Below are 56,660 nucleotides of genomic sequence, written 5' to 3'. Positions count from 1 at the left end.
TGTGGGCCGCCATTCTGAACCCCGAGGTTCTGAAGGCCTGTGTGCCGGGCTGCACCGACATGAGCGGCAGCGCCGATGAGGGGTTCGAGGCGGTGGTGACCCAGAAGGTCGGGCCGGTCAAGGCGACCTTCAAGGGGGTTGTCACAATCTCGGACAGGGATGAACCCAACAGCCTGAAACTGTCAGGAGAGGGCAAGGGCGGCGCTGCCGGTTTTGCAAAGGGCGGCGCTGAGGTGCGCATGGAGCCGTCGGAAAACGGCACTTTGCTGAGCTATGATGTCGAGGCGAGCGTGGGCGGCAAGCTGGCGCAACTGGGCAGCCGGATCATCGACGGTTTTGCCAAGAACATGGCCGACAAGTTCTTTCAGAACTTTCAGGAAGCGGTCGAAGGCCCTGCTGACCCGCAAGAGGCACCCGAAACCGATGACGGCAAGAAAAAGGGCTGGTTCAAACGCATGGTCTCCTAAGAGGATATCTGCGGAACTGCGGCACTGGAACGATACAAAACCAAATTTTGAGAAATCTACGGGAGGGTTTCATGGCTAAAGTGGCAATGACGGTAAACGGGAAATCCGTGAGTCGCGAGGTTGAGGGGCGCACCCTGCTGGTGCAGTTCCTGCGCGAGGATCTGCGCCTGACGGGCACGCATGTGGGCTGTGACACGAGCCAGTGTGGTGCCTGCATCGTACATGTGAACGGCGAGGCGGTGAAATCCTGCACCATGTTCGCAGCCGAGGCCGAGGGTGCCGAGGTCACGACAATCGAGGCGATGGCCAATGAGGACGGATCGCTGAACACCGTGCAGCAGGCGTTTCAGGATTACCATGGGTTGCAGTGCGGGTTCTGCACACCGGGCATGGTGATGTCGGCGACGGCGCTGCTGAAGGAGAACCCAAAGCCGAGCGAGCAGGAGATCCGGGATTACCTGGAAGGGAACATCTGCCGCTGCACCGGCTATCACAACATCATCAAGGCGATCATGGCGGCCAGCGGGCAAGAGATGCCTGCGATGGCAGCCGAGTGATCTGAGGGGGCGCGGAGGCGGGGGCATCCCCGCCCTGCGGGAGGTTTGCAAGGCGGGGGTGACCCTGCCGATCCTGAGGGAGGAATTACAATGCCAAAAGATACGGCGAGCCATACCGGCATCGGCGCCAGCACCAAGCGGCGCGAAGACGTCCGGTTTCTGACCGGCAACGGCAATTACACCGACGACATCAGCGTCTTTGGTCAGGCCTATGTGCATTTCCTGCGGTCTGACGTGGCGCACGGGCGGATCACCAGCATCGACACTTCGGCAGCTGAGGGAATGCCGGGGGTGGTCAAGATCTTCACTGGCAAGGATTTCGAGGCTGTCGGCAGCATCCCCTGCGGCTGGCAGGTGACCGACCGCCACGGCGCCGTGATGAAAGAGCCGCGCCATCCGGTGCTGGCCTATGGCAAGGTGCGCCATGTAGGCGATCCGATTGCCGCGATTGTGGCGGATTCGCTGGCCGAGGCGCGCGATGCGGCAGAGGCGATTGTCTATGACATTGAAGAGCTACCCGCCGCCGTCAATATGAAGGACGCGCTGAAGGATGGCGCACCGCTGGTGCATGACGATCTGTCGGACAACCTGTGTTACGACTGGGGGTTTGTCGAAGAGAACAAAGGCGCCGTCAACGAGGCGATCAAGACCGCCGCGCATGTGACGACGCTGGAGCTGGTGAACAACCGTCTGGTCGCGAACCCGATGGAGCCGCGCGTGGCGGTGGCCGAGTGGAACAAGTCCAACGACGAATACACGCTCTACACCACCTCGCAGAACCCGCATGTGATCCGCCTGCTGATGGGTGCCTTTGTGCTGGGCATCCCCGAGCATAAGCTGCGCGTTGTGGCCCCGGACGTGGGCGGCGGTTTCGGCACCAAGATTTTCCACTATGCCGAAGAGGCGTTTTGCACCTTTGCGGCCAAAGCCTGCAAGCGGCCGGTCAAGTGGACCTCGACCCGGTCAGAGGCGTTCATGTCGGACGCACATGGGCGTGACCATGTGACGAAGATCGAGCTGGCGCTGGACAAGGACAACAACTTTACCGCGATCCGCACCGAAACGCTGGCCAATATGGGGGCGTATCTGTCGACTTTTGCGCCGTCGGTGCCCACATGGCTGCATGGCACGCTGATGGCGGGCAATTACAAGACGCCGAACATCTATGTGAACGTGAAGGCGGTGTTCACCAACACCGTGCCGGTTGATGCCTATCGCGGTGCGGGCCGTCCAGAGGCGACCTATCAGTTGGAGCGCGTCATCGACATGGCCGCGCGCGAGCTGGGCGTGGATCCGATTGCCCTGCGGCGTCAGAACTTTATCACCGAGTTTCCCTATGCCACACCCGTGGCGGTGGAATATGACACCGGCGATTATCCCGCGACGATGGACAAGCTGGAAGAGATTGCTGATCTCGCCGGGTTTGCGGCGCGCCGCAAGGAGAGCGAGGCCAAGGGCAAGCTGCGCGGTCTGGGCGTGAACTGCTATATCGAGGCTTGCGGCATCGCGCCGTCCAACCTTGTGGGGCAGCTGGGCGCGCGGGCGGGTCTGTATGAATCTGCAACCGTGCGGGTGAATGCGACTGGCAGCATCAGCGTGATGACCGGCAGCCACAGCCATGGGCAGGGGCATGAGACGGCATTCCCGCAGGTGGTGGCCGAGATGCTGGGGATTGACGCCAGCATGATCGACATCGTGCATGGGGATACGGCGCGGGGTCCGATGGGCATGGGCACCTATGGCTCGCGTTCGCTCGCGGTTGGTGGTTCGGCCATGGTGCGCGCGACCGAGAAGATCATCAACAAGGCCAAGAAGATCGCGGCGCATCTGATGGAAGCGAGCGAAGGCGACATCGAGCTGAAGGATGGTCAGTTCACCGTTGCGGGCACGGATAAATCCGTCGCTTGGGGGGATGTGACGCTGGCCGCGTACGTGCCGCACAACTATCCTCTGGACGATATCGAACCGGGGCTTGAGGAGACGGCGTTTTACGATCCGAGCAACTTTACCTATCCGTCCGGCGCCTATGCTTGCGAGGTCGAGCTGGACCCCGAGACCGGCAAGGTGACAATCGAGCGGTTTTCGGCAGCGGATGATTTCGGCAATATCATCAACCCGATGATCGTGTCGGGCCAGGTACATGGCGGAATCGCGCAGGGGATCGGGCAGGCCTTGCTGGAAAACTGTGCGTATGATGAGAACGGTCAGCTGCTGAGTGCGTCCTATATGGATTATGCGATGCCGCGCGCTGCGGATGTGCCATTCTACGCGGTGGATCATTCCTGCCAGACGCCCTGCACCCACAATCCGCTGGGGGTGAAGGGCTGTGGAGAGGCTGGCGCCATTGGCTCTCCGCCTGCTGTGATCAATGCGGTGATTGACGCGCTGAATTCCGGTGGGCACAAGGTGGCGCATATGGATATGCCCGCATCGCCGTCGCGGGTCTGGGCCGCGATGCAGGGCTGAACTGAGAGGGCGGAACCGGGGGCGCTGCCCCCGGACCCCCGGGATATTTATGGGCAGATGAAGGCCAAGCGGTCGGATCTGGTCTGGAGGACGAGACATGTATGCATTCGAGATTGAACGGCCCACCACGCTGGCAGATGCCGTGGCGGCACTGGGGCGCGAAGAGGCGCAGGCGCTGGGGGGCGGTCAGACGCTGATTCCGACGCTGAAACAGCGGCTGGCGATGCCATCGGTTCTGGTGAGTCTGTCGGGCATTGCCGAAATGCGGGGGGTCAGTGTCAATGATGCCGGCCTGCTGTGCATCGGCGGCGGGACCACGCATGGAACGGTCGCAAAAGAGGCGGCGGCACACTATCCGGGGCTCGCGGATCTGGCGAGCCATATTGGCGATCCGGCGGTGCGCAACCGGGGCACGATTGGCGGCTCACTTGCCAACAATGATCCCTCGGCCTGTTATCCGGCGGCGGCGCTGGCGTCGGGGGCGACCATCGTCACCAACACGCGCGAGATTACGGCGGATGACTATTTTCAGGGCATGTTCACCACGGCGCTGGAAGAAGGCGAAATTGTCACCGAGGTGAAGTTCCCGATCCCCGAGGTGTCCTGCTACATCAAGTTCGAGCAGCCCGCGTCGCGCTTTGCGCTGGTCGGGGTGTTTGTGGCGAAGTCTGCCGACGGGGTGCGTGTGGCGGTGACGGGGGCGTCGAACAACGGCGTGTTCCGCTGGAGCGAGGCCGAGGCGGCGCTGTCGTCCGAGTTCTCTGTCGGTGCGCTGGACGGGCTTTCGGTGGCGTCCGATGACATGATCGCGGATCTGCACGGATCGGCGGCCTACCGCGCGCATCTGGTGGGTGTGATGACCAAGCGGGCGGTTGCCGGCGCAAAGTGATCTGAGCGGAACGTTCCAGACGCCCCTTGCCGCGCTGCGGGCCGGGGGCGTTTTGTTGTATACGGGGGCTGGTCATTTTGCCTGCCTTGGGCAAATGTCTGGGGCAGCTATAGCCGGAGGTGCCCCGTGGCGTTTGTCTTCCCCCCCTTGCCGCAACCTGCCTTGCCCGTGACGGGCAGCAATGATCTGTATCCCGTCGGGCGGATCTTTTGTGTCGGGCGCAACTATGCCGCCCATGCCGCCGAGATGGGCAATGAGGTCGACCGCGAGGCGCCGTTCTATTTCACCAAATCCTGCCATCATCTGGTGCAGAGCGGGGCCAGCTGTGCCTATCCGCCGGGCACGGCAGATTATCATCACGAGATCGAGCTGGTTGTCGCGCTGAGCGGCGATCTGTTCCGGGCCGAGGCTGCGGACACCTGGGCGGCGGTCTATGGCTATGGCGTGGGTCTGGACATGACGCGGCGGGATCTGCAGGCAGAGGCCAAGGCGGGGCGGCGGCCCTGGGACATCAGCAAGGATATCGAGGGCGGCGCGGTGATCGGTGCGCTGACGCAGCGTGCGGGCTTTGGCGAGATGGGTGATCAGCGCATTGCGCTGTCGGTGAATGATGCGCTGCGCCAGGAGGCAGTGCTGTCGGATATGGTCTGGGCGGTCGATGCGCTGCTGGCGCATCTGTCGGGGCTGTATCATCTGCGCGCCGGGGATCTGGTGATGATGGGCACACCGGCCGGGGTTGGCGCCGTTGTGGCGGGGGACCGGCTGGAGGGGGTTGTCGATGGGCTTGACGGTGTGTCGCTGACGCTGGGGGACGCAGAGTAGCCACAGGGCAGACCCTCTGCTGCAGCGCATCCTTGCGTTGCGCACACTGGCCTTGCCCCTTAGGGTGACGGACCTGCCTGGGGCAGGGTTCCTTGACACACCAGCGCCGGAATAGACTGTGACATACTGGATCGAAGCCCATTTTGCCGTCGTGTTCGGCGTGACGCTGACCATTGTGGCGGCGGTGATCGTGTTGCAGCAGCGGCGCACGCCGCAATCGACCGCCGCCTGGCTGTGTTTCATGCTGCTGGCGCCTTACCTTGCGCTGCCGCTGTTCCTGGGCCTTGGGTTTCGCAAGAGCGGGCGGCGGTTTCCGGCGATCTGCTTTCACCGCGTCCCGGGAGACGGTGTGCCGGTCAATGAACTGGACAGCCTGTTTGCCCATTACGGCGTGCCGCCCTCATCGGATGGTAATGCCCTGCGCCTGATCGCAGATGGTCAGGACTGCTGGGAGGAGGTGCTGGAGATTGTGCGTTCGGCCAAGGAGACGCTGGACATCACCTATTATCTGATTGCCGATGATGCGGTCGGGCGGGCTTTTGTCGAGGCGCTGAGCGAGCGGGTGCGTGCCGGGGTGCGGGTGCGGTTGATCATCGACCGGCTGGGTGGGTTCTGGCGCCCGGGCAAGGCATTGGCCGCCTATCGCCGGGCCGGGGGGCTGATGCATGATTTTTCGCCCCTGATACAGGCCCCGGCCAAGGGGCATCTGAACCTGCGCAATCACCGCAAGATGATCGTGGCCGATGGGGCGCGGGTGTTTTCGGGTGGGCGCAATATTGGCGGGGAATATCTGGGGCCTGAGGCGGATGCAGGGCGCTGGCTGGATCTGTCCTTTGCGGTGGAGGGGCCGGTGGTGCAGACCTTTGCCGATATGTTCGAATCCGACTGGTCGGCGACGGGGCGCGAGGATGTGCCAAGCGCGGTGCGCGTGACGCCGCGCGGGACATCGCATGTGCAACTGGTGCCCTCGGGTCCGGATCTGGTGGATGATCCGATGCATGACGGGCTGGTGCGCGCGATCCACGCGGCGCAGGACCGGATCTGGCTTGTGACGCCCTATTTCCTGCCGACCGATCCCTTGTCCCATGCGCTGATGATCGCGGCGCGGCGCGGTGTGGATGTGCGTATCCTTCTGCCGGAAAAATCGAACCAGAAGATCGCGGATTTTGCCCGGGGCGGGTATCTGCGCGGGCTGGCGGCGGCGGGCTGTCGCATCCTGCGGTATCAGGGTGGCATGATCCATGCCAAGGCCTGGGTGATCGACGGATCCGCCGCCGTGGGATCGGCCAATCTGGATGTGCGCAGCATGTTGCTGAACCTTGAAATGATGTTGTTCGTGCATGATGCCGACACAGTGGCCAAGGTCGAGGCGTGGTTTCGCGGCCTGTTGCCGGTCTGCAAGCAGGGCGTGCACAGGGCGGGGCTGGGGCGGCGGCTGATTGAAGGTGTCTTTCGTCTTGGAGCACCGATCCTGTGATGAGTGAAACCAAAACCGATTTCCGCATCGCCAGCTACAACATCCGCAAGGCCATGGGCACCGACCGGCGGCGTGATCCGGACCGGGTGATGTCGGTGATTTCCGGACTGAAGGCGGATATCGTCATCCTGCAGGAGGCGGATCTGCGGCTGGGTGCGCGCAAGGCGGCGCTGCCGCGCCAGCTGATCGAGGCGCATACCGGGCTGGTGCCGGTGCAGCTGGCGCGCAGCGCGGTCAGTCTGGGCTGGCACGGCACCGCCGTTCTGGCGCGGCCCGGGATCGAGGTGCGCAATGTGGTGCATCTGGATCTGCCGGGGCTGGAGCCACGCGGTGCCGTGATCGTGGATCTGCAGCTTGAGGCGGGGCTGTTGCGGGTGGTGGGCACCCATCTGGGCCTGTTGCGCCGGTCGCGGCGCCAGCAGGTGTCGCATATCAGGGCGGCGCTGACGGCGCTGCCGCGCTGTGCCACGCTTCTGGCGGGGGATCTGAACGAGTTCTCGACCTCGGTCGGGCTGGGGCGGCTGGTGCCGACCTTCACTATTCACACGCCGGGGCGCACCTTTCATGCGCGCCATCCTTTTGCCGCGCTAGATCGGTTTGCCACCAATGACATGGTGCGGCTGAACAGCATGGGTGTGGTGCAGGATGCGGTGACGGCGCTGGCGTCGGATCATCTGCCGATCTGGGCACAGGGCGTTCTGGCGCCTGGCGCAGAGGGCTGAACGAAAGCCTTGGTGATTCTCAGTTAACCTGCGAAATTCCTGACAGAATTGTGAAAAACCTACATCTTTTGTTAACTTTTACCCGATCCAAGGTGTTTTCGCGTGGAATTCCGCAGCGGAAGCTTTGGCGCAAAGGCTGTATAGGCGGCAGATTGCCGGCCTGTGGACAGGGTGTGAACAAGGTGTGGAGAACCGGGTGATATGCCGGGAATTCCCGTTTGTTTTCCGTGTGCGCCGCCTGTGTATAAGTCGCGATCTACCCCATACCTATGTGATAGCCCCCGGGGTCAACACCAAATATAGTGTGAATTGTGTGAAAATTTCGTTGACCCCTGCGGACAATGTGAGCGAGATTGCGGGGGCCGGGCACCACGCCACAAGAGGTTGTGGTTGAACTGCGCAGGGGTACAGACCGCACATGTCACAGCGCAGGAAGAGCCTGCAATTCCGCCATCAAAGAGCGGGAGACGGCCGGTTTTATCCCGCGACAGGGCGCACGCCATGGCGCAACCGCGCCGGGGCAGCGGCGAGCGATGGAACAGCTGGTTATTGGGGCAGAGAACATGAAAATCGAAAGAAAATTCACCAAATCCGGTCAGGACGCCTATGCCGAGATCGACTTTGTCTCAACCTTGTCCGAAATCCGCAATCCCGACGGCACCATCGTCTTTCACCTCGACAATGTCGAAGTGCCCGCGCAATGGAGCCAAGTGGCGAGCGATGTCATCGCGCAGAAATATTTCCGCAAGGCGGGTGTGCCGGTTGCCCTGAAAAAGGTCGCTGAAAAGGATGTGCCCGAGTTTCTGTGGCGGTCGGTCCCGGCCACGGCGACGACCCCGACCACGGGCGAGACATCGTCCAAACAGGTGTTTGACCGGCTGGCAGGCGCCTGGGCCTATTGGGGCTGGAAAGGGGGCTATTTCACCACCGAGGCCGACGCGCAGGCCTATTACGACGAAATGCGCCATATGCTCGCGACCCAGCGCGCCGCGCCCAACAGCCCGCAATGGTTCAACACCGGGTTGCACTGGGCCTATGGCATCGACGGGCCGTCGCAGGGCCACTATTATGTGGACTACAAGACCGGCAAGCTGACCAAGTCGAAATCGGCCTATGAGCATCCGCAGCCTCACGCCTGCTTTATCCAGTCGGTCAAGGATGATCTGGTGGGCGATGGCGGCATCATGGATCTGTGGGTGCGCGAAGCGCGTCTGTTCAAATACGGCTCTGGCACCGGGACCAACTTTTCCAGCTTGCGCGCCGCAAACGAGCCGCTGTCGGGCGGTGGCAAATCCTCTGGCCTTATGGGGTTTCTCAAGATCGGTGATCGCGCGGCGGGGGCGATCAAATCGGGTGGCACCACACGCCGCGCGGCCAAGATGGTGATCATCGATGCGGACCATCCGGATATCGAGGAATTCATCAACTGGAAGGTCAAGGAAGAGCAGAAGGTTGCGAGCATCGTCGCGGGCAGCAAGATGCACGAGCAGAAGCTGAACCTGATCTTTGGCGCGATCCGTCAGTGGGACGGCATGGCCGAAGATGCCTGTGACCCCAAGACCAACGCGGCGCTGAAGGGCGCGATCCGCGAGGCCAAGAAGGTTGCGATCCCGGAAACCTATGTCAAGCGCGTGCTGGATTATGCCAAGCAGGGTTACAGCGCGATTGAATTTCCGACCTATGACACCGATTGGGATTCCGAGGCCTATGCATCCGTGTCCGGTCAGAATTCCAACAACTCGATCCGGGTCACCGATGCCTTTCTGAAGGCCGTGAAGAACGATGCTGACTGGGAGCTGATCCGCCGCACCGATGGCACGGTCGCCAAGACCATCAAGGCGCGGGATCTTTGGGAGGATGTGGGGCATGCAGCCTGGGCCTGCGCTGATCCGGGCATCCAGTTTCACGACACGGTGAATGACTGGCACACCTGCCCCGAAGACGGCGCGATCCGCGGATCGAACCCCTGTTCGGAATATATGTTCCTAGACGACACCGCCTGCAACCTTGCGTCGATGAACCTGCTGACCTTCCTCAAGGGCGGGGTATTCCAGTCCGAGGATTACATGCATGCCACACGTTTGTGGACGCTGACGCTGGAAATCAGCGTGACCATGGCACAGTTCCCGAGTCGGGAGATCGCGCAGCGGTCCTATGATTTCCGCACGTTGGGTCTGGGGTATGCGAACATCGGCGGCTTGCTGATGAACATGGGCTTTTCCTATGACAGCGACGCGGGTCGCGCACTGTGTGGTGCGCTGAGTGCAATCATGACCGGTGTGGCCTATGCCACCTCGGCCGAGATTGCCGGAGAGCTGGGTGCCTTTGCGGGGTATGAGAAGAACAGGAAACACATGCTGCGGGTGATCCGCAATCACCGCCGCGCGGCGCATGGTGCGGCGACGGGCTATGAGAAGCTGGCCACCAAGCCGGTGCCGCTGGATCACAAGCGCTGCCCGGATCAGACGCTGATCCAGCTGGCGAAATCCACTTGGGACGAGGCGCTGCGTCTGGGTGAGGCGCATGGTTATCGCAATGCGCAGACCTCGGTCATTGCGCCGACGGGCACCATCGGTCTGGTGATGGATTGCGACACCACGGGGATCGAGCCGGATTTTGCGCTGGTGAAGTTCAAGAAGCTTGCCGGTGGCGGCTATTTCAAGATCATCAACCAGTCGGTTCCGGCAGCATTGGAAAAGCTGGGGTATCCGTCCAGCCAGATCGAAGAGATCGTGGCCTATGCCGTCGGTCACGGCACCCTCGGCAATGCGCCGGGGATCAACCACACCTCGCTGATCGGGCATGGCTTTGGTCCCGCACAGATCGAGAAGATCGAAGGCGCGCTGGCCTCGGCCTTTGACATCCGGTTTGTGTTCAACCAGTGGACGCTGGGCGAAGCGTTCTGCACCGGTGTGCTGGGCATCCCCATGGAGAAGCTGAACGATCCGACCTTTGATCTGCTGCGCCACCTTGGCTACAGCAAGCGCGAGATCGAGCTGGCCAATGATCATGTTTGCGGCACGATGACCCTGGAAGGGGCGCCGCATCTGCGGGTGGCGGACTATCCGATCTTTGACTGCGCAAACACCTGCGGCAAGAAGGGCAAGCGGTATCTGGGGGTCAGCAGCCATATCCACATGATGGCGGCGGCGCAAAGCTTTATCTCGGGCGCGATTTCCAAGACAATCAACATGCCCAATGATGCGACGATCCTCGATTGCCAGAGAGCGTATGAGCTGAGCTGGTCGCTGGGGGTCAAGGCGAATGCGTTGTACCGCGACGGATCGAAGCTGTCGCAGCCGCTGGCCTCTGCTCTGGTCGAGGATGATGACGAGGCGGCCGAGGTTCTGGAAAGCGGGTCCGCCCATGAAAAGGCGGCGGTGCTGGCACAGAAGGTTGTCGAGAAGTTCATCGTGAAAGAGATCGCGCGCGGCCGTGAAAAGATGCCGGAGCGGCGCAAGGGGTATACGCAGAAGGCGGTGATCGGCGGTCACAAGGTCTATCTGCGCACGGGGGAATATCAGGACGGCACCCTGGGCGAGATTTTCATAGACATGCACAAGGAAGGGGCGGGGTTCCGCGCCATGATGAACAACTTTGCCATCGCGGTGTCGGTTGGTCTGCAATACGGCGTGCCGCTGGAAGAGTTCGTGGATGCCTTTACCTTTACCAAGTTCGAACCGGCCGGCATTGTGCAAGGCAATGACAGCATCAAGAATGCGACCTCGATCCTTGATTATATCTTTCGCGAGCTGGCGGTGTCCTATCTGGACCGCACCGATCTGGCCCATGTGAAACCGTCCGGTGCGTCGTTTGACGATCTGGGCCGGGGCGAGGAAGAGGGCGTGTCCAACGTCAAGGAAATCTCGCCGACGGCGGCGTCGCGCAGCCTTGAGGTGCTGAAACAGATCAGCTCGACCGGGTATCTGCGCAAGCGTCTCCCGCAGGATCTGGTGGTGTTGCAAGGCGGCATGGCGGATTCCGTGGCCACGCTGAACACGCTGATGCCGCAGAGCACAGCGGCTGTGGCCTATGCGAGCGCGCCGAGGGCTTCGGTTGCCAGCGGCATGGCGATGAACGCAGTGTCGCGGGCCAAGATGCAGGGCTATGAGGGCGAGGCCTGCAACGAATGCGGCAACTACACCCTGGTGCGCAACGGCACCTGCATGAAGTGCAACACCTGCGGCGGCACGTCCGGCTGTAGCTGAAGAGATTGAGATGCGGGGCCGGATTGTTTCTGCGCAGATGCAACGCCTGAACAGGAAATAAAATTGGGGGGCTGGTGCGCCCGCCCCCCATATAAGTGATCCAGCCGGATCCTGTGTCACAGGTGTGGCGCGCTCCTGGAACCAGATCATGCAAACCTGGGGCGCCTTTTGGGCGCCCCTTTTTCTGTGCGGGCGCTTTGCGCGGCCTCTGCGCAATCGTCTGGTCAGCGGTCAATGGTACGTGTTCCGGGTTGCCGTTGCAGTTACCCCACGGCAGCTGTTCCGATTGCCGGCTTGACCCTGTGGGCTGAGGGTTCAAGTATCTGATCACATCCTGCCGATATCATCCGAAGTCGCCCACGGCCAAACTGCGGGTGCAGGCGGGGAAATGGGAGGAACCATGGGACTGATCGGAATTTTTCTATCGCTCGGGCTGCTGATGTATCTGGCCTATCGCGGAATCAACGTGTTGATCCTCGCGCCGATACTGGCGCTTCTGGCGGCGGTAATGGCGGGGGGATTGCCGCTGTTTGCGACCTATACGCAGGTGTTCATGCCTGCATTGGGGAACTATCTGCTGAAATTCTTTCCGCTGTTCCTGCTGGGGGCGATCTTTGGCAAGCTGATGGCGGATTCGGGATCGGCGCGGACCATCGCGGAATGGTTCACGGAAAAGATGGGATCTGGTCAGTCGATCGCTGCGGTGGTGCTGGCCTGCGGGGTGCTGACCTATGGCGGCGTGTCGTTGTTTGTGGTGGCCTTTGCGGTCTATCCCATTGCCAATGCGCTGTTTCGCCGATCTGACACGCCCAAGCGGCTGCTGCCGGCGGCGCTGGCGCTGGGGTCCTTCACCTTTACCATGACCGCCTTTCCGGGCACGCCGGCAATCCAGAACGCGATCCCCATGCCCTATTTCGGCACGACGCCTTTTGCAGCGCCGTTTTATGGCACGGCGTCGGGGCTGGGCATGATGGTTTTTGGCATTCTCTGGCTCAACCGGCGGCGCGCGTCGGCGAATGGCGCAGGCGAAGGCTATGGCGATCATGCCAAGACGGGTGAGGACGCCGAACTGGCGGATCGTGCGCTGCCCTCGATTCTGGTCGCGCTTGCGCCGGTGATAACGGTGATCGTGCTGAATGCCGTTTTCACCTATCTAGTGATCCCGGCGATGGATGCGTCCTATCTGCAGGAGGAGAAATATGGCGGCATCACGCTGGGGGATGTGCAGGGAATCTGGGCGATCATCGCATCGCTTGTGATTTCGATCTTGCTGTGTACCGCGCTGAACTGGTCGCGCTTTGTCGATCTGATGGACAGCTACAACAAGGGCACGATGGGATCGCTGCTGCCGGTGTTCAACACCGCGTCGGAGGTTGGCTATGGCGCGGTCATCGCCTCGCTTCCAGCCTTTGCGGTGATCCGCGATGCGGTGCTGGGCATTTCACCCAATCCGCTGATTTCGGCGGCAGTGGCGACCAACGTGCTGGCGGGCATCACCGGGTCAGCGTCAGGCGGGATGTCGATTGCGCTGGCCACACTGGGCGAACAGTTCATGGCAAACGCGCAGGCCGCCGGGATTGATCCAGAGATCATGCACCGCGTTGTGGCGCTGTCCTCTGGCGGGTTCGACGCGCTGCCGCACAATGGCGCGGTCATCACGCTGCTGGCGATCACCGGGCTGACCCACAGGCAAAGCTATGGCGACATCTTTGTGGTGGCGGTCCTTATTCCGTTTGCGCTGACGGTGGCGGTCATTGTCGCAGCGTCGGTTTCGGTGTTCTGAAAAGCGCTGGTTTTGCGCAAAAGGCCGGTTTTGCGTAACAGGCTGGGGGCGTGCCGCCCCCAGCGCAAGCCAGAGCCTGAGGCCTATCCCTGCTTGATATCCGGCAGGTCCAGACTGCGCAGCACCTCTTCTGCGGAGGGGGTGGGCCAGTCGAAGTAATCGAGGGTTCCGGCATAGCCGTTGCCCCCCATGCGCCCGATAGCATCCAGACGCGCATGGTCGGAATAATGGGTGGCGGGGTCCATGATATCTGTGCGCACATGGGCCATGACGATGCGACCTAAGATGATTTCGCGCGCCGAGCTGATCGAGATCCCCATGTAGCGTTCACATTCAAAGGCCACGGGCGCCTCGGCGATGCGTGGGCAGGCGACCTTGACCCCCGGTGCGGCGGTGAGGCCGGCCATCTGCAGTTCGTCCACCTCGGGGGCGAAACCAGCGGCGGTGACGGCCATTGCCCTCACATTGGCGCGATCGACGATGTTGACGGTAAAACATTCCGTCATGCGGATGTTATAGGCGGTGTCCTTGAAAGCGCGGTCCGGCTTGTTCTCGACACCCAGCGCGAGGATCGGTGGATCAGCGGAGAGGCAGTTGAAGAACGAATAGGGCGCGGCATTCACCACCCCGTCTGCAGAGACCGTGGTGACCCAGGCAATCGGGCGGGGCACAATGGTGCCGATCATCACCTTGTAGGCGTCGCGCGGGCTGAGCGTGGAAAAATCCAGCTCGTGATGGGTTTGGCTCATGTGATGAATTCCTTTGCGTAATGTGACAGGATCGACTGGAGGCTGTCGGCTCTGGGTGCCAGTTCGGCCCGGTCTGCCACCGCACCAAGGTGGTGGCCCATGATGTCGATGGCGCGGGCGTGATCGCCGCTGCGGATCGCTTCGATGATCTGGGAATGTTCGTCCACTGCACAGTCGGAGGAATGCCTGCGGGCATACATCGACAGGATGAGCGAACAGCGCAACACCACCTCGCGCACATAGCGGGCCAGCACCTCGTTCCCGGTCAGTTCGGCCAGCAGAATGTGGAATTCGCCCGCCAGTCTGATCGAAACCGGGCCATCTTTGCCGCGTGCGACCTTTTCACTGCGCACATGCGCCTGAAGCTGATCGTACCCGGAGAGGGGCATGCGGTCGCAAAGCATGCGGATCACCTCGTTTTCAAGACAGCGGCGTGCCTCGAAGATCTGCCGTGCCTCTTCGCGTGTGGGTTCGGCGACAAAGGCGCCCCGGTTGCGGCGGGTGATCACCAGCCCTTCGTTTTCAAGGCGGACAAGCGCATGGCGCACGATGGTGCGGCTGACGCCGAACTGATTCCCCACCGTATCTTCGGGCAGGCGCATGCCGGGTTTCAGGGCCTGTTCGATGATCGCGCGGCGCAGCAGGTCATGCACCGCGTCGGTCAGGGTGGACTTGTCATCAGTCATGTCTGTCTTTGCCCATCGATTTCGCATCCAGCCTATTGCACGCATATTTTTCCGATAATTGGAGACAATTAACCCCATAAACCGTATCTCGTCGGGCATGCCCGTCACATCGTATCCAATCTTGACGATTCTGAAATACAATTTTGATGGATAGAGAGACAGAGATGCAAATAAGAAGAATTCTGCTTGCATCAGTCGCATCGCAATCCGTTCACGGCTGAGGATATGCTTGCCGCACTTACCCGGGTCAGTGAGGCGGCATCGCCGATGCACCAGCGACCCAAGGCCATGGCGGTAACGCAGGACTTTACCGAGATGTCGCTGTTTGCCGACAACACGCCGCGGCCGTGGTTCGCGCTGCTCGTCGGGGTCGGGGCCACGCGGGTTCACTGCCCTCTGGTGTCGGCCCGCCATGGGGGATGCCGGACAGCTTTGCCAAATGCCGCGCCATGGGGTCAACATTGGCCTTGGCACGGACATCTTTCCTGTCGAGTTGATCCTGAACAAACAGCGCGGCATGAGGAGCGCGCATCTGGTGGATGGGATGGAAGCGGTTCGGTCCGAGAGCGTGTTCGCCGCTAGGCTGGGCGGGCGAGGGTTCTGAACCGGGCCGATCTGGAGCGGCTTGGGCGGGCTGACATCTCGGCGGTTGACCTGAGCCTGACCTTGCAGACATCCGATCCGGTGCAGACGCTGAGGACCGCAGCCTCTGGTCGTTATGTGCGCGACGTCTGTACCGACGGGCGGCGGGTGATGCAGGACGGGGTGATCGCCTGCGTGAAGAAAAGCGTGGATACGGCGGTGCGAGATTATGGGGATGCTCGGCGAAAGCGGGGCGGGCAAGTCGATGACCGGCATGGCGATGACCGGCATGGCGATGCTGGGCCTGATGGAACGGGCAGGGCGGAGCCCCGGTGGGTCAATCCATTTGTCGGGCGCGCCGGATTGCCGGGCTGGACGACCGCGCCATGCAGAGGTCCGGGGATGAGGTTCCGGCGCGTGTGGGTGCGCTGCTGCGTATTGTGGGGCGCGTGGTCCGCTTTGGCGCCCTTTTGAGCGGCACCCTGCGCTGTGGGATGGCTTTGCAAAGCTGTGTTTGCAAACTGAGCAAACGACTTTGCCCCTTTGGCGAGCGGGTTTGCAATTTGCAAAAATGGGCAAGCCCTGCGGGACGCACCTGTTTTCCGTATCACTCAGATCGTAGGCTCTATATCTGCAATATCTTGAGACAGAGCGGAGAGGCAGAGCGCATGAAACACAAGAAGGTCACCTTGGGCGAAATTGCGCGGGTTGCGGGTGTGTCGCGTGCCACCGTGTCGCTGGTGGTGCGCAAATCCCCGCTGGTGGCGGACCGCACGCGCACGAAAGTCGAGCAGGTGATGGCCGATCTTGACTATGTGCGAGACATCGGAGCCGCGCGGCTGCGCAACAACAGCAGCCGCACCATCGGGGTCATCGTGCCGAACCTTCTGAATTCGTTCTTCACCGAATTCCTGTCAGGTGCGGAGCGGGTGATGCGCGAAGATGACCGCGTGGTGTTGCTGGCCAACAGCCATGATGACACGTCCCGGCAGAATGACATTCTGCAGCGGTTCCGGGGGCATGGTGTCGATGGCGTCATCCTGTGCCCGGCAGAGGGCACGCAGCCCGAGCTTTTGACGCGGATACAGGGCTGGGGCTTGCCGATGGTGCAATCGCTGCGCGAGGTCGGGCGGGACCTGACCGATTATGCCGGTGCGGATTACATCGAAGGTGTGCGGCTGGCGGTGCAGCATCTGGTCGGGCAGGGCCATCACCGCATTGCGTTCCTGTCCGTTACGGCGCGGACCTCGGCACGTGAGGAACGCCGCAACGGCTTTGCCCGCGCGCTGGCCGAGACCGGCGCCGAAGATGCCGGCACGGTGGAGGCCGAACTGACCTGGGACGGGGCTGCGGGTTCAGCGGCCAAGGTGCTGGCGCTGCCGGGGCGGCCGACGGCGGTCCTGTGTTTCAACGACATTCTTGCGGCAGGTCTGATGCTGGGTCTGCGCCGCGCGGGCAGGGAGCCGGGCGTCGACATTGCCATCGTTGGTCTGGACGATCTTCCGCTGGCGCAGCTGACCTATCCGTCGCTGACCAGCGTTGCCATGCTGCCCGAACAGATCGGCGCCCTGGCCGCGCGATTGCTGGTCCGCCGGCTTGTGGACAGGGCGGCGCCGATCGCAAGGTCCATCGTCGCGCCCGCGCTGATGATCCGGCAGAGCAGCTGCAAGAAAGCGGATTGACTTTCTGTACGGTAAAATTTAGATCGATCTAAATTGATATAATTATGCAGACGCAGGGGAGGGCCGATGTATAACTTCAACTTCCAGCCCGTTTTCGAAAATCTTGATCTGCTGGGCTATGGTGCCCTGTTGACGATCCGTATGTCGCTGATCGCGATGGTGCTGGGGCTGATCGTGTCGATGCTGGGGGCGGTGGCCAAGACATCAGGCATCCGACCTTTGCGCTGGCTTGTGGATGTCTATGTTGAGGTGATCCGCAACACGCCGTTCCTGATCCAGATCTTCTTTATCTTCTTCGGCCTTCCGGCGGTCGGCATTTCGATGTCGCCCGACACCGCTGCCATCGTCGCGCTGGTGATCAATGTCGGCGCCTACGGAACCGAGATCATTCGCGCGGGGATCGAATCCATTCCCGGCGGGCAGATCGAGGCCGGCAAGGCGCTGGGGCTGAGCCCGGTGCAGATTTTCCGTTATGTTGTGGTGAAACCTGCGCTGCGCAACATCTACCCGTCGCTGACCAGCCAGTTCATCTATCTCATGCTGACCTCCAGTGTGGTGTCGGTTATTTCGGCCAACGACCTCGCCTCGGCCGGGGCGGACCTGAACGCACGGACCTTTGCGAGCTTTGAGATCTATCTGGTGCTGACGGTCATGTATTTCCTGCTGGCGCTGGGTTTTTCGACGCTGTTCGCCGCAATCCGTCGCAATTTCTTCTCCTATCCGGCGAGCCGCTGACATGATCCGTGAATTCACATCTGCAGAAGTCCTGTTCATCGTCATGGCTGTGCGCTGGACGCTGATCCTGTCGGCCATCGCCTTTCTGGGGGGGGCGCTTGGCGGGTTGCTGATTGCGCTGACGCGGACCTCAGCCAGCAAGGGGCTGCGCCGCATGGCCGCGGGGTTCATCCAGGTGTTTCAGGGCACGCCGCTGCTGATGCAGCTGTTTCTGGTCTACTTTGGCCTTGCCGTTGTCGGCCTGCCCATCAATCCGCTGCTGGCGGCGGCCGTCGCGCTGACCCTGCATGCCAGCGCCTATCTGGGAGAGATCTGGCGCGGCGCGATTGAGGCGGTGCCTTCGGGGCAGTCCGAGGCGGCTTCGGCTCTGTCGCTGTCCTACCGTGACCGGATGCGGCATGTGGTTCTGCCGCAGGCGCTGCGGCTGGCCATCGCGCCGACGGTCGGCTTTCTTGTTCAGTTGATCAAGGGCACGTCACTGGCGTCGATCATCGGCTTTACCGAGCTGACCCGCGCCGGTCAGATCATCAACAATGCGACCTTCCAGCCGTTTCTGGTCTTTGGCACGGTCGCGGCCCTGTATTTCATCCTGTGCTGGCCGCTGTCGCTGCTGGCCCGGCACATGGAAGCCCGGATGCGTCGTGCAATCACGCGCTGAAACCTCAAGGAGGAGGATACCATGAACCTGAACCGTCGATTGTTTACGACCCTTGCCGCCAGCGCGCTGGCCGCGAGCCTTACTGCCCCTGCGATGGCTGCCGATCTGGCCGCCATCGAAAGTGCCGGCACCGTCAAGATCGGCATGCTGGTCGATTTCCCGCCCTTCGGCATCACCGACATGTCGGGCAATCCCGACGGGTATGATGCCGATGTCGCCAAGGCGCTGGCAGAGTCCATGGGTGTGACCGCCCAGATCGTGCCCGTGACCGGCCCGAACCGCATCCCCTATCTGCTGTCCGGGCAGGTCGATGTGCTGGTTGCCTCGCTTGGCATCACGGCCGAACGCGCAGAGAAGGTTGATTTTTCGAACCCTTATGCGGGGATTTCCATCGCTGTCTATGGGGACAGTGGCCTTGACGTGGCGGACAAGGCGGGGCTGTCCGGGCAGTCAATTTCCGTCGCGCGCGCATCGACCCAAGACACCGGTGTCACGGCCGTTGCGCCCGAGGGCACCGATATCATGCGCTTTGACGATGATGCGACCGCCGTTCAGGCGTTGATGTCGGGTCAGGTCAAGCTGATCGGCGCCTCCAACGTTGTGATGTCGCAGATTGCAGCGGCGACGGGAGATCGTTTCAACAAAAAGTTCGATCTGTCGAGCCAGGTGCAGGGGGTTGCGGTCGCGCCCGGATCTGACGCGCTGCTGGCCAAGATCAACGACTTTGTCGCCGAGGCCAAGAGCGACGGGACGCTGGATGCGATTCACGAAAAATGGCTCGGTGAGCCGCTGCCAGAATTTGTGAAAAATCCGAAGTGACGTAGTGCTGCCCGGCCGGTTTCGGCCGGGCACCTTTCAGGAAAGAGATCATGACCGAAAAAGCCATCATCATGCGCGCCGTCAACAAGTATTACGGGGCCTTTCACGCGCTGAAAGATATTGACCTGACGGTGGACCGCGGCGAGAGGATCGTCATCTGCGGCCCGTCCGGGTCGGGTAAATCGACACTGATCCGCACGATCAATCAGCTGGAGGCCATCGAATCCGGCACGATCATCGTGGATGAAATCGAATTGACGGCCGGCGGCGACAACGTGACCAAGGTGCGTCAGGATGTCGGGATGGTGTTCCAGTCCTTCAACCTGTTTCCGCATATGACGGTTCTGGAAAACTGCGTTCTGGCCCCGATGAAAAGCCGCAAGGTGTCCCGCACCGAGGCGGAGGCGACCGCGCGCCAATATCTGGAGCGCGTGAAGATCCCCGAACAGGCCGACAAATACCCCGCGCAGCTGTCCGGTGGTCAGCAGCAGCGCGTCGCGATCGCGCGTGCGTTGTGCATGAAGCCGCGCATCATGCTGTTTGACGAACCGACATCGGCGCTGGACCCGGAGATGGTCAAGGAAGTGCTGGACACGATGATCGATCTGGCCCGCGAAGGCATGACCATGCTTTGCGTCACCCATGAGATGGAGTTCGCCCGTGCTGTGGCCGACCGGGTGATCTTTATGGACAAGGGTGTGATCGTCGAGGAAAATGCGCCCGACGCCTTTTTCAACAATCCCGTCAATGAACGCTTGCAGAATTTCCTTGGGCAGATCGCATGACACGCCCAAGTGTTCTGGCCCTTGTCGATCTCAAGCCCGGCGAGATGATGGACCGGCTTTTGGCCGACTATGAGGTGCTGCGGGACATTGATGCGGCGGCTGATGTCGAAGTCGTGCTGACGGCCGGCAATCTTGGCCTGTCTGGCGCGCAGATTGCGAAATTGCCTGCGCTGAAACTGATCGCGGTCAATGGCGTTGGTGTCGATGCGGTGGATCTTACCGAGGCCGCTCGGCGCGGCATTGCGGTGACGACGACGCCCGATGTGCTGTCGCTGGCGGTGGCCGAGATGGGGCTGGGGCTGGCGCTGGCCTGCTCGAGGCGCATTGCAGAGGGGGACCGCTTTGTGCGCGCGGGCCGCTGGGCAGGGAAGGGCAAGCTGGGGCTTGGCACTTCTATGCTGGAAAAGCGCGCCGGGATCCTGGGGTATGGCCGGATCGGCCGAAGGCTGGCGGATCTGTTGCGCGGGATGGGCATGGAGGTGCTTTACACCGCCAGAACCGAAAAGCCGTACGCACCGGACACCTATCGCGCGGATGCGCTGAGCCTCGCGCGGGACTGTGATGTGCTTTTCGTCACGGCGGCGGGTGGGGCGCAAACGCGTGAACTGATCAATGGCGATGTGCTGGCCGCTTTGGGGGCGGACGGGATTGTCGTCAATGTTGCGCGCGGATCGGTGATGGATGCGGCTGCCCTGGCCGAGGCGCTGTCCTGTGGCGTGATCGCCGGGGCGGCGCTGGATGTGTTCGACGATGAACCCCATGTGCCGCAATGCCTGCTGGACGCGCCCAATTGTGTGCTGTCACCGCATATCGGTTCGGCCACGGCAGAGGCACGGCGCGCCATGGCGCAGCTGGTGCTGGACAACATCGGCGCCCATTTCGCCGGGCGCCCCCTGCCCACACCCTATGAGGTCTGACATGCGCTATCTTTCCATCGGCGAGCCGCTGGTTGAGTTCTCTGCCCGCGCCGATGCGCCGTCGACGTTCGAGCGGCGGGTCGGGGGGGATACGCTGAACACCGCAATCTATCTGGCCCGGCTGTCCGGGCCGGGGCAGGTGGGCTATCTGTCGTGTCTGGGGGATGACGCCCACAGCATCTGGTTGCGTCAGACCATCGCCGCCGAAGGGGTCGATGTGTCGCTGTTGGCGCAGCGCAGGGGCGCGCGGCCCGGACTCAGCTTTATTTCGACCGATGCGACGGGCGAGCGCAGCTTTGCCTATTGGCGCGAACAGGCGCCGTTTCGGCGGCATTTCGACGATGCCGCGCGCACTGTCGATCTGGCGCGCGCGGACCGGCTGTTCCTGTCAGCCGTTGCCCTGGCCGTTCTGACGCATGAGGGCCGCGAGACTTTGTTGCAGGCGCTGGCCGAACGGCGGGCGCAGGGCGCAGCGGTTATCTTTGACACCAATTATCGCCCCGCGCTGTGGCCGGATGTTGACACGGCGCGCGCGGTAATTGCGCGTGCGGCGAGTATCGCGACGATGCTTTTGCCCTCGCTGGACGATCTGTGCGCCTGCTTTGACGTGGCTCAGCCAGAGGCGGCAATGCAGCATCTGATGACCCTGAGCGAGGCCGAAATTGTACTGACGACCGGCGGCGGGTCCGTGCTGCATCGGGCAAGCGGCCGTGAGGCGGTGCACAGCCATGCCCTGCCACCTGCCGTGGACGCCGTGGACACCACCGGCGCGGGGGACAGCTTCAACGCCGCCTGGCTGATTGCCCGTGATCGCGGGCTTTCCGTCGGCGACAGCATCGCGCGCGCCGCCCGGCTGGCGACCGTGGTTGTGCGCCATCCCGGCGCGATCCTCCCTCTGGACGCGATGCCAGAGCTTTTCGTGAAAGAGAACGCCCGATGAGCTTTGTGCAATTTGATCCGCAGGCCGCAGGGCATATCCTTCTGGCCAGTTGGAATGGTGCGCCGCGACCGGAGGGGCTGACACCTACGGTGCCCGACACAACCGCTGCCTATGCCGTGCAAGAGGCAGTGCTGCAAGGTCTTGGGGATCCAGGTGGTGTCTGGAAACTTGCCCTTCTGGGCGGAACAACGCGCGAGACCGCTGTCCTGCCGCGACGCGCGTTGCACATCTCCGGAACGTCGCTGACCCTGCCGTCGGACACCGCCATCGAGGTCGAGACCGCGCTGGTGCTGGCCGGTGATCCTGCGGATAGCACGCCGATCGACGCGATTGCCGAGGTGCGTCTGGCGTTCGAGCTGATCGCCCCGCGCTTTGCCCCCGGTGCGGCGGTATCGCCCCTGGACAAGATGGCAGATGGCTTCAGTTCTGCCGCGATTGTCCTTGGGGACGTGCTGGCGGACTGGCGCGCCGGTCTGCCTGACCAATTGGGGATTGTGCTATCGCTTGAGGGGGTGCCGGTGCTTGCGCCGGAAACTGCCGCGCCGCTGGACGAAGCGCTCGATTTCCTTGACTGGCTGTCGCGCCATGCCCGCGCGCAGGGGCGCCCGCTTAGACGCGGGGATGTGGTCATCACCGGTGCGCGGATCGGCCCGCTCCCGCTGAACGGGGCGCAGCATGTCCAAGCCTGCGTGATGGGCGCGACTGTGACCTTGGGCTGAACAGGTCTGGCCTGGCGCCGCGATATCAGGGGAATGGCACACTGCCGACGGCGCAAGCCTTCGCGACTGTGCGGCTTTATGTCGTTGGTCGTGATCAAGTTTGCGTTTCGTCAGAATTATCGTGTTGCAATGGCACTGCGCTTAACCTTGCAAACCAAGGTAAATGGCGGAGAGACAGGGAAACTACCCCTTATACTATAACCAACTGAAATTGAACGGTAAATCCAGATTACGTTGTCCATATTGGTGTGTTGTCACTTATGTACCACGCAGTTTGCGCGAGTGCGGGAATAGTTGCAAGCTACTGGCTGAACTCTATCTTGCACAAACGCTGTGTGTCTCACCTGCCACGAGCTGGGAGAGTTCACATACCTGCTGTACGACAATCGCCATGTCGTTAGTCTGCCCATAGTGCTGTAAGCAAGAACAGGGGCAACAGATGGGCATAGGGCATCCCTGTGGTGTGAAGCCAAAGACAGGGGAAATTCATGGGTAAACTCAAGGCGCGATTTCTACCTGAAGGCGGCTTCAGTAAGAATGGAGCATTCATCGAGTATGAGAGAGATGCCCCGAGCGGCAATGAGACGGAATACCAGCGACAAAGCCACCTGACGCTGGACATCACCTGCACGGACTTCAAGCTCGGAATGAGCTTTGGGGTTGTGTCTGAATACGATGAAGTTGCAGAGCGGAAACACACGCGATCAGTCAGCGCGAATGGAACGATACAGCCCGCTCGCTGGGGTCAATATTCCCTTTCCTTTTTGGGCGAGAAGGGCAGTACCCGCGAAGTAGCGATCAGCATCCGCGAAAACACTGAAGGCGAGGCGGTAACGCTTTCAGGTGTGAACATGGAAGGCGACCTCGACCTTGATGACAGCCATTACTTCTTCCTTGAGCTACAGGTGCATTCAGAGCGGTTCTCGGCACTCCTCCAAGAACTCTCAACACCGGGCGCAATGCTCCACATCAGTGTACGTGCAGACCGTTTCCTCGACTTCTACGCTGAGTGGTCGCCTTCGATCAGTGAAGGACGGGTGATCAAATTCCTAGATAGCAAACGAGATGTGGAAAATGCAGACGAGATCCCGGAGGACTTCTGGCGGACGCCTGAGTTCCAGCGTGAGTTGATATCCGACCCAGACATGCCACCCGTGAAGGTTAGTGTTGGGCGTCCCCTGCAGCCATTACTTCGCTCCTCAGACCCGGCAGAAGATTACCATAGTGACGAGGACGCGGATGATGACGCGCCAGCTCCAAGTTTACAGCAGGTGCCTTCACCAGTCTCCGATCCTATCCCGGCGCTCGAAGAGCTTTCCAAGCGAGTTCGCCGTGGGACGTTCTGGGTCGGCATTTGGCTGGCATTGATCTTCGCGGCTCTTCTCTTGCAGGCATGAGCATGGACAACGGGACGACATGGGACATGGGCGGGACGACACGGGGGACAGCGCGGCAGTCTTTGCGGTCAAGGTCGAAATGCTGGAGCAACAGCTTGAACGTGAGCGGGGCACTGTGGAGGACCTCAGGAGACGCTTGGACAGGGCCGAGGGGAGGGTCTTTGCGCTGTCAGCTCCCTCACCTGCCAGAGGACAGCAGAGAGGGCCACAGAGGCGGCTGTGGGAGCGTGTGAGGGGCCTGTGGGAATGAAGGAAGCGATACGGCGCTGGTGGAATGGTGTTTACGAGGAGGAGCAGGAGCCGCCTCTGACTACATGGAGGTTTCCAAGACTAGCCTCCGCAGCACGGAGATAACATCCCCCAACGTGGACAGTATCCACATTAGCTTCCCGACCCGTGGTGTGCCCTGCGGGAATAAGGGACAGAAAGGGGTCTCGATAATTAAAACCCCTCGCGGAATTCGGCCCACCTATGGAACGTCAGCAAGTGTGAAATCCCTAGGGCGTGTACTACACGGATTAGCTCACCAAACATCGCTAGTACCGACGTTCAGCTCCAAAAGCTAAGTTGAACTTAGGTCTTTGCTGGAGTGATAGGCATGGCCCGACGTGGCGGGGTGGCCCATCGCAAGAGTAGTCTTCCCACTACCCTGAGCTGGTGATCCTCCTCTCGGCTCTTGTGGTCTTCCCATGATGCTACAGCTCATCAGGGGCCACCATTAGGAGCAAGTGTGCTTTGTGGACGAGGAGCGGCCTGACGGGGTCGCAGAGGATCGCCCATGGTGCTGCTCCTGCTGGTCCGTGGTGGCACCTGTGGAAACGCTAAGGCGTGACCTCGGGTGTCGCTGGAGTGGTCACATGGGTATGCAGCCTCAGGGTGTGCATTCTGCATAGGGCAAGGGACCGGCCAGCAACCTCAATCCAGACACTGGACCAACAAAATGACAACAGCAGAACAACGGCTTACGCGGTCTGCCCAGCGCACCGTGAAGCTAGACGACATCCACACCCGCCCCGACACTTTTCAGTACCGGGACAGGGAGTACGAGAACCACCACGTCGAAGAGATCGCGGACGTGCTGCAACGCAAGGGCCGAGTTGATCGGATCGACCTTTGGAAAGACCCTGAGAGCGGGGAACTGGTCGTGCTTGACGGGCATCACCGGCTAGAGGCCCACAGGCGAGTCGGCATGAGCAAGGTCCCGGCGGTGATCTTCGAGGGCGCAGAGGAAGCTGCCCGCCTCCATGCACTTCAGGAGAACGCCAAGGCCCGCCTGCCCATGACAGCGTCCGAGAAGAACAATGCCACTTGGCGGTTGGTGTGCCAAGTTCGCGATGACGGCGAGTACGTCTACAGCAAGAAGGCGCTGGTCAAGAACGCAGGGGCAGCGGACGGAACTGTTGGCAACATGCGGCGAACTCGAACCCGTCTTCTCGAAGCGGACAAGCCTTTGCCTGAGACATGGTGGGGTGCCCTAGCTGAGCTGAAGGACGCGGCAGGAAAGGACCTTACGGACGACGACCGGGACGCGATGATAGACGAACGCGCTCGGCGGCTGGATGACAGGGTCGGCAAAGACATCGCTAACATGGCAGAGATCCAGATCGAGGCCGTTATCAAGATGCTGGAAAAGCGACTTGGGCAGAAAACCCGCATCCTGGCCGACTGGTGGCGTGAAGACCTGGACGAAACGGACGGCGACCTGGAGGACTGCCCATTCTGACCGCGCTGTAAGACATGAGGCTCCAGCACATGGGACCCGAGGCAAAAATGGGTCACATATCTGAGCGCCTTATCACATATGCGTGGCAAGCGTTCTTCCCCCTTCGCTTTTACCGGGGGTGGGGTGCCGGACCGTGGGCATGATCACTGCGGCCCAGCATGAGTGGTCTTTCCTAGCCCTCGGAGCGGAGGGTCGATGCTGGGGTCCAATAGATCCGCAGGCGACCACAGCACAGCAGGTATTCACGGCCACAGGACGAGGTCAGCGTCTCGGTCTCCCAGCGATACATGGTGAGGGTGTCATGTTGAGCGTAGAGGCGTCCGACGAACGGGATATTCATGTAAATGAGATCGGTCATGGTTGCGTGTCCTTGATGAGTTGAACGACGCAAGGCACTGTTATCTATGCGACTTTGCATGGTTGGCCTTGCTCACATCCATAGCGGCACCGAGCGCGGCACACAACCCTCCATCACGGCAAGGCTCTCGGGTGTCCTCTTGAGGTATACCCTAGCGAAACATTAGCGCAGGACAGAAACCGTGTCCTTTTAGGGTTGCATTATGATTTTCGGTACACTACCCAGTACGGGTCTAAGAGCCAAAAGGAACACTCGACCATGTCCACCTACGGATACGCAAGGGTCTCGACAGCAGACCAAGACCTGACACTCCAGCGCGAGGCGTTGAAGGCAGCAGGGTGTGAAATCATCAGGGAAGAGAAGATCAGCGGCACAAGCAGGCAAGGACGAGAAGAGCTGAAGACCTTGCTGGAATTTCTGAGGCAGGGTGACACGCTTGTCGTGACGCGGCTGGATCGACTTGCCCGTTCAATGGACGACCTGTCTACCATCGCCAGAGAGCTGCAGGACAAGGGCGTCGCGATCAAGGCTACAGAGCAACCCGTGGACACAAGCAGTGCCGCAGGCAAGGCGTTCTTTCAGATGCTCGGGGTCTTCGCTGAGTTCGAGACCAACCTTCGCCGGGAGCGGCAGATGGAAGGGATTGCAAAGGCGAAAGCAGACGGGGTTTACAAGGGCCGCAAGCCATCCATCGACGTGGGCGAGGTCAAACGGATGCGCGACGAAAAAGGCATGGGCGCGACAGACATTGCTCGTGAACTCGGTATTGCCAGGACGTCAGTTTACAGGGTGCTGAGCGGGACCTGAGACGCGGTCTCGCTGTACGTACTTTCCGCATGGTCACGTCTTGCAGCATACGCATTTGTCTTGATTTGTAGTTCGTCGCCAGCGTTCGCTCTGCCCATCCGTTTCAACCATTGGGGGAACTCTCCTCCAACTACCAAGGCCCAACTATGACAACCTTCCGAAATGACACTGCCCGCCTGAAATTTCGCACGGTCAATGCAATCATTCAAAGGTTCCGCGAACAGGACCCCGACGCGCCTATCCAGCAGGCATTGATATTCTGTTGGGTGGCGCTCAATGAAGGCCGCTCTCAGCGCGACATGAGAGACGCCTTGGGTATCGCTTCCTCGACCTCCTCGCGAAACCTCGCAGCACTGTCTTCAGTACATCGCCTAGGTAAGCCGGGACTGGGGTTGATTGAGTGGATCGAGAGCGGCGAAGACCGCAGAGTGAAGATGCTGCAACTTTCCCAGAAGGGCCGCACCCTTGTGCATCGCTTACTTGGCGACCTTTAACGGGCATCCACTGTTCCTTACCAGCTCAGAACGCCTTCAGATAGCCAGCCCGTGCCAGTTCGGTCCAGACCTTTTCCTGTGCTTCTCTGAGCTGTTCCTCTAGTAGGCCATGGTCGTATGCGGAGTTGGATGAACGAGGACCGGCCCAGCCTCCGAGGTCGTTGATGTCTGCCTCATTAACGCGGGCGCGGCGGGCAACTGTTCGCCATGTGTGCCGCATCGAGTGCAGCGCAAGCGTTCCATCAGAAGCGTCTCCGAGGACGTCACGGCGAAAGCGTGTGAACCATTGCGAAAGGGCGTAGACCTTGCCCACAGAGGCCCGTACAGGCCACTCAGGGAACGCTCTTTCGCTCTCTGGGTTTGCCTCCAGCCGTGCCCTGAGAAGCCCTTGTGCGCCCTCTGGGATGGGCACAAAGCGAACGGCATTTGCTGTCTTGCCGACGATCAGCGAAAAGTGTCGCCCTTGTGGATCCACCTGAGCCTGTTTCAGCGATGCAATCTCATCTGCGCGGCATCCGGTGACAAGCGCAAGGCGCAGAACGTCGCCCTCTCTGGTCCCAGTTGGCGCTTTCGCCAGCAAGGCTTTGATTTCTTCTGCGGAAAAGTCCTGACGGGTTGGATTGCCGTCGCGGGCAGCGCGAGGGACTGACTGGGCGAAAAGCCATGGTGACTTGTAGTGCCGGTGAGTGACGCCGCGCTCAAGCGCCCACGCCCAGAACTGAGAGAGGAGCGTGATATTTTTTGCGATGGTATTGTAAGCCATGCCCTGAGGGGATCGTGTCGTGGTCAAGGAAGGTAGATATTCATCGCGGAAGCGCCTTGCCAACGCTGGGGTGATATCTTCCAGACAGGCGAGTTCGTTCTTGTCCTTGAGAAATGCGCGAAGGTGCTTCACGGCTGTCCGAAGATTGTTGACCGTGGTGGTCGCCAACGGCTTGTAGCCTCTGCGGTTATTGGATCCTCGTTCCTCGACATAGCGTTCAAGCGCCTTGCCGATGGGATAGCCTCTGCCGAATGCAACACGACCAAAGCCTCTCAGCTTTTCCTCAGGCACATCGCGAGCGGCTGCAGCTTCGAGCCTGTCGGACAGCACCATGGACACGCCGCGTTCTTCGCTGGTGTCCAGCCGGATCGCCTCTCGCCATTCCTCTGCAGCATCAAGGCTGAACTTGCCTGAGTCGGATTGGGCAATGACCAGCTTACGGATCTCGCCCAGTGCGATGTCGCGGCTGCGTCTTGCCTCCTGCAAGTATCGAGTCTGGAGGCCCTTCTTGATTTCTTTGCCGAATGGCTTGCCCGTCCACGGGTTCACACTGCCGATCAGCTCAAGTGGAGTCACCATCCGAAAGACCCAGCCGGTGCCGGGGCCGCGTGGTTGTCGAAGGTAGTGTATGTCTTCAGCTTTGCTCCTGTGGTCCATAGTGGACAACGGCTTGCTGGACATCGCTGCAATTTCCCCTTTGGTATCAACACCTTAGGTGAAGTGGCGGAGAGACAGGGATTCGAACCCTGGGAACCCGTAAAGGCTCAACGGTTTTCGAGACCGCCCCGTTCGACCACTCCGGCATCTCTCCGCGGGGGCCTGGTGGGGGGCGTTTAGCCTCAAGTCGGGGCGATGTGCAACAGGGAAAATCAGAATTTTTTGCAAAGAGCCATTCGGCATCACGCCGACGTGGCATCTTGCTGCTTGGAAATCGCGCGCGAGAGCGCTAGCTAGCCCGAAACAAGCACAAAGGAAGCCGCCCCAATGTTCGCGAGACTGAGCGCCATCGCTATTGCTGCCGTCACTGCTTGGCCCGTCTGGGCAGCGCCGTCGGACGATCTGCTCAAGGCGCTGGGGGTGGACCAGATCATTGCAGTCATGCGGACCGAAGGGTTGGAGTATGGCGACGAGCTGGCGCAGGACATGCTGCCTGGCGGCAGGTCGCCGGCCTGGTCTGCGGCGGTGTCGTCCATATATGACACAGATCAGATGTACGATACGGTGCGCGACGGGGTGGCACAATCCCTGGGTGATCAGGATCTGACCCCGCTGCTGGACTATCTGGGCACCGAAGAGGGCAAGCGGGTTGTGGCGCTGGAAATCGATGCCCGTCAGGCGCTGGTGGAACCGGCTGCTGAAGATGTGGCCCGCAGCACGTTTCGCGATTTGGACGGCACTGGGAATCCCCGGCTTGCACAGCTGGACAGGCTTGTTGATGCAAATGATCTGGTCGAGGCCAATGTCACCGGCGCGCTGAACGCCAGCTACAATTTCTACACCGGGCTCGCCGAGGGCGGCGCGCTGGAGATGTCTGAAGATGAGATCCTGTCGGATGTCTGGGATCAGGAAGAGGAGACCCGTCAGGACACGCGCGAATGGCTTTACGGTTACATGCTGTTGGCTTACGGGCCGCTTAGCAACGAGGCGCTGGGGGAGTATATCGACATCTCTTCCAGTGAGGCGGGGCAGGCGATGAATCGCGCGCTTTTCACTGGGTTTAACACGATGTACGACAACATCTCGCGTCAACTGGGTCTGGCGGCGGCGGGACAGATGCAAGCGCAGGACCTCTAGATCCGCTTGGAAACGCTCTGGAGGAGATTGATGTCCACAGCGGCTTGACAAACTGGGCTTCGGGTAAGATAAGCGCGGCTCTTGGGTCGGCGCAGCTGCATCGGCCCCAGAGGTTATTGACATGACGCCCAGAGGGGCGCGCAGTTCGAAGGCGGCGCAAGCCAGAAACACCTGCAAACGGGCAGGGGCCACAGGACGCGGAAGATAAAGGAAGACACGCATGTTTGCGGTACTGAAAACCGGCGGCAAGCAATACAAGGTCCAGTCGGGCGATATGCTCCGGGTGGAACGGCTTGCGGCTGATGCTGGTGAAAAAATCCAGTTCAACGATATCCTGATGCTTGGCGGTGATGATGTGACCGTTGGCGTGCCCTTTGTGGCCGGTGCTGCGGTTCAGGCCGAAGTGATCGACCAGATCAAGGGCGACAAGGTCATCCACTTCGTCAAGCGTCGTCGTAAGCACGGTTCGCAGCGCACCAAGGGTCACCGTCAGAAGCTGACACTGATCCGCGTGACGGATATTCTCGCGTCCGGCGGTGCTGACACGGGTCTGAAGGCTGCGATCGGTACGGGTTCCGTTCCCATGGCTGCCGCGCCCAAGGTCGAGAAGAAATCTGCAGCGCCCAAGGCTGCTGCTGGCAGCGACGATCTCAAGGTGCTTTCGGGCGTTGGCCCCGCGCTTGAGAAGAAGCTGCATGCAGCAGGCATCACCACCTATGCGCAGATCGCTGCATGGACCGATGCGGATGTCGAAAACTTCGGTGAAGTCCTGTCCTTCAAGGGCCGGATCGAGCGTGAAGGCTGGATCGAACAAGCCAAAGATCTGGCTGCGAAATAAGGAGACCAACCCATGGCACACAAAAAAGCAGGCGGTTCCTCCCGCAACGGTCGCGACTCTGCGGGTCGTCGTCTTGGCGTGAAACTCTTCGGCGGCCAGGCGGCCATCGCGGGTAACATCATCGTGCGTCAGCGCGGCACGAAGTTCTGGCCGGGCGAAGGCGTTGGTCTGGGCAAGGATCACACGATCTTTGCCGTGACCCAAGGCGCCGTGACCTTCCACAAGGGCCTGAAAGGCCGCACCTTTATTTCGGTTCTGCCGGTGGCGGAGGCCGCTGAGTAAGCCGTCCTTAAGGTTTGAAAGACACTAGGGGATCGGCAGCCGCCGGTCCCCTTTTTGTTTTTGATGCAGTTTTGCCTGTCATGTGATTTGGCAAGTGGGAGCTGTATAAACCGTATCTCGTTACCGTTGTGTTGCGGAGGAGAAAACACATGAGCCTAGACCACGCCGTCGTGCAGCCGACTGTCCTGACCGAGCGTTTCGACCTGCGCCCCTTGCGCCGTTCGGACGCCGGTCTTATCGCCTATTACACCGCTGACAAGCGGCTGGCCGATATGACGACCAGCATTCCCCATCCCTTGCCGCCCGGCGCGACCGAGGCCTATGTCAGCCGCGCCATGTCGCCAGAGCGCAGCGAGGATATCTGGGCCATGGATGGCACCAAGGTCGACGGGGCCGAGGTCATGGGCGTGATTTCACTGGAGCGCATGGACCGCAATCAGTCCGAAGTGGGCTATTGGGTGGCGCCGGCGTTCTGGAACACCGGCCTTGCGTCCGAAGCCGTGCGCGCGCTGATCGAAGCCAACCCGATGAACAGTGAGACGATGTTCGCCAGTGTCTTTCAGGAAAACTTGGCCTCTGCCCGGGTGCTGACCAACTGTGGTTTTGAATATATCGGCGATGCAGAAGCGTTTTGCGTGGCGCGCAACACCAAGGTGGCCACCTGGACATACCTCAGACGGCTGGGATGATGACGAGGACGCAATACAGCATCGGACCTTGCACACCGGGCTGGTTGTCTTGCGTCCTGCCCCGCCCGAAGATGCCTAGGCTTTTGCCGGGTATCTGAACGATTACGATGTGGCGCGACGGCTGAGCCGGGTGTGACATCCCCATCCGTTGGCGACAGATCACATGGCCGTGGCCTGAACTTTCGAACAGAACACCGGGCTTTTGTCCGACCGGCACGATACAAGCCAGAAGTGCGGCAAGGCTTGAGCCTGACCCCGTAACCCTATATCGCCTGACGCGAACAATATTCGAGGCACGCCATGAAATTTCTTGACCTCTGCAAGGTCTATATCCGCTCTGGTGGCGGTGGTGGCGGCTCTGTCAGCTTTCGCCGTGAAAAATACATTGAATTCGGCGGCCCCGACGGCGGGGACGGCGGCAATGGCGGCTCGGTCTGGGCCGTGGCTGTTGACGGGCTGAACACGCTGATCGACTTTCGCTACCAGCAGCACTTTTTCGCCAACAGCGGCCAGCCCGGCATGGGCCAGCAGCGTACTGGCAAGACCGGTGACGATATCATACTGCGCGTTCCCGTCGGGACAGAGATCCTTGACGAAGACGAGGAGACCGTTCTGGCGGACATGACCGAACTGGGCCAGCGCGTGCAGCTGGCGCGCGGCGGCAACGGCGGCTGGGGCAACCTGCATTTCAAGACCGCCACCAATCAGGCACCGCGCCGCGCCAACCCCGGACAGCCGGGCGTGGAACGCACGATCTGGCTGCGGTTGAAGCTGATTGCGGATGTCGGTCTACTGGGCCTGCCCAATGCGGGCAAGTCGACCTTTCTGGCCGCCACGTCCAATGCCCGGCCCAAGATCGCCGATTATCCCTTTACCACGCTGCACCCGAACCTGGGTGTCGTGGGGGTCGATAATGTGGAATTCGTCGTTGCCGATATTCCCGGCCTTATCGAGGGCGCACATGAGGGGCGGGGGCTTGGGGATCAGTTCCTGGGCCATGTGGAACGCTGCGCTGTGCTGCTGCATCTGGTGGATGGCACGTCCGGCACCCTGATCGAGGATTACCAGACCATCATCGGTGAGCTTGAGGCTTATGGCGAGGGGCTGAACGACAAGCCCCGGATCACCGTGCTGAACAAGGTTGATGCGCTGGATCCAGAGGAACGCGCCTTTCTGCGCGAAGAGCTGCAGAAGGCAGTTGGTGCCAAGGTGATGCTGATGTCCGGCGTCAGCAAGGAAGGCACGGTCGAAGTGCTGCGCGCGCTGCGTGCCGAAATCGACGACAACCGCCTGCTGGGACGCACGGCAGAAACCGAGGCGGAGGAGGACGCGCCTTGGCGTCCCTGACCACCGCCCGTCGGCTGGTTGTTAAGATTGGGTCTGCGCTGCTGGTGGACCGCAAGACCGGAGCGCTGCGGCTGGATTGGCTGCGCTCTGTCGCCGAGGATGTGGCCCGGATCAAAGCGCGCGGCGCGGATGTGGTGCTGGTGTCGTCTGGGTCAATCGCGCTGGGGCGGCAGGTGTTGCGCCTGCCCGCCACGGTGCTGCCGCTGGAACAGTCGCAGGCCGCTGCCGCTGTTGGTCAGATCCGCCTTGCCCGCGCCTGGGAAGAGGCGCTGACGCCGCATGGGATCACCACCGCGCAGATCCTGGTGACGCTTGAGGACAGCGCGGATCGCCGTCGCTACCTCAATTCCCGCGCCACGATGGAGACGCTGCTGGGCTTTGGCGCCGTGCCCATCGTGAATGAAAACGACACTGTTGCCACGGATGAGATCCGTTATGGCGACAATGACCGGCTTGCCGCGCAGGTTGCGGTGACGGTCGGAGCGGATCAGCTGATCCTGCTGTCGGATGTGGATGGCTTTTACACCGGCAACCCCCAGACGGACCCGACCGCCACCCGCTATGACGTGATCGAGCATATCACGTCCGAGATCGAGGCCATGGCCGGCGATGCCGGATCGGGCCTGTCCAAGGGGGGCATGAAGACCAAGCTGATGGCGGCCAAGACTGCAACCGCTTCGGGGTGTGCGATGGCGATCAGCGACGGCTTTGTGCTGCACCCCCTGAGCGCGCTGGAAAACGGCGCCAATGCCACCTGGTTCACGCCCCATCTGGACCCGCATCTGGCGCGCAAACGCTGGATTGCGGCGATGAAACCGCAGGGCACGCTGGTGGTCGATGCCGGTGCGGCGCAGGCGCTGGCATCGGGAAAATCGCTGCTGCCTGCCGGAATTGCCGCGGTCGAGGGCAGCTTTGGTCGGGGTGATCCGGTGGCGATCCGCAGCGTCGACGGGCGCGCGCTGGGGCAGGGGCTGACCCGCTATACGGCCGCTGAGGCCCATGCCATCAAGGGCCATCAGAGCCATGAGATCGAAACGCTGCTGGGCTACCCAGGGCGCGCCGCGCTGATCCACCGCGACGACATGGCGCTCTGAACGCCCCGGCCTTATCTCTTTCCAAATACGCAAGATGCAACGCAGTCAAAGGCTTGAACGATGCAGGATATGACAGACATCCCCACCCTGATGAAAAATATCGGCGCCCGTGCCCGGGCCGCTGCTGCCGAGCTGAGCCATGCCACCCCAGAGTCCAAGCAAAAGGCCCTGACCCTGGGAGCAGATGCGCTGTGGTCGGCGCGTGAGGCGGTTCTGGCCGCGAATGAAAAGGACATGACCTATGGTCGTGACAAGGGTCTGTCCGAGGCGATGCTGGATCGTCTGCTGCTGACAGAGGCACGGATCACGGCCATGTGTGACGGTCTGCGCGCCATTGCAGCGCAGTCCGATCCGGTGGGACAGGTTGTGGCGGAATGGGATCAGCCGTCGGGGCTGCATATCCGCCGGGTGCGCACGCCGCTGGGCGTGATCGGGGTGATCTACGAATCCCGGCCCAATGTGACGGCAGATGCGGGGGCGCTGTGCCTGAAATCCGGCAATGCGGTGATCCTGCGCGGCGGGTCCGAGAGTTTTCATTCCTCGACCGCGATCCATGGCGCGCTGGTCGAAGGCCTGCGTGCGGCGGAGCTGCCCATAGATGCGATCCAGCTGGTACCGACACGGGACCGCGCGGCGGTGTCGGCCATGCTGACCATGACCGACAGTATTGACGTGATTGTGCCCCGGGGTGGCAAGGGGCTGGTGGGGCTGGTGCAGAAAGAGGCGCGCGTGCCGGTTTTTGCCCATCTCGAAGGGATCGTGCACATCTATGTCGACAAGGACGCTGATCCGGTCAAGGCGCTGAATGTGATCCTGAACGCCAAGACCCGCCGCACGGGCATCTGCGGTTCTGCCGAATGCCTGCTGATCCACCGCGAGGTGGCGGATACCATCGGGCAGGGTGTCATCCGGGCCCTGATGGCGGCTGGCGTCGAGGTGCGCGCTGACGAGACACTGCAGGTGATCGAGGGCACGCTCGCCGCCACACCGGACGATTGGGGGCACGAATACCTCGACAGCATCATCGCGGCCAAGGTTGTGGACGATATCGATGCGGCGATCGCGCATATTAGAACTTATGGGTCGCAGCACACCGAATGCATCCTGACTGAAGATCCCGACGCGGTTGCGCGTTTCTTTGAACGGGTGGACAGCGCGATCCTGATGCACAACGCCTCGACCCAGTTCGCGGATGGCGGGGAATTTGGCATGGGAGCCGAGATCGGCATCGCCACGGGCAAGCTGCATGCACGTGGTCCGGTCGGGGCAGAGCAGCTGACCAGTTTCAAGTATCTGGTCACCGGCGATGGCACAGTGCGCAGCTAGCGCTGGCGGCCTTTGTCCCGTCTGGGTCAGAGGTCGAGGGTCAGAACATCCTCTTCATAGCGGACGCGCGGGGCATGGCCCGTATCCTGCGCGATGAGCTGCAGCATCCGGAACTGAACCCGGGCCGAGGTCAACTCGACCTCGAATATGGGGTCGGTCAGCATCTGCCACAGATCCGGATCGTACAGGATGCGCGGCCCACGCCCCGTGATGTGCCAGTGCGCGCCGCGCCGTTCAAAAACGACGGTTCCGCGCTGCGGCAGGGCGGTTTCAAAGCACAAGAGCCCGAGGAAGGCCAATTGCACATCACGTCTGCTGAGGGCTTCGGTCGGGCGCCAGTCGGCCAACAAACGGGACCCCTTTTCCAAACTCGTTAGTATACTAACAACTTCGGACCGGCCCAGCTGCTGGCTGTCGGACGATGTGCCAAAAGCCACCCGGAAGAAGCGGATGCGCGCCTGGGCATTGTTGCAGCTGTCGCCGATCAGTTCGATTTCCGGCCCCGCGCTGGCGGCCGTGTCGTTCATCGCCAAAAGTTCCAGCCCGTTGTTGATCGCCCCTACGGGGCTGATCAGGTCATGGCAAATCCTTGCCCCTACCAAAGCGGCCAGATTGGCGCTATCCTGCTTCATCGACACCTCGGGCTGAAAGAATTTGAATGAGCGATCTGAACGCATCTCTGGAACCTGGTATGCTGGTTACACATCCCGATTGCCCGGAGTGGGGAACGGGACAGGTGCAGTCCAATATCGGCGGTCGGATCACGGTGAACTTTCGCGAAGAGGGCAAGGTGGTTATTGATGGCCGCCGTATCACGCTATTGCCCGTATTTGATTAAAGCTTTCAGAAAACATAATAGATCAACATGGTTTCACTTTCGTTAATGCGCGCGGTTTCCAAAACCGAAATTCCAGAACCAAGTGAAAAAGGTGACTGTTGCCAAGCGTAACCTGCCCGCCTAGAAGCGGGCAACAGGTTTCACGCAGCGGAAGTATCGCAGATGAACACCCAAGCCCCCCAGTTCAGTGCGCAGCTTGCGCAGAACGACGCGGATCTCCAGGCTGCGCAGCGGTTGCGCTATGACGTGTTCGTGCGCGAACTTGGCGGTGGCGGTGATGAGGTGGATCATGAAAACGGGCTTGAAAAAGACCGTTTCGATCCGTTCTTTGACCATCTTCTTTTGCGAGACGAGTCGCGCGGTGGTGCTGTGATTGGTGTCTACCGGCTGTTGCCGGGCACGCGGGCCGAAGCCGCAGGCGGTTTCTATTCAGAAGCGGAATATGATCTGGAACCGCTGCGAAGATCCGGCCGCAAGCTGTTGGAACTGGGGCGTTCCTGCCTGCATCCAGAGTATCGTGGCGGATCGGCGATGTTTTACCTCTGGCAGGCTCTGGCCCGGTATGTGGCCGAGCGCGAGATAGAAATCCTGTTTGGCGTGGCGAGCTTTCACGGCACGGATGTGGCGGCGCTTGCCCATCCGCTGAGCCATCTGCACTATCGTCACAGCGCGCCCGAGGAGCTGCGTGTGCGTGCCCGCGACTATCAGCCGATGGCGCTTCTGGCGGAACCGGATGTCGATCGCAAGCGCGCGATGATCGAGACGCCCTCCCTGATCAAGGCCTATCTGCGGCTTGGCGGTTTGGTGGGGGACGGTGCCTATGTGGATCATGCCTTTAACACCACGGATGTCTGCCTGGTCATCGACACGGCGCGGATGAATGAACGGCAGAAAAGCCTTTATACGAAGGATGTTCCGGCGTGACGCCCACCTGGACGGGGTCGGATATGCCACCGCCGCAGCGTCTTGGGTTGATGGACTGGCTGCGGGTGCTGCTGCGCGGTTCCGTGCTGGGGCTGGTGACCTTTGGCGGTTTGCTGGTGCTGCTGCTGGTGCGTCTGGTGGAGCGGCCGATGTACGGTGTGGACCGGCCCGTCACGCCCTATATCACGCAGGGCGTCTGTCGGGCGGCCTTTGTCATTCTGCAATTGCCGATCCAGGTGCGGGGGCCGCGGATGGTCGGGCCCGGGGCGATTGTGGCCAACCATTCGTCCTGGCTCGATATTTTTGCGCTGAATGCACGCAAGAACGTCTATTTTGTGTCGAAATCCGAGGTGGCGGGCTGGCCCGGCATAGGCTGGCTGGCGCGCGCCACAGGCACGGTGTTCATCCGCCGCGACCCGCGCGAGGCAGCCAATCAGGCGAAGCTGTTTGAAGAGCGGCTGATGCATCGTCATCGCCTGCTGTTCTTTCCCGAGGGCACATCGACAGATGGGATGCGGGTTTTACCTTTCAAATCAACGCTTTTTGCGGCGTTCTTTGCGGATGAGTTGAAGCATGAGCTGCAGATCCAGCCGGTCAGCGTGATCTATCACGCGCCCGAAGGTGCCGATGCGCGGTTCTATGGCTGGTGGGGTGACATGAGCTTTGGCGCGCATCTGATCAAGACGCTGGCGGCGCGGCGACAGGGCCGGGTCGAGCTGGTCTATCATGCGCCAGTGCGGGTCGATGGCTTTGCGAACCGCAAGTCGCTTGCTAGCCATGTGGAGGGTGTTGTGCGCTCCGGCCATGCGCTGGCCGAAGCGCATCAGGCCTAGCCGCGGATCGCGGCGGTCAGGCGGGCCAGCGCGGCAGAAGGGTCTTCCTGGTTCCAGACTTCTTCTCCAAAGGCAAAGAAATCCGTTATGGTAGAAAGGTTTGCAACCTCTTCCACATCCAGCGCCCCTTCGGCGACGCAGGGCAGTTCAATGACCTCGGACCACCACTGGAACAGCTCACGTTCCACCACGGCGCCGTCCCCAAGGTCGGTCTGGCCGATGGGGCCGAAGCTGACGTAATCGGCGCCGGATTCGCCGGCGGCCATGCCTTCGTGGCGGGACTGGGCGCAGTAGGCGCCGACGATGGCGTCGTCACCCAGTTCCTTGCGGGCCCAGCGGACGGAACGTGCGCCGTCGAGAAGATGCACGCCGTCAAGGCCCAGACGCTGCGCCAGAACCACATGTGTGTCGAGAACCAGAGCGACATCAAACTGATGCGCGACCTCGCGCACGGCGTCGGCGGCGCGCAGGATGCGGTCTTCGTCGCGGGTGGCAAGGGCCAGACGGATACAGGCGACGTCCGTCGATTCCAGAACCTTTGCAAGGGTTTGCGGGAAAACGTTCAGGTCGAATTCTGGGGGGGTAATGAGATAGATTTGCGGCTGTTCGGTTTCGGCCATCTTGGCAGGCTCCTGATAGAATTTGGCCCGCTATAAAGCGGATCAGCGCCATTGACCATCGGCCTTGGCGCGATTTCCCGGGAACCGCGCCGGGAAAGACGCAGGTCTGGCAGGGCAAAAAACACCATATGGAAACGGTATGGAAAACGTATGGATTGCGTATGGCGGCTGATACGGCTGCCACAAGACGGCGCGCCTTTGTTGCAGCCGCCCACCCAAGTGGTAAGAGGCTGATCTAGACCATCAGGAGCCGCCCCATGCCGACAGAGACACCGCAACCCGCCTTTGTGCTGGTGAACCCCCAGATGGGCGAAAACATCGGGGCGGCGGCGCGGGCAATGTGGAACTTTGGCCTTGACCGGATCCGGCTGGTGGCACCGCGCGATGGCTGGCCCAATCAGAGCGCCGTTGCCATGGCCACGGGCGCAGGTCGGTTGCTGGACGAGGCGCAGGTGATGCAGACCACGGCCGAGGCTGTGGCCGATTGCACATTCGTCATGGCGACCACCGCGCGCAACCGGGACCTGACCAAACCGATCTATGCGCCGGAACAGGCGATGAAGATCGCGCATGAGCGTATCGCCAAGGGTGAAAAGGTGGCCATCCTGTTCGGGCCGGAACGTGCGGGCCTTGAGAACCCGGATATTGCGCTGGCCAATGCGATCATCTCGGTGCCGGTCAATCCAAAGTTTGCCTCGCTCAACCTTGCGCAATGTGTGTTGCTGACCGCCTATGAATGGCAACGTCACGCGGTCGAGATCACGCAAGAGACGGTTGAGCTTGCCGGGGGGCAATGGGCCACCCAGACCGAAGTGCAGAAGCTGTCGGACCATTACGAAGAGCGGATGGAGACGGCAGGGTTCTTTTTCCCCGAGCACAAGGCCGACAGCATGAAGCTGAACCTGCGCAATCTGTGGTCGCGGATGCCGCTCACGCAGGCGGATGTGCGGATGCTGCACGGCGTCATGCGTCAAATGGTGCGGTGGAAAGAACGTGGTGACTGACTTGAAGGCCCCGGGTGCGCGGCCTAGTGTCCAAGCCGACAAAAGGAGCGGGATATGAGCGGAAAACGCAGTATCTTTGAGGAGGTTGGCGCGGAACCGGCCGAGACAAAGTCCAAACCGGCCAAGCTGGGGGTGATCGACGCGGGCAAACGCGGCGCACGGCGGGGCATCCGGCTGTGGCTGATGCTGCTGTTTGCGCTGGTCATGGTGATGATCGCGGTGGGCGGGTTGACCCGGCTGACCGACAGCGGGCTGTCGATCACCGAATGGCGCCCTATCATGGGGGCGCTGCCGCCGATGGACGCCGCAAGCTGGCAATCGGAATTCGACAAATATCGCGAGATTCCGCAATACCAGTTGCAAAACAAAGGCATGAGCCTGACCGAGTTCCAGTTCCTTTATTGGTGGGAATGGGGTCACCGCCAGCTGGGCCGGGTGATCGGCCTTGTCTGGGCGCTTGGCTTTTTCGGCTTTCTGGCGGCGCGGCAGATCCCGCGCGGCTGGACGGGCCGGTTGTTTGTGCTGGGCATTCTGGGTGGTGCGCAGGGGGCGATCGGCTGGTGGATGGTTGCCTCTGGCCTGAGCGGCGAGATGGTTTCGGTGGCAAGCTATCGGCTCGCGACGCATCTGGGGCTGGCCTTTGTGATCCTTGGGGTGATTTCGTGGTATGTCTTTGCGCTGGGGCGTGAAGAGCGCGAGCTGATGCAGGCGCGCCGCACCCGCGAGGGGCAGCTTGCGCTGCTGGTGAGCGTTCTGGCGGGGCTGGCCTTTATGCAGATCCTGATGGGCGCGCTGGTGGCGGGGATTGACGCCGGGCGCAACTATACCGACTGGCCGCTGATGGCGGGGGGATTCCTGCCGCCGACACCGTTGGAGATCACGCCGGTCTGGCGGAATTTCTTTGAAAACGACGGGCTGGTGCAGTTTGTGCACCGCATGACCGGTTATCTGCTGATGGCCTTTGGGATCTTTGTCTGGGCGCGGTCGCGCCGGTCGCCCAATGGCGCGACGAAGTTCCGGTTCAACGCGGTGCTGGCGATGCTGGTGCTGCAGATGATGCTGGGCATTGCGACGGTGCTGTATGGTGCGCCCTGGCACATTGCCATCGTGCATCAGGTGGGCGCGGTTGTGCTCTGGGTGCTGATCTTGCGGGCCCGCTTTGCCGCCTGTTATCCGACATTCCAATCCGTAAGGGGAATCACACGATGAGTGCTTATGAAGATCTGATGGCATTTCAACGCGAGACGACAGCGCTTGGCCAGATCGCGGGGCGTCTGGGCTGGGATCAGGAGACGATGATGCCGCGTGGTGCGGCCGCGCAGCGGGGCGAGGAGATGGGCGCCATCGAGGGTGTGCTGCATGCGCGGCGCATCGATCCGCGTGTGGGCGGCTGGCTGTCCGAGATTGACGATGCCGGTCTGAATGGCGTCGGTCAGGCACAGATGCGCCATATCCGGCGCACCTATGCGCGCACGCAGAAGGTGCCCGCCAAGCTGGCGGCCGAACTGGCGCGCGTGACCAGCGAGGCGCAGGGCGTCTGGGCTGAGGCGCGGGCGGCGGATGATTTTGCGGCTTTTGCACCGACGCTGAAGCGGGTTCTGGCGCTGCGCCGCGAAGAGGGTGCGGCGCTGTCGGAGGGGGGCGATGTCTATGACGCGCTGCTGCAGGATTACGAACCCGGTGCCACGGCAGAAAGCCTGTCGCAGATGTTTGGCGCGCTGCGTCCGCGTCTGGTGGATCTGCGCGAACGCATCCGTGCCCAGCCGCAACCCAAGGGGCCGGAGGGCACGTTTGACGCCGCCGCCCAGATGGAGCTGACGCGCAAGATCGCCGTGGCCTTTGGCTATGACTTGACGCGCGGTCGGATCGACAAGGCGGTGCATCCGTTTTCGTCCGGGTCGGGCAATGATGTGCGCATCACCACGCGGACGAGCGCGACAGATCCGTTCAACTGCTTGTATTCCACCATCCATGAGGTCGGCCATGCCACCTATGAGCAGTCCATTGCGCAGGAGTATCACCTGACGCCTTTGGGTGAGGGTGTGTCTATGGGCGTGCATGAAAGCCAGAGCCGGATCTATGAGAACCAGCTGGGGCGCAGCCGCGCCTTTACTGGCTGGCTGTTCGGGCAGATGGTCGAGACATTCGGCGATTTCGGGATTTCCGATCCGGATGCGTTTCACGCGGCGGTGAACCGCGTGCAGAACGGCTATATCCGTACGGAAGCCGATGAGGTGCAGTACAACCTGCATGTGCTGCTGCGCTTTGATCTGGAACGCTCGCTGATCAGCGGTGCGCTGGAGGTCGAGGATCTGGAAGCGGCGTGGAATGCGCGGTTCCTGGCTGATTTCGGCTTTGCCGTGGACAAGCCGTCACATGGGGTGCTGCAGGATGTGCACTGGTCGGTGGGGCTGTTCGGCTATTTCCCGACCTATACGCTGGGCAATGTCTATGCGGGCTGTCTGCATCAGGCGCTGCGCAGTGCGGTGCCGGATCTGGACGATCAGCTGTCACGCGGAGAGCTGTCTGCCGCAACCGGGTGGCTGTCGGAAAATGTGCAGCAGCACGGTGGGCTGTACCGCCCGCGCGAAGTGATCGCCAAGGCCTGTGGGTTCGAGCCGAACGAAGGTCCGCTGCTGGATTACCTCGACACCAAATTCGCTGCGATCTACGGGATCTGAGGCGCGCGTGGCAGGATGAAGGCAAGGGCCGGGGCATTCCCGGCCTTTGCGTGGATCAGAGCCGTTGTGGGATGCCGTCTGCCGCCAGAGGGAACCCCCACAACGGGCGTCAGATCAGCGCCATGCGTTCGGCGCGTTCCGGGTCCGGGTAAGGACGATAGAGGCCGATGCTGCTGTGCGCGATAAGCACCCTGACATTGGAATAGAGGCGTGCCACCTTTTCGTCATGTTCGCCCAGAACACGAAACGCCTGGTCGAGCTGGCCCATGTTTTCGAATTCGATTTCCAGCAGGAAATCGCGGTGATCGTCGCTGGCCAGGTTCAGCTTGCGGCGCAGCAGGCGCCACGATTTGATGGCCTTGCGACCCTTGAGGTATTCCATCCAGAGATCAACCGCCTCTGCAAAGGCGAGCGCCTTGGCGTCATTATGAATGTCGATCTGGCAGTGATAGAGGTTCATGTGCCGTTTCTCCGTCGTGGCAGGTTGCGGCGGGACCTTGCGCCCAAAACCTGACCAAGAGGTAAAGAGCCACGCGGCATCCTCCTGAGGACGAAAATCGTGTGTTCTCTGGTCCATATGGGGGGCATAACGCGGAATGCGATAACGCGATCTTCATGAATCCCGTCCTAGACATGGTGAACTCCAGACAGAGATTTGCCATGATCCCTTTCGTTTTACGCAGAAATCCAGACCGGAAGTTGCCGCCCTGCGGCCTGTTGGTGGCGCTGATCCTGACGCTGTTCGGCACGTCCCTTGTGGCGCTGGAGCGTCCCGCGCAGATTTGGGATCACAAGGACTGGCATGCCAGTTACGAGCAGGGGCGCTGCGCGATCTGGACGGGGGGCGACGGCGCGGGAACCTATGAGATCGCCTTTGACATGGGCGGCATGAACGCCAGCGCGCGCTATCTGCCCATCGTTTACAGCAATCTTCCGCTTCCGCTGCAGCCAGAGGATGAGTTTGTGCTGATCATAGATCATCACATGTCGCAGTTCGGCAGTGAAATGAGCGTTTATGACGGCCGGGACAGCTATGACCGCCAGATGGTGGCTGCGGGGATGACCGCTGGATTTGTGCCCGATCTGGTCGTGGCACTGCGTCAGTCGGAGAGTGTTGCGGTGCAGGTGATGCGGGATGGAGAGGCGCCGTTCATCGCCGACGACTTCTCTCTCTCGGGGTTTGGCGCCAGCTATCTGAAGATTTCGGAATGGTGCCAGTTCGACCCGAACGCCCTGTTCCGGTCCTGATCGCATCGGGTTGCCCGGCATAGTATCGGATTGCCCGGTGGCGTCGAAACACCGCCGGGCAATCCGGTATCTTATTCTTCGGCTGCGGGCTGATCGTCTTCGCCCTCTTCTTCACCCTGATCAGCGATCCAGGCGACAGAAACAACGGTTTCGCCCTTGCCAGTGTTGAAGACCTTGACCCCACCCGCACTGCGCGAGCGGAACGAGATGCCTTCGACCGGGACGCGGATCGACTGACCCTTGGAGGTTGCCAGCATGATCTGATCGTCCAGCGTGACCGGGAAAGAGGCGACCAGTTCACCGCCGCGCATCGCCTTGTCCATGGCCATGACACCCATGCCTCCGCGTCCGCGCAACGGATAATCATGTGAGGAGCTGAGCTTGCCCGAACCCTGTGCCGTGATGGTCAGGATCAGGTTTTCGGCGGCGGACATTTCGGCATAGCGTTCCTGGGTGATGGCGCCGGGGGCAACATCGTCGTCATCTTCGTTTTCGGCATCATCGGCCAGACCCGCCATGGCGCGGCGCATCTTGAGGTATGCGGCACGTTCCTGCGGATCGGCGATGAATTGGCGGATGATCGACATGGACACGACCTTGTCCGTACCCGTCAGGCGGATGCCCCGCACACCCGTGGATTTGCGGCCCTTGAAGACCCGCACATCGGTGGTGCGGAACCGGATGGCGCGGCCCGAATCGGTGAACAGCATCACATCGTCCTCTTCGGACGCAATGCGGGCATTCACCAGGCTGACACCGTCGGGCAGTTCCATCGCGATCTTGCCGTTGCGCATGACATTGGTGAAATCCGACAGCGCATTGCGGCGGACATCCCCGGCAGAGGTCGAGAAGATGATCTGCAGATCGTCCCAGTCTTTTTCATCCCGGTCCACCGGCATGATGGCGGCAATCGACACACCCGTTGGAATAGGCAGGATGTTGACAATCGCCTTGCCCTTGGAGGTGCGACCGCCCGCAGGCAGGCGCCAGGTCTTGAGCTTGTAGACCATACCGGCCGTTGTGAAGAACAACAGCTGGGTGTGGGTGTTGGCGACGAACAGCGTGGTGACCACGTCATCCTCTTTCAGCCCACCACCCGACACACCCTTGCCGCCGCGCTTCTGGCTGCGGAAATCAACCAGCGGCGTGCGTTTGATGTAACCGGACTGTGTCACGGTCACGACCATATCGGCGCTCTCGATCAGGTCTTCGTCTTCCATGTCGCCGGACCAGTCGAGGATCTGGGTGCGGCGCGGCACGGCGAACAAGTCGCGCACTTCGCGCAGTTCGTCCGAGATGATGCCCATGATGCGGTCACGGCTGCCCAGAATCTCCAGGTATTCCTTGATCTTGGTGGCAAGGTCTTCAAGTTCGTCGGTGACTTCCTTGACACCCAGCTGGGTCAGACGCTGCAGGCGCAGTTCCAGAATGGAGCGGGCCTGAATTTCCGACAGGTTGTAGGTGCCGTCCGGGTTGGCCGGGTGGGTCGGATCATCGATCAGCTTGATGAAGGGCAGGATTTCCCCCGCGGGCCAGCGGCGTTCCATCAGCTTTACGCGCGCCTCTGACGCATCCATGGAGGCGCGGATGGTGGCGACGACTTCGTCCACATTGCTGACGGCGACGGCCAGACCACATAGGATGTGGCTGCGTTCGCGCGCCTTGCGCAGCAGATAGGCGGTGCGACGTGCCACGACATCTTCGCGGAAGTCGACAAATGCAGTCAGAAAGCCGCGCAGGGTCAGCTGTTCGGGACGGCCACCGTTCAGCGCCAGCATGTTGCAGCCAAAGTAGGTCTGCATCGGCGTGAAGCGGAACAGCTGGTTCAGCACGACCTCGGCCGTGGCGTCGCGTTTGAGTTCGATGACAACGCGCACGCCGTCACGGTCGGATTCGTCCTGAACATGGGCGATGCCGTCGATCCTCTTGTCACGGGCGGTTTCGGCGATGCGTTCGATCATCGTTGCCTTGTTCACCTGATAAGGGATCTCTTCGATGATGATCGCCCAGCGGTCGCGCCGAATCTCTTCGACCCGGGTCTTGGCGCGGATGATGACGCTGCCACGGCCCTCAAGGTACGCCTTGCGCGCGCCCGAGCGGCCCAGCATCAGCCCGCCGGTCGGAAAATCGGGGCCGGGGACATATTCGATAAGCTGTTCGGAGGTCAGATCAGGATCTTCGATCAGCGCAAGGCAGGCATCCACCACTTCGCCCAGGTTGTGCGGCGGGATGTTGGTGGCCATGCCGACAGCGATGCCGCCTGCGCCATTGACCAGCATGTTCGGAAAGCGCGCGGGCAGGACGGTGGGTTCGCGGTCCTTGCCATCATAATTGTCCTGGAAATCGACGGTGTCCTTGTCGATATCGGCCAGAAGGAAAGCGGCAGGCTTATCCATGCGCACTTCGGTGTAACGCATGGCGGCGGCATTGTCGCCGTCCATGGAGCCGAAGTTGCCCTGACCATCCAGCAGCGGCAGCGACATGGAGAAATCCTGTGCCATCCGCACCAGCGCGTCATAAATCGCGCTGTCGCCATGGGGGTGATATTTCCCCATCACGTCACCCACCGGGCGGGCCGATTTGCGATAGGGCTTGTCATGGCTGTTGTTGGTTTCGGACATCGCATAAAGGATGCGCCGGTGCACAGGTTTTAGCCCGTCGCGCAGATCGGGGATCGCGCGGCTCACGATCACGCTCATCGCGTAATCGAGGTAACTTGTCTTCATTTCATCCGTGATGGAAATCGTGGGGCCCGAGTGCACTGCGCGCTCCGGGCGATTTTCATCTGAATTATCAGGGGGTTCCGGCGTATCGCTCACGTGATCTACCTGTCCGTCATTTTTCTATATATTGTTGGGCCTTCTATATCAGACGCAGGATAAGGGGCGCAATGCCCGCGACAGGTCAATTCTGGCAGCCAAGGGGCCTCTGTGCTAACATGCTGTTTTTATTGAAAAGTAAATTTCTGCTTGGCATGATTCCCACACGGCAATTTGGGATCACAAGGAGCGCGAGGATGCAAAGCGAAACCGAACTGATGCTGCGGGGCTACGGGCTGACCACGGCGGAACTCTACTATCGCATGCCCGACTACAAGAACGTGCTGAACAGCTACATCTGGCAGGATTACGATCTGGCGCCGGATCACAAGAAGCTCTTCGGATTCATCGAATTCTGGCAGGACAGCATCGAGGGACCGTTACACTCGGTCCGCTTCACCCATCGCAAGATGATCTCAGCCGGGGAATGGCGCAATGTGGTGGGAGAGTTCCGCTACCACTGACCGCCTCTGGCTGGCCCCCCCGCCATTCACACCCCCGGGATATTTTAAGACAGGTGAGGCGGGGCGGCCCCTTGTGTTTCACCTGTCCCTAAATATCCCAGGGTGAATTGAGCCCCCCGAGGGGCTCAAGAGGGGCAGCGCCCCTGAAATGAGCCATTCTGTGCGCCGCTAGGCGCGCCGCTGGATCACAGATTGCGGATCAGGGGATGATGCGGCTGTATTTCACGCCGTCCAGTGTGGCGCCGACGCGCAGGCCCGACTGGCCAAAGATGATCGCAATAACCGGCGAGAGCGAGGTCGTCGTCTCGGCCGCGAGGGTTTCGCCGCGCTCGGGGGTCGCATATTCGACATTTGCGCTGGCGGCCCAGCCAGGCGAGCGGCGGAAGTCCATCAGCGCGCCCTCGGTCATGAAGAACAGCACATGCGCATATTGCTGCGCGCCGATCTGCAGGCCGGCGCTTGCCTTTGTGGTTGAATAGTAATCGACAGTCACCCCCCCGACCCGCAGCGCGCCGCGCCCGTATGCGCCGCCAAAGCCAAGACCGACCTCGGTCACCAGTGGCATCACCAGAGTGCCGGTAGACTTGCTTTCCAGCTGGCGGGTGTTGGGGTACTGGCTGTAAAGCTGCTGCAGCGTGGCATCAACGCGGGCGTCGATTGTGGCGGCACCGTTGCTGCCAACACCGTTGTTGCAGGCGGCCAGAAGGCCGGTGGCGCCTAGCGCAAGGGTGAAGCCGCGTCGGGAGAAAACTGTCATGGGGGCGCTCATTTCTATGTTGCCAATGCCTCTGATCCGGCCGTCCTGCCGATTGTCGCAGTTTATACCGCCTCGGGGCCGTGCTGTCACCATCCTTGGCCCCGGATCGGCGTCTGACCGCTAGCCGTTGAGCAGTTTTGCGGCCGCGGGCGCGAAATAGGTCAGCACGCCGTCACATCCCGCGCGCTTGAAGGCCATGAGCGATTCCAGCATGGAGCGGTCACCGTCGATCCAGCCGTTCTGCGCTGCACCCGCCAGCATCGCGTATTCGCCGGACACCTGATAGGCGAAGGTGGGCGCGCCGAACATGTCCTTGGCGCGGCGGCAGATGTCGAGATAGGGCATGCCCGGCTTGACCATGATCATGTCCGCGCCTTCGCTCAGGTCGCGTTCGATCAGGCGCATCGCCTCATCCGAATTGGCGGGATCCATCTGGTAGGTCTTCTTGTCGCCCTTGAGCGCACCCGAGGCACCCACCGCATCGCGGAACGGGCCGTAGAAAGCCGAGGCGTATTTCGCCGCGTAACTGAGCAGCAGGACGTTGCGAAAACCGCCCTGCTCCAAGGCCGTGCGCATGGCGCCGATGCGCCCGTCCATCATGTCCGAGGGGCCGATGATGTCGGCGCCGGCCTCGGCCTGGCTCATCGCCTGTTTCACCAGCGCTTCGACCGTGCGGTCATTCACGATCTCGCCGTTTTCGATAAATCCGTCGTGGCCCGTGTCGCTGTAGGGGTCGAGCGCCACATCGGTCATCACGGCGATATCGGGCACGGCGGCCTTGATCGCGCGGGTTGCGGTGTTGGAGAGGTTATTGGGGTTCCACGCCTCGGCGCAGTCTTCGGTGCGTTTGGAGGGGTCTGTATAGGGAAAGAGGCAGATCGCCGGGATGCCAAGGGCATGCGCCTCGACTGCCGCCTCGACGACCTTGTCGACCGAACGGCGCATCACGCCGGGCATCGATGCCACGGGTTCTTCTATGCCCTCACCGTCGCGCACGAAGACCGGCCAGATGAAATCGCCGGGGGTTAGGGTGGTTTCGCGCACGAGGTCGCGCAGGCCGGGGGTGCGGCGGGTGCGGCGCAGACGGGTGGCGGGAAAGGGGGCAAGTGTGGGTTTCATCTGACAGGTCCTTGTAAACGCCCTTGTTGGGTGGCATGGAATGAGAGGTATCTCAAGGGTTGCGTTGTGCAAATCGGCCATGGTCGACTTTGGTCGTGGCCCCCGGTGGGACGGATTCGGCTGGATTAGGACTGTCCTCTCATGGTCTTTGAAGTGATCGACATGCAGTCGTTTTCGAGCCTCTGGTTCTGGATCGCGCTTGCCGCCGTCTGGTCTTCGGTCAGCCACTGGGTGCTGGGGGTGCCGTTTGACATGGTCACGCGGGCCCGCCATCTGGGCGGTCAGGCCGAGGCGGATCTTGAGCATCTTGCGCGCATCCACATTGAGCGGTCGCTGCGCACAGTCGAGGAGTCGGGGTTGTGGCTGATGGCCTTTGGCTGTTTCCTTCTGGCCGGTCTGGGGCTTTTGGCGTTTGTCTATTGGATCGAGCTGGCGCAGGCGCTGTTTTTTCTGGGATTTCCGCTGGTGCTGGTCTGGATACTGTCGCTGCGCACGGCCCATCGCATCCGCAGTGAGGCTGCGGCTGGGGCACTGCTGTGCAAGCGGCTGACGCATCTGCGCTATGTCACACAGGCGATTGGTCTGCTGTCGCTGTTTGTCACCTCGCTTTGGGGGATGTATTCCAACCTCTCGGCGGGGTTCCTTGGTTGACGAGGGACGCGTTCCGCGCCATTTGATCGCCTTATGGCTCATCTCAAACCTCTCGTCCTTGGCGGCGCACCCGAAGGCTTTGACGCCCGTCTGATTCTGCAAGAGCTGTCCCGCGCGGGCGGCCCGGTTGTGCATATCGCACGCGACGACAAGCGGATGGCGCAGATGCGCGATGCGCTGGCCTTCTGGGCGCCGGAGATGCCGGTGATCAGCTTTCCGGGATGGGATTGCCTTCCCTATGACCGGGTGTCACCCAATGCGGATATTTCCGCGACGCGCATGGCGACGCTGGCGGGGCTGGTGCATGGGATGCCGGGGCAGTTTGTGCTACTCACCACGCTGAACGCGGCAAGCCAGCGTATTCCGGCGCGCGAGGTTCTGCGCGAGGCGGCCTTTACCGCCATGGTGGGCGAGCGTGTGGACGAAGCCGCCTTGCGCAATTTCCTTGTCCGCATGGGCTTTAGCCAAGCGCCGACGGTGCTGGAACCCGGCGACTATGCGGTGCGCGGCGGGATCATCGACATTTTTCCGCCGGGCGACGGTGGTCCGGTGCGGCTGGACCTGTTCGGTGATGTGCTGGACGGCGCGCGCCGGTTTGACCCGGCCACCCAGCGCACCACGGAAAAGATGGAGATTGTCGAGCTGGCCCCGGTGTCCGAGGTCATTCTGGACGAGGCGGCAATCACCCGGTTCCGCCAGAATTATCGCATCGAATTCGGCGCGGCGGGCACCGATGATCCGCTGTATGAAGCGGTGAGTGCCGGGCGCAAGCATCAGGGCATCGAACACTGGCTGGCGTTCTTTCACGAGCGGCTTGAGACTTTGTTCGATTATCTGCCCGACGCCCCGGTGCTGATGGATGATCAGGTGACCCCGACGCGGCTGGCGCGCTGGGACACGATTGCCGATCAGTACGAAACCCGTCGTCTGGCCATGCAGCAGAAGAACCGGATGGATTCGGTTTATAAACCTGCACCGCCCCACTTGCTGTATCTGGACGATACGGCCTGGGAGGCGGCGCTGGGGAAGCGGCGCGTGCTGCAGATGCATCCGCTGGCGCAGGCCAATGGCCCCGGTGTGGTGGATGGCGGCGGGCGTATCGGGCGCAGCTTTGCCCCAGAGCGGCAGCAGGAAAGCATCAGCCTGTTCGGCGCTTTGGTGGCGCATATCAAAGCCAAGCTGCAGGAGGGGCCGGTGCTGATCGCGTCCTATTCCGAAGGCGCGCGGGAACGTCTGACCGGGCTGATCGAGGATGAGGGACTGGCCGAGGCGATCCCGATCCCGAACGGTACACGGATCGGCAAGCGTGGGCTGCATCTGGCGGTCTGGGCGCTGGAGGCGGGGTTTGAGGCGCCCTATGGTGATAAATCGCATATCACGGTCATCTCGGAACAGGACGTGCTGGGTGACCGGCTGATCCGATCGCCCAAGAAACGCCGCAAGGCCGAGAATTTCCTGACCGAGACGCAAAGCCTGTCGCCCGGTGACCTTGTGGTGCATGTGGACCACGGCATCGGGCGCTATCAGGGGATGGAGGTCATTCAGGCGCTGGGGGCGGCACATGAGTGCCTGCTGCTGGAATATGCCGAAGGATCAAGGCTTTATCTGCCGGTCGAGAATATCGAGCTGCTGAGCCGCTATGGTCACGAGGAGGGCTTGCTTGACAAGCTGGGCGGCGGTGCGTGGCAGTCCAAGAAGGCCAAGCTCAAGGAACGCATCCGCGAGATGGCGGACAAGCTGATCCGGATTGCTGCCGAACGCGCGTTGCGCCGCGCGCCGATCATGGACCCGCCACCGGGTGCCTGGGAGTCCTTTGCCGCGCGATTCCCCTATACCGAGACGGATGATCAGCTGAGCGCCATCGAGGATGTGATGGCCGATATGCAGTCCGGCCAGCCCATGGACCGGCTGATCTGCGGCGATGTGGGTTTCGGCAAGACCGAGGTGGCGATGCGCGCGGCCTTTGTCGCCGCCATGTCGGGTGTGCAGGTCGCGGTGATTGCGCCGACGACGCTGCTGGCGCGGCAGCATTACAAGAGCTTTGCCGAGAGGTTCCGGGGCTTTCCGCTGGAGGTGCGGCCGCTATCGCGGTTCGTCTCCGCCAAAGATGCGGCGGAGACGCGGGAGGGCATGGCCAAGGGCACGGTCGATATTGTTGTCGGCACTCATGCGCTGCTGGCAAAAGGCGTGCGGTTCCAGAACCTTGGCCTGCTGATCATCGACGAAGAGCAGCATTTTGGGGTGGGACACAAGGAACGGCTGAAGGCGCTGCGCACGGATATCCATGTGCTGACCCTGACGGCGACGCCGATCCCGCGCACCTTGCAGTTGAGCCTGACCGGGGTGCGCGATCTGTCGATCATCGGAACACCGCCGGTCGACCGTCTGGCGATCCGCACCTATGTGAGCGAGTTCGACACCGTGACCATCCGCGAGGCGCTGCTGCGAGAACGCTATCGTGGCGGGCAGTCGTTCTATGTGGTGCCCCGGATTGCGGACCTGCCCGAGATCGAGGCGTTCCTGAAGGAACAGCTACCCGAACTGTCCTATGTCATTGCCCATGGCCAGATGGCGGCGGGTGAGCTGGATGACCGGATGAACGCGTTTTATGACGGCAAGTTCGATGTGCTGCTGGCGACAACCATCGTGGAATCGGGGCTGGATATTCCGACCGCGAACACAATGGTCATTCACCGTGCGGATATGTTCGGCCTGTCGCAACTCTATCAGATCCGCGGGCGTGTGGGGCGGTCCAAAACCCGCGCCTATGCGTATCTCACCACCAAGCCGCGTGCCAAGCTGACCGCCACAGCGCAAAAGCGTCTGCGGGTGCTGGGCTCGCTCGATACCCTGGGGGCCGGCTTTACGCTGGCGTCGCAGGATCTGGACATTCGCGGGGCGGGCAACCTGCTGGGCGAGGAACAGTCGGGCCAGATGCGCGATGTGGGCTATGAGTTGTACCAGTCGATGCTGGAAGAGGCGATTGCCAAGATCCGGTCGGGTGAGATGGAAGGGCTGAGCGAGGAAGACGGCCAGTGGGCGCCCAACATCAACCTTGGCGTGCCGGTGCTGATCCCCGAGGAATATGTGCCGGATCTGGATGTGCGGCTGGGTCTGTATCGCCGCCTGTCGGCCCTGACCACCAAGGTCGAGCTGGAGGGCTTTGCCGCCGAGCTGATCGACCGTTTCGGCAAGCTGCCGCGCGAGGTGAACACCCTGTTGCTGGTGGTGCGGATCAAGGCGATGTGCAAACGCGCCGGGATTGCCAAACTGGACGCCGGGCCAAAAGGCGCGACGGTGCAGTTTCACAATGACAAGTTCGCCTCTCCGCAGGGGTTGGTGGAGTTCATTCAGGGCGAAAATGGTCTGGCCAAGGTCAAGGACAACAAGATCGTCGTGCGCCGGGACTGGAGCCGCGACAAGGACAAGATTCAGGGCGCGTTCGCGATTGCCAAGGATCTTGCCGACAAGCTTGTTCAGGAAAAGAAACGGCGCGCCCTGGAGTGAGGGTGGTTGCGTGGCCTATAGTGTCCCGCCTTTAAGCTGAAACACACTCATCGTTTTTTGGGTTGGAGGCGCAGCCGACAGGCAGCGAACACGTGAGGCACGTGAAAGGCGGGACGTCTTGAGTGTTGCGGTGGATCGAAAGGGAGGATGGGGGCGCTGCCCCCGTCGCCCGTTTGGGCGACTCCCCCGGGATATTTAGGGGCAGATGAAACCGGGCGGCTGATCCGGGGATCTGTGTCAGGGAAGTGTCGCGGGACTGTCATCATTGCGTGTGATGCGGCAGTGTAGCCCCCGCAGAGAGCTAACTTTGGGAGAAGACCATGCGCAGATTGAGCGTTCTCGGATGTGGGGCGCTGCTGGCGTTCTCGGCGGCGTTGCCCGCAAAGGCGCAGGATGTGGGGCTGAGCTATGGGGTGCGGCCGTTTTACCTGATTGACAAGCTGGAGGAGGGCGCGCTGAAGGACAAGCTGATGTCCTGCCGTGGCCAGACGCCCGAGCGCAGCGACTTTTCCATCGGTCACCGGGGCGCGCCGCTGATGTTCCCCGAGCATACCGCCGAGTCCTATACCGCAGCAGCGCATATGGGGGCGGGCATCGTGGAATGCGATGTGACCTTTACCAAGGACAAGGAGCTGGTTTGCCGTCACGCCCAGAACGATCTGGCGACGACCACCAATATTCTGGTCAGCGATCTGGCCGGAACCTGCGTGACGCCTTTTACACCGGCAAATGGCGATGCGGCTGCCACGGCGGAGTGCCGCACCTCTGAGCTGACGCTTGCAGAGTTCAAATCCCTGACGCCCAAGATGGATTCGTCCGACAAGACGGCAACGAGTGCCGAGGCATTTCAGGGGGGCAATGCGGATTTTCGCACCACGCTCTATGCCGAGCAGCCTGCGCATCTGATGACACTGGCGGAGTCGATCACGCTGATCGGGGACATGGGCGGAAAATTCACGCCCGAGTTGAAGAATGCCTCTGTCGAGATGCCGTTCGAAGGTTTCACGCAGGAGATGTATGCGCAGAAGTTGGTCGACAGTTTTGAGGCTGCCGGTGTGCCCGCGGCGGACGTGTGGATGCAGTCCTTTGATCTGTCCGACATCACATACTGGATTGCGCATGCGCCGGACTTTGGCGAGCAGTCGGTGTATCTGGATGACCGTTATGAAGCCTCGGACGAGGATGAGGGCCCGATTGATCCGATGGATCCCGCGACCTTCAAGCCGACGATGCAGGAACTGGCGGATATGGGCGTGAACTACCTTGCGCCGCCGCTCTGGATGATGCTGACGGTGAAGGATGGCAAGATGGTTGCGTCGCCCTATGCGGATGCCGCGAACGAGGCGGGGCTGAAGCTGATCGCCTGGTCGCTGGAACGGTCCGGTCCGCTGAACAACGGGGGCGGGTGGTATTTCCAGACGGTCAATGAGCTGGTCGACAGTGATGGCGATTATTTCACCGTGCTGGACGCGCTGCACACCGAGGCCAAGGTGGCGGGCGTGTTCAGTGACTGGCCGGCAACCGTGACCTATTACGCGAACTGCATGGGTCTGTGACCTGATCTGCCCGTGTGAGGGCAATCGTCTTGTGCGGTGTGTGAAACTGAAGGCGCGGCTCTTTCCGGGGGGCGCGCCTTTGGCTATTTTGAACACATGATTCTGCAATCCCAACTGCCTTATGATGCCCGCCAGGAGCGGGCCTTGCCCGGGGTGCGCCCGCTGGAGGGTGACTGGTTGTTGGTTGATGATGCTTATGCCGCGCAGATGGCGGAACGCGCGCGGCTGATCGAAAAGGATGCGGCGGCGGTGCATGCGCTGGACGAAAGCGCGCGGGCGGCGGCGGAAGAATTGCTGGACACGGTGCTGGCGGCGCTGCCCGAGGGGTTCGTGCAGGATGGCGGGGAAGTGACGCGGCCAGATGGGGTGCGGGTGGCGCTGGACCATTCAAATCCGCTGATCACGCTGGGGCATCTGGTGCAGGAGGATCTGTGTCTGATGCTACCGCGCGACGATGTCCATGTGCTGGCCGGGGCGATCTTGTGTTTTCCGTCGGGCTGGCGGCTGGCGGAAAAGTTCAATCATCCGATGGTGGCGATCCATGATCCAGTGCCGTCTTATGATGCGGATATCGCCAAACGGGTGCAGCGGCTGTTTCACGGATTGCAGGTGGGGCGGCCGATCTGGCGGTTCAACCGGCTTTGGGACAGTGATCCGACGCTGCACAAACCCGGGCCGCGCGTCCCGCGCCCGAGCAATGCGGCAGAGGTGGCGCCCTATTTCCGCTCTGAACGGCAATGCCTGCTGCGGCTGCCGGTCAGCCGGGCAGTGGTGTTTTCGATCCATACCTATGTTGTGCTGCGATCAGTGGTGAGTGAAGGCGACAGGGTTTCGGCGTAGAGCCATATTCGGCCTTTGGCCGATGGCGAAAAGTCATGCGCTTGGGTCAGGCTGAGCCAGAATTTGGATCGTTCCAGGTTGCGGTTCCGGCGCTATTTTGGGGCGCCGGAACCTATATAGCTTTAGCCGTCGATGCGCGAGGCCATCACTGCGATTGCCTTTTGATAGACGCCGGCTGCGTTCCATTGCTGGATCACCTGAAAGTTCGGCTGCCCTTCGAGATAGCCGGCACCGGGGCGCCAGCCCTTTTGCCGCAGATAATTGGCGGTCGAGGCAAGTGCGTCTGTTTCGTTATAGAAATCCACCGTGCCGTCGCCATTGCCGTCGACACCAAAGGAAAGCGCATTGCCGGGCAGGAACTGGGTGTGCCCGAGTTCGCCATGTTTCGCGCCGCGCGTTGCGGGGGTGATCGAGCCGCGATCCACCAGTTTCAGCGCGCCGATGGCATGGGGCACAAAGAAATCCGTGCGGCGGCAGTCATAGGCCAGTGTGCTGATGGCGGAGACCACTGGGCTGTCGCCCATGAAGCCACCAAATCCGGTCTCCATCCCATGAATGGCGAGCAGGATGCCTGCGGGAACACCGAAACGCTGTTCCAGTGAGGTGTAGAACGCCGGATTGCGCGCCTTGCGCTTGCGTCCTTGGGCGACAATCGTGTCGGCCCCGCGCACCTGCATGAACTTGTCGAAGGAATATTTGAAGCTTTTCTGATTGCGGTCGGCATTGATCGTGCCTTGGGCATAGCTCGCGTCGGCCAAGGCCTGCAATCCGCGCGGGCCGACACCTGCGGCCTGTGCTTCGCGGGCGAACGATGTCTTCCAGGCGGCAAATCCCGCGGCGGCGTTTCCGCATTGTGCGGCCAGGACCGGGGTCGCGAGCAGCGGCACGGCCATGCAGGTGGCAAAGAGGATCGAGAGTATAGGGCGCATCTGTGTCTCCTGACTGCGGGCAGGGCAGACGGTAGCGGGATATGCCCGCGCCGAAAAGGTTGCAACCGTGCGCATTTGATCCAATTCGGGGTCGTTCCCGTCACCTCTGCGTGATTTCTTGCGTGCCGCAGGGCGGGACAGACAAAAAAGGCGCCCCCGAAGGGACGCCCAAGCTGTGCCGTGTTCCCAGAGGGATCAGCAGCTGTAGTACATGCCGAATTCCACCGGGTGGGGTGTGTGCTCGTACTTGTGCAGTTCTTCGGTCTTGAGTTCGATGTAACCTTCGATCTGGCTT

The 56,660-nt window shown here is 61.5% G+C and carries 54 protein-coding genes and 1 tRNA gene (2 of these 55 cut by a window edge); 42 read left to right on the top strand and 13 right to left on the bottom strand.

Annotation, left to right across the window (positions count from 1 at the left end):
* The 9 genes from P775_RS14455 to P775_RS14415 all read left to right on the top strand — a co-directional run.
* Window positions 1-467 carry the 3' portion of an SRPBCC family protein gene (locus tag P775_RS14455; protein WP_099911643.1) on the top strand. The gene continues 46 nt to the left of window position 1, outside the view, so 467 of the gene's 513 nt are visible here — the last part of the coding sequence; the start codon falls outside the window, past its left edge; its stop codon occupies window positions 465-467.
* 71 nt (window positions 468-538) lie between these two features.
* A complete protein-coding gene (locus tag P775_RS14450) occupies window positions 539-1,024 on the top strand; it encodes a (2Fe-2S)-binding protein (protein ID WP_099911642.1) in 486 nt (161 codons plus the stop codon).
* 90 nt (window positions 1,025-1,114) lie between these two features.
* On the top strand, window positions 1,115-3,490 hold the full coding sequence (locus P775_RS14445; RefSeq protein ID WP_099911641.1) for a xanthine dehydrogenase family protein molybdopterin-binding subunit: 2,376 nt from the start codon (window positions 1,115-1,117) through the stop codon (window positions 3,488-3,490).
* A 97-nt stretch (window positions 3,491-3,587) separates the two neighbouring features.
* On the top strand, window positions 3,588-4,379 hold the full coding sequence (locus tag P775_RS14440; protein ID WP_099911640.1) for an FAD binding domain-containing protein: 792 nt from the start codon (window positions 3,588-3,590) through the stop codon (window positions 4,377-4,379).
* 126 nt (window positions 4,380-4,505) lie between these two features.
* Window positions 4,506-5,201, top strand: a complete 696-nt coding sequence (locus P775_RS14435; RefSeq protein ID WP_099911639.1) for a fumarylacetoacetate hydrolase family protein — start codon at window positions 4,506-4,508, stop codon at window positions 5,199-5,201.
* A gap of 118 nt (window positions 5,202-5,319) precedes the next feature.
* Window positions 5,320-6,678: a phospholipase D-like domain-containing protein gene (locus P775_RS14430; protein WP_099911638.1), complete on the top strand. Its 1,359-nt coding sequence runs from the start codon at window positions 5,320-5,322 to the stop codon at window positions 6,676-6,678.
* A complete protein-coding gene (locus tag P775_RS14425; RefSeq protein WP_099911637.1) occupies window positions 6,678-7,400 on the top strand; it encodes an endonuclease/exonuclease/phosphatase family protein in 723 nt (240 codons plus the stop codon). Before P775_RS14430 ends, P775_RS14425 begins: the two co-directional genes overlap by 1 nt.
* A 563-nt stretch (window positions 7,401-7,963) precedes the next feature.
* On the top strand, window positions 7,964-11,608 hold the full coding sequence (locus tag P775_RS14420) for a vitamin B12-dependent ribonucleotide reductase (protein ID WP_099911682.1): 3,645 nt from the start codon (window positions 7,964-7,966) through the stop codon (window positions 11,606-11,608).
* Window positions 11,609-12,008: 400 nt separating this feature from the next.
* The gene (locus tag P775_RS14415; RefSeq protein WP_099911636.1) at window positions 12,009-13,391 is read left to right on the top strand and encodes a GntP family permease; all 1,383 of its coding nucleotides are present in this window, start codon (window positions 12,009-12,011) and stop codon (window positions 13,389-13,391) included.
* Between the two features lie 83 nt (window positions 13,392-13,474).
* Here the strand turns inward: P775_RS14415 and P775_RS14410 are convergent, their stop codons facing one another.
* Together P775_RS14410 and P775_RS14405 are read right to left on the bottom strand one after the other, a co-directional pair.
* Window positions 13,475-14,140 carry a flavin reductase family protein gene (locus P775_RS14410; RefSeq protein WP_099911635.1) on the bottom strand — a complete coding sequence of 222 codons (666 nt, stop codon included), beginning with the start codon at window positions 14,138-14,140 and terminating at the stop codon, window positions 13,475-13,477.
* A complete protein-coding gene (locus P775_RS14405; protein WP_099911681.1) occupies window positions 14,137-14,826 on the bottom strand; it encodes a GntR family transcriptional regulator in 690 nt (229 codons plus the stop codon). Before P775_RS14405 ends, P775_RS14410 begins: the two co-directional genes overlap by 4 nt.
* A gap of 439 nt (window positions 14,827-15,265) precedes the next feature.
* Between P775_RS14405 and P775_RS28535 the strand changes: the two genes are divergently transcribed.
* The 12 genes from P775_RS28535 to P775_RS14350 all read left to right on the top strand — a co-directional run bounded on the left by P775_RS28535 (window position 15,266) and on the right by P775_RS14350 (window position 25,783).
* The gene (locus P775_RS28535; protein ID WP_218967702.1) at window positions 15,266-15,430 is read left to right on the top strand and encodes a hypothetical protein; all 165 of its coding nucleotides are present in this window, start codon (window positions 15,266-15,268) and stop codon (window positions 15,428-15,430) included.
* Between the two features lie 213 nt (window positions 15,431-15,643).
* On the top strand, window positions 15,644-15,814 hold the full coding sequence (locus P775_RS28105; RefSeq protein WP_180287447.1) for a hypothetical protein: 171 nt from the start codon (window positions 15,644-15,646) through the stop codon (window positions 15,812-15,814).
* A 262-nt stretch (window positions 15,815-16,076) separates the two neighbouring features.
* Window positions 16,077-17,090 (top strand): LacI family DNA-binding transcriptional regulator, encoded by a 1,014-nt coding sequence (locus tag P775_RS14400; protein ID WP_099911634.1) that lies wholly within the window; start codon window positions 16,077-16,079, stop codon window positions 17,088-17,090.
* A 66-nt stretch (window positions 17,091-17,156) separates the two neighbouring features.
* A complete protein-coding gene (locus P775_RS14395) occupies window positions 17,157-17,825 on the top strand; it encodes an amino acid ABC transporter permease (protein ID WP_099911633.1) in 669 nt (222 codons plus the stop codon).
* Window position 17,826: 1 nt separating this feature from the next.
* Window positions 17,827-18,483, top strand: a complete 657-nt coding sequence (locus P775_RS14390) for an amino acid ABC transporter permease (RefSeq protein ID WP_099911632.1) — start codon at window positions 17,827-17,829, stop codon at window positions 18,481-18,483.
* A gap of 21 nt (window positions 18,484-18,504) precedes the next feature.
* The gene (locus P775_RS14385; protein ID WP_099911631.1) at window positions 18,505-19,302 is read left to right on the top strand and encodes a transporter substrate-binding domain-containing protein; all 798 of its coding nucleotides are present in this window, start codon (window positions 18,505-18,507) and stop codon (window positions 19,300-19,302) included.
* A gap of 50 nt (window positions 19,303-19,352) precedes the next feature.
* Entirely contained in the window at window positions 19,353-20,087 is a 735-nt protein-coding gene (locus P775_RS14380) for an amino acid ABC transporter ATP-binding protein (RefSeq protein WP_099911630.1), read from the top strand.
* Complete coding sequence (locus P775_RS14375) at window positions 20,084-21,004, top strand: 2-hydroxyacid dehydrogenase (protein WP_099911629.1); 921 nt, start codon at window positions 20,084-20,086, stop codon at window positions 21,002-21,004. The genes P775_RS14380 and P775_RS14375 overlap by 4 nt, the downstream gene beginning before the upstream one ends.
* Window position 21,005: 1 nt before the next feature.
* Complete coding sequence (locus tag P775_RS14370) at window positions 21,006-21,944, top strand: sugar kinase (RefSeq protein ID WP_099911628.1); 939 nt, start codon at window positions 21,006-21,008, stop codon at window positions 21,942-21,944.
* A complete protein-coding gene (locus P775_RS14365) occupies window positions 21,941-22,663 on the top strand; it encodes a fumarylacetoacetate hydrolase family protein (protein ID WP_099911627.1) in 723 nt (240 codons plus the stop codon). The genes P775_RS14370 and P775_RS14365 overlap by 4 nt, the downstream gene beginning before the upstream one ends.
* 488 nt (window positions 22,664-23,151) lie before the next feature.
* Window positions 23,152-24,060: a hypothetical protein gene (locus P775_RS14360; RefSeq protein ID WP_099911626.1), complete on the top strand. Its 909-nt coding sequence runs from the start codon at window positions 23,152-23,154 to the stop codon at window positions 24,058-24,060.
* Between the two features lie 940 nt (window positions 24,061-25,000).
* Window positions 25,001-25,783, top strand: coding sequence for a ParB/RepB/Spo0J family partition protein (locus tag P775_RS14350; RefSeq protein ID WP_099911624.1), 783 nt, complete (start codon window positions 25,001-25,003; stop codon window positions 25,781-25,783).
* A gap of 172 nt (window positions 25,784-25,955) precedes the next feature.
* Here the strand turns inward: P775_RS14350 and P775_RS14345 are convergent, their stop codons facing one another.
* A complete protein-coding gene (locus P775_RS14345; RefSeq protein WP_099911623.1) occupies window positions 25,956-26,141 on the bottom strand; it encodes a hypothetical protein in 186 nt (61 codons plus the stop codon).
* Window positions 26,142-26,399: 258 nt separating this feature from the next.
* On the opposite strand from P775_RS14345, the gene P775_RS14340 reads away from it, so the two are divergent.
* Window positions 26,400-26,948: a recombinase family protein gene (locus tag P775_RS14340; protein ID WP_099911622.1), complete on the top strand. Its 549-nt coding sequence runs from the start codon at window positions 26,400-26,402 to the stop codon at window positions 26,946-26,948.
* A 146-nt stretch (window positions 26,949-27,094) separates the two neighbouring features.
* Window positions 27,095-27,442: a MarR family winged helix-turn-helix transcriptional regulator gene (locus tag P775_RS14335; protein WP_099911621.1), complete on the top strand. Its 348-nt coding sequence runs from the start codon at window positions 27,095-27,097 to the stop codon at window positions 27,440-27,442.
* 25 nt (window positions 27,443-27,467) lie between these two features.
* Here P775_RS14335 and P775_RS14330 read toward each other — a convergent pair whose 3' ends face one another.
* Together P775_RS14330 and P775_RS14325 are read right to left on the bottom strand one after the other, a co-directional pair.
* Entirely contained in the window at window positions 27,468-28,886 is a 1,419-nt protein-coding gene (locus P775_RS14330) for a tyrosine-type recombinase/integrase (protein ID WP_099911620.1), read from the bottom strand.
* A gap of 40 nt (window positions 28,887-28,926) precedes the next feature.
* Window positions 28,927-29,016, bottom strand: a tRNA-Ser gene (locus P775_RS14325).
* A 173-nt stretch (window positions 29,017-29,189) separates the two neighbouring features.
* Here P775_RS14325 and P775_RS14320 point away from each other — a divergent pair.
* From P775_RS14320 to P775_RS14290, 7 genes are all read left to right on the top strand, one after another.
* Window positions 29,190-29,999, top strand: coding sequence for a DUF2059 domain-containing protein (locus P775_RS14320; protein WP_099911619.1), 810 nt, complete (start codon window positions 29,190-29,192; stop codon window positions 29,997-29,999).
* Between the two features lie 220 nt (window positions 30,000-30,219).
* Window positions 30,220-30,837: a 50S ribosomal protein L21 gene (locus tag P775_RS14315; protein WP_099911618.1), complete on the top strand. Its 618-nt coding sequence runs from the start codon at window positions 30,220-30,222 to the stop codon at window positions 30,835-30,837.
* Window positions 30,838-30,849: 12 nt separating this feature from the next.
* A complete protein-coding gene (rpmA, locus tag P775_RS14310) occupies window positions 30,850-31,119 on the top strand; it encodes a 50S ribosomal protein L27 (RefSeq protein WP_099911617.1) in 270 nt (89 codons plus the stop codon).
* Window positions 31,120-31,268: 149 nt separating this feature from the next.
* Window positions 31,269-31,808: a GNAT family N-acetyltransferase gene (locus P775_RS14305; protein ID WP_099911616.1), complete on the top strand. Its 540-nt coding sequence runs from the start codon at window positions 31,269-31,271 to the stop codon at window positions 31,806-31,808.
* Between the two features lie 300 nt (window positions 31,809-32,108).
* The gene (gene obgE / locus P775_RS14300) at window positions 32,109-33,155 is read left to right on the top strand and encodes a GTPase ObgE (protein WP_099911615.1); all 1,047 of its coding nucleotides are present in this window, start codon (window positions 32,109-32,111) and stop codon (window positions 33,153-33,155) included.
* Window positions 33,143-34,249, top strand: coding sequence for a glutamate 5-kinase (gene proB / locus P775_RS14295; RefSeq protein WP_099911614.1), 1,107 nt, complete (start codon window positions 33,143-33,145; stop codon window positions 34,247-34,249). Before obgE ends, proB begins: the two co-directional genes overlap by 13 nt.
* A gap of 60 nt (window positions 34,250-34,309) precedes the next feature.
* Window positions 34,310-35,575, top strand: coding sequence for a glutamate-5-semialdehyde dehydrogenase (locus P775_RS14290; RefSeq protein WP_099911613.1), 1,266 nt, complete (start codon window positions 34,310-34,312; stop codon window positions 35,573-35,575).
* Window positions 35,576-35,601: 26 nt separating this feature from the next.
* On the opposite strand, the gene P775_RS14285 is transcribed toward P775_RS14290, so the two are convergent.
* Window positions 35,602-36,207, bottom strand: a complete 606-nt coding sequence (locus P775_RS14285) for a histidine phosphotransferase family protein (RefSeq protein WP_099911612.1) — start codon at window positions 36,205-36,207, stop codon at window positions 35,602-35,604.
* A gap of 26 nt (window positions 36,208-36,233) precedes the next feature.
* Between P775_RS14285 and P775_RS14280 the strand changes: the two genes are divergently transcribed.
* The 3 genes from P775_RS14280 (at window position 36,234) to olsA (ending at window position 38,170) form a co-directional block, all read left to right on the top strand.
* A complete protein-coding gene (locus tag P775_RS14280) occupies window positions 36,234-36,413 on the top strand; it encodes a DUF3553 domain-containing protein (RefSeq protein WP_099911611.1) in 180 nt (59 codons plus the stop codon).
* A gap of 162 nt (window positions 36,414-36,575) precedes the next feature.
* Window positions 36,576-37,337: an L-ornithine N(alpha)-acyltransferase gene (olsB, locus tag P775_RS14275; protein WP_099911610.1), complete on the top strand. Its 762-nt coding sequence runs from the start codon at window positions 36,576-36,578 to the stop codon at window positions 37,335-37,337.
* Window positions 37,334-38,170 (top strand): lyso-ornithine lipid O-acyltransferase, encoded by an 837-nt coding sequence (olsA, locus tag P775_RS14270; RefSeq protein WP_425439910.1) that lies wholly within the window; start codon window positions 37,334-37,336, stop codon window positions 38,168-38,170. The genes olsB and olsA overlap by 4 nt, the downstream gene beginning before the upstream one ends.
* On the opposite strand, the gene P775_RS14265 is transcribed toward olsA, so the two are convergent.
* Window positions 38,167-38,790, bottom strand: coding sequence for a thiamine phosphate synthase (locus P775_RS14265; RefSeq protein WP_099911609.1), 624 nt, complete (start codon window positions 38,788-38,790; stop codon window positions 38,167-38,169). The two genes, olsA and P775_RS14265, sit on opposite strands and share 4 nt — an antisense overlap.
* 257 nt (window positions 38,791-39,047) lie before the next feature.
* On the opposite strand from P775_RS14265, the gene P775_RS14260 reads away from it, so the two are divergent.
* Genes P775_RS14260 through P775_RS14250 form a run of 3 tightly spaced genes read left to right on the top strand, consistent with a single transcriptional unit; the run spans window position 39,048 to window position 42,475 of the window.
* On the top strand, window positions 39,048-39,794 hold the full coding sequence (locus P775_RS14260) for an RNA methyltransferase (RefSeq protein ID WP_099911608.1): 747 nt from the start codon (window positions 39,048-39,050) through the stop codon (window positions 39,792-39,794).
* A gap of 54 nt (window positions 39,795-39,848) precedes the next feature.
* The gene (ctaA, locus tag P775_RS14255; RefSeq protein ID WP_099911607.1) at window positions 39,849-41,003 is read left to right on the top strand and encodes a heme A synthase; all 1,155 of its coding nucleotides are present in this window, start codon (window positions 39,849-39,851) and stop codon (window positions 41,001-41,003) included.
* Entirely contained in the window at window positions 41,000-42,475 is a 1,476-nt protein-coding gene (locus P775_RS14250) for a carboxypeptidase M32 (RefSeq protein ID WP_099911606.1), read from the top strand. Before ctaA ends, P775_RS14250 begins: the two co-directional genes overlap by 4 nt.
* A 109-nt stretch (window positions 42,476-42,584) precedes the next feature.
* On the opposite strand, the gene P775_RS14245 is transcribed toward P775_RS14250, so the two are convergent.
* The gene (locus tag P775_RS14245; RefSeq protein WP_099911605.1) at window positions 42,585-42,935 is read right to left on the bottom strand and encodes a DUF6614 family protein; all 351 of its coding nucleotides are present in this window, start codon (window positions 42,933-42,935) and stop codon (window positions 42,585-42,587) included.
* 200 nt (window positions 42,936-43,135) lie between these two features.
* Between P775_RS14245 and P775_RS14240 the strand changes: the two genes are divergently transcribed.
* Window positions 43,136-43,723, top strand: a complete 588-nt coding sequence (locus P775_RS14240; protein WP_143520914.1) for a hypothetical protein — start codon at window positions 43,136-43,138, stop codon at window positions 43,721-43,723.
* A 71-nt stretch (window positions 43,724-43,794) separates the two neighbouring features.
* Here the strand turns inward: P775_RS14240 and gyrA are convergent, their stop codons facing one another.
* Entirely contained in the window at window positions 43,795-46,542 is a 2,748-nt protein-coding gene (gene gyrA, locus P775_RS14235) for a DNA gyrase subunit A (RefSeq protein ID WP_099911603.1), read from the bottom strand.
* 197 nt (window positions 46,543-46,739) lie between these two features.
* On the opposite strand from gyrA, the gene P775_RS14230 reads away from it, so the two are divergent.
* Complete coding sequence (locus P775_RS14230; protein ID WP_099911602.1) at window positions 46,740-47,006, top strand: usg protein; 267 nt, start codon at window positions 46,740-46,742, stop codon at window positions 47,004-47,006.
* Window positions 47,007-47,205: 199 nt separating this feature from the next.
* Here P775_RS14230 and P775_RS14225 read toward each other — a convergent pair whose 3' ends face one another.
* Both P775_RS14225 and hemB read right to left on the bottom strand, forming a co-directional pair.
* A complete protein-coding gene (locus P775_RS14225; RefSeq protein WP_099911679.1) occupies window positions 47,206-47,763 on the bottom strand; it encodes a lipid-binding SYLF domain-containing protein in 558 nt (185 codons plus the stop codon).
* A gap of 120 nt (window positions 47,764-47,883) precedes the next feature.
* Complete coding sequence (gene hemB, locus P775_RS14220; protein WP_099911601.1) at window positions 47,884-48,882, bottom strand: porphobilinogen synthase; 999 nt, start codon at window positions 48,880-48,882, stop codon at window positions 47,884-47,886.
* Between the two features lie 141 nt (window positions 48,883-49,023).
* Here hemB and P775_RS14215 point away from each other — a divergent pair, with 141 nt between their 5' ends.
* From P775_RS14215 to P775_RS14200, 4 genes are all read left to right on the top strand, one after another.
* On the top strand, window positions 49,024-49,533 hold the full coding sequence (locus P775_RS14215; RefSeq protein WP_099911600.1) for a component of SufBCD complex: 510 nt from the start codon (window positions 49,024-49,026) through the stop codon (window positions 49,531-49,533).
* A gap of 33 nt (window positions 49,534-49,566) precedes the next feature.
* Window positions 49,567-53,040 carry a transcription-repair coupling factor gene (gene mfd, locus P775_RS14210; RefSeq protein WP_099911599.1) on the top strand — a complete coding sequence of 1,158 codons (3,474 nt, stop codon included), beginning with the start codon at window positions 49,567-49,569 and terminating at the stop codon, window positions 53,038-53,040.
* Window positions 53,041-53,360: 320 nt separating this feature from the next.
* Window positions 53,361-54,596: a glycerophosphodiester phosphodiesterase family protein gene (locus P775_RS14205; protein ID WP_099911598.1), complete on the top strand. Its 1,236-nt coding sequence runs from the start codon at window positions 53,361-53,363 to the stop codon at window positions 54,594-54,596.
* Between the two features lie 153 nt (window positions 54,597-54,749).
* Window positions 54,750-55,436 (top strand): heme-dependent oxidative N-demethylase family protein, encoded by a 687-nt coding sequence (locus P775_RS14200; protein WP_342749652.1) that lies wholly within the window; start codon window positions 54,750-54,752, stop codon window positions 55,434-55,436.
* Window positions 55,437-55,558: 122 nt separating this feature from the next.
* On the opposite strand, the gene P775_RS14195 is transcribed toward P775_RS14200, so the two are convergent.
* Together P775_RS14195 and glnA are read right to left on the bottom strand one after the other, a co-directional pair.
* Entirely contained in the window at window positions 55,559-56,329 is a 771-nt protein-coding gene (locus P775_RS14195; RefSeq protein WP_425439912.1) for a lytic murein transglycosylase, read from the bottom strand.
* Window positions 56,330-56,560: 231 nt separating this feature from the next.
* Window positions 56,561-56,660: the end of a type I glutamate--ammonia ligase gene (gene glnA / locus P775_RS14190; protein WP_099911596.1), read on the bottom strand. 1,307 nt of this gene lie beyond the right edge of the window; only the last 100 of its 1,407 coding nucleotides appear in the window; its start codon lies beyond the right edge, outside the window; it ends in the stop codon at window positions 56,561-56,563.

This window comes from Puniceibacterium antarcticum, from assembly GCF_002760615.1.
Lineage (GTDB): Bacteria > Pseudomonadota > Alphaproteobacteria > Rhodobacterales > Rhodobacteraceae > Puniceibacterium > Puniceibacterium antarcticum.
Note: the sequence above shows the minus strand (reverse complement) of the source record. Positions and strands in the feature narration are given on the sequence as shown.

Bases quoted from the DNA above. Each gene is read 5' to 3' on its own strand.
- P775_RS14380 (WP_099911630.1), top strand. From the start codon at position 19,353: ATGACCGAAAAAGCCATCATCATGCGCGCCGTCAACAAGTATTACGGG.
- P775_RS14350 (WP_099911624.1), top strand. From the start codon at position 25,001: ATGACAACAGCAGAACAACGGCTTACGCGGTCTGCCCAGCGCACCGTG.
- obgE (WP_099911615.1), top strand. From the start codon at position 32,109: ATGAAATTTCTTGACCTCTGCAAGGTCTATATCCGCTCTGGTGGCGGT.
- P775_RS14345 (WP_099911623.1), bottom strand. From the start codon at position 26,141: ATGACCGATCTCATTTACATGAATATCCCGTTCGTCGGACGCCTCTAC.
- P775_RS14405 (WP_099911681.1), bottom strand. From the start codon at position 14,826: ATGACTGATGACAAGTCCACCCTGACCGACGCGGTGCATGACCTGCTG.
- P775_RS14230 (WP_099911602.1), top strand. From the start codon at position 46,740: ATGCAAAGCGAAACCGAACTGATGCTGCGGGGCTACGGGCTGACCACG.
- P775_RS14265 (WP_099911609.1), bottom strand. From the start codon at position 38,790: ATGGCCGAAACCGAACAGCCGCAAATCTATCTCATTACCCCCCCAGAA.
- rpmA (WP_099911617.1), top strand. From the start codon at position 30,850: ATGGCACACAAAAAAGCAGGCGGTTCCTCCCGCAACGGTCGCGACTCT.
- P775_RS14385 (WP_099911631.1), top strand. From the start codon at position 18,505: ATGAACCTGAACCGTCGATTGTTTACGACCCTTGCCGCCAGCGCGCTG.
- olsB (WP_099911610.1), top strand. From the start codon at position 36,576: ATGAACACCCAAGCCCCCCAGTTCAGTGCGCAGCTTGCGCAGAACGAC.
- P775_RS28535 (WP_218967702.1), top strand. From the start codon at position 15,266: ATGCCGCGCCATGGGGTCAACATTGGCCTTGGCACGGACATCTTTCCT.
- P775_RS14390 (WP_099911632.1), top strand. From the start codon at position 17,827: ATGATCCGTGAATTCACATCTGCAGAAGTCCTGTTCATCGTCATGGCT.
- P775_RS14420 (WP_099911682.1), top strand. From the start codon at position 7,964: ATGAAAATCGAAAGAAAATTCACCAAATCCGGTCAGGACGCCTATGCC.
- P775_RS14215 (WP_099911600.1), top strand. From the start codon at position 49,024: ATGGTCTTTGAAGTGATCGACATGCAGTCGTTTTCGAGCCTCTGGTTC.
- P775_RS14250 (WP_099911606.1), top strand. From the start codon at position 41,000: ATGAGTGCTTATGAAGATCTGATGGCATTTCAACGCGAGACGACAGCG.
- P775_RS14375 (WP_099911629.1), top strand. From the start codon at position 20,084: ATGACACGCCCAAGTGTTCTGGCCCTTGTCGATCTCAAGCCCGGCGAG.
- P775_RS14395 (WP_099911633.1), top strand. From the start codon at position 17,157: ATGTATAACTTCAACTTCCAGCCCGTTTTCGAAAATCTTGATCTGCTG.
- P775_RS14195 (WP_425439912.1), bottom strand. From the start codon at position 56,329: ATGGCCGTGCCGCTGCTCGCGACCCCGGTCCTGGCCGCACAATGCGGA.
- P775_RS14450 (WP_099911642.1), top strand. From the start codon at position 539: ATGGCTAAAGTGGCAATGACGGTAAACGGGAAATCCGTGAGTCGCGAG.
- P775_RS14205 (WP_099911598.1), top strand. From the start codon at position 53,361: ATGCGCAGATTGAGCGTTCTCGGATGTGGGGCGCTGCTGGCGTTCTCG.
- P775_RS14410 (WP_099911635.1), bottom strand. From the start codon at position 14,140: ATGAGCCAAACCCATCACGAGCTGGATTTTTCCACGCTCAGCCCGCGC.
- P775_RS14260 (WP_099911608.1), top strand. From the start codon at position 39,048: ATGCCGACAGAGACACCGCAACCCGCCTTTGTGCTGGTGAACCCCCAG.
- ctaA (WP_099911607.1), top strand. From the start codon at position 39,849: ATGAGCGGAAAACGCAGTATCTTTGAGGAGGTTGGCGCGGAACCGGCC.
- P775_RS14425 (WP_099911637.1), top strand. From the start codon at position 6,678: ATGAGTGAAACCAAAACCGATTTCCGCATCGCCAGCTACAACATCCGC.
- P775_RS14440 (WP_099911640.1), top strand. From the start codon at position 3,588: ATGTATGCATTCGAGATTGAACGGCCCACCACGCTGGCAGATGCCGTG.
- hemB (WP_099911601.1), bottom strand. From the start codon at position 48,882: ATGAAACCCACACTTGCCCCCTTTCCCGCCACCCGTCTGCGCCGCACC.
- P775_RS14280 (WP_099911611.1), top strand. From the start codon at position 36,234: ATGAGCGATCTGAACGCATCTCTGGAACCTGGTATGCTGGTTACACAT.
- P775_RS14225 (WP_099911679.1), bottom strand. From the start codon at position 47,763: ATGACAGTTTTCTCCCGACGCGGCTTCACCCTTGCGCTAGGCGCCACC.
- P775_RS14245 (WP_099911605.1), bottom strand. From the start codon at position 42,935: ATGAACCTCTATCACTGCCAGATCGACATTCATAATGACGCCAAGGCG.
- P775_RS28105 (WP_180287447.1), top strand. From the start codon at position 15,644: ATGCTCGGCGAAAGCGGGGCGGGCAAGTCGATGACCGGCATGGCGATG.
- P775_RS14370 (WP_099911628.1), top strand. From the start codon at position 21,006: ATGCGCTATCTTTCCATCGGCGAGCCGCTGGTTGAGTTCTCTGCCCGC.
- P775_RS14315 (WP_099911618.1), top strand. From the start codon at position 30,220: ATGTTTGCGGTACTGAAAACCGGCGGCAAGCAATACAAGGTCCAGTCG.
- P775_RS14285 (WP_099911612.1), bottom strand. From the start codon at position 36,207: ATGAAGCAGGATAGCGCCAATCTGGCCGCTTTGGTAGGGGCAAGGATT.
- P775_RS14340 (WP_099911622.1), top strand. From the start codon at position 26,400: ATGTCCACCTACGGATACGCAAGGGTCTCGACAGCAGACCAAGACCTG.
- P775_RS14290 (WP_099911613.1), top strand. From the start codon at position 34,310: ATGCAGGATATGACAGACATCCCCACCCTGATGAAAAATATCGGCGCC.
- P775_RS14320 (WP_099911619.1), top strand. From the start codon at position 29,190: ATGTTCGCGAGACTGAGCGCCATCGCTATTGCTGCCGTCACTGCTTGG.
- P775_RS14240 (WP_143520914.1), top strand. From the start codon at position 43,136: ATGATCCCTTTCGTTTTACGCAGAAATCCAGACCGGAAGTTGCCGCCC.
- P775_RS14365 (WP_099911627.1), top strand. From the start codon at position 21,941: ATGAGCTTTGTGCAATTTGATCCGCAGGCCGCAGGGCATATCCTTCTG.
- P775_RS14445 (WP_099911641.1), top strand. From the start codon at position 1,115: ATGCCAAAAGATACGGCGAGCCATACCGGCATCGGCGCCAGCACCAAG.
- P775_RS14330 (WP_099911620.1), bottom strand. From the start codon at position 28,886: ATGTCCAGCAAGCCGTTGTCCACTATGGACCACAGGAGCAAAGCTGAA.
- P775_RS14335 (WP_099911621.1), top strand. From the start codon at position 27,095: ATGACAACCTTCCGAAATGACACTGCCCGCCTGAAATTTCGCACGGTC.
- P775_RS14360 (WP_099911626.1), top strand. From the start codon at position 23,152: ATGGGTAAACTCAAGGCGCGATTTCTACCTGAAGGCGGCTTCAGTAAG.
- P775_RS14400 (WP_099911634.1), top strand. From the start codon at position 16,077: ATGAAACACAAGAAGGTCACCTTGGGCGAAATTGCGCGGGTTGCGGGT.
- mfd (WP_099911599.1), top strand. From the start codon at position 49,567: ATGGCTCATCTCAAACCTCTCGTCCTTGGCGGCGCACCCGAAGGCTTT.
- P775_RS14305 (WP_099911616.1), top strand. From the start codon at position 31,269: ATGAGCCTAGACCACGCCGTCGTGCAGCCGACTGTCCTGACCGAGCGT.
- P775_RS14415 (WP_099911636.1), top strand. From the start codon at position 12,009: ATGGGACTGATCGGAATTTTTCTATCGCTCGGGCTGCTGATGTATCTG.